General features: G+C 33.5%; 52 protein-coding genes (1 of these 52 only partly in view). 22 read left to right on the top strand and 30 right to left on the bottom strand.

Annotated elements, in window-relative coordinates; translation table 11 throughout:
* The 3 genes from AA088_RS12385 to AA088_RS12395 form a co-directional block, all read right to left on the bottom strand.
* On the bottom strand, positions 1-907 hold the 5' portion of the coding sequence (locus AA088_RS12385; RefSeq protein ID WP_046745328.1) for a helix-turn-helix domain-containing protein. It extends 779 nt beyond the left edge of the window; the window shows 907 of its 1,686 coding nt (coding positions 1-907); its start codon is at positions 905-907; its stop codon lies beyond the left edge, outside the window.
* Positions 908-1,117: 210 nt separating this feature from the next.
* Positions 1,118-2,071 (bottom strand): phosphoribosylaminoimidazolesuccinocarboxamide synthase, encoded by a 954-nt coding sequence (locus AA088_RS12390; protein WP_046745329.1) that lies wholly within the window; start codon positions 2,069-2,071, stop codon positions 1,118-1,120.
* An 80-nt stretch (positions 2,072-2,151) separates the two neighbouring features.
* Complete coding sequence (locus AA088_RS12395; protein WP_046745330.1) at positions 2,152-3,105, bottom strand: PhoH family protein; 954 nt, start codon at positions 3,103-3,105, stop codon at positions 2,152-2,154.
* A gap of 107 nt (positions 3,106-3,212) precedes the next feature.
* Between AA088_RS12395 and AA088_RS12400 the strand changes: the two genes are divergently transcribed.
* The 6 genes from AA088_RS12400 to dnaN all read left to right on the top strand — a co-directional run bounded on the left by AA088_RS12400 (position 3,213) and on the right by dnaN (position 8,879).
* The gene (locus tag AA088_RS12400; protein ID WP_046745331.1) at positions 3,213-4,043 is read left to right on the top strand and encodes an SAM hydrolase/SAM-dependent halogenase family protein; all 831 of its coding nucleotides are present in this window, start codon (positions 3,213-3,215) and stop codon (positions 4,041-4,043) included.
* A gap of 2 nt (positions 4,044-4,045) precedes the next feature.
* Positions 4,046-4,342, top strand: a complete 297-nt coding sequence (locus tag AA088_RS12405; RefSeq protein WP_046745332.1) for a putative quinol monooxygenase — start codon at positions 4,046-4,048, stop codon at positions 4,340-4,342.
* A gap of 66 nt (positions 4,343-4,408) precedes the next feature.
* Positions 4,409-5,224, top strand: coding sequence for a class I SAM-dependent methyltransferase (locus AA088_RS12410; RefSeq protein ID WP_082106735.1), 816 nt, complete (start codon positions 4,409-4,411; stop codon positions 5,222-5,224).
* Positions 5,225-5,950 carry a gliding motility-associated ABC transporter permease subunit GldF gene (gldF, locus tag AA088_RS12415; RefSeq protein WP_046745334.1) on the top strand — a complete coding sequence of 242 codons (726 nt, stop codon included), beginning with the start codon at positions 5,225-5,227 and terminating at the stop codon, positions 5,948-5,950.
* 2 nt (positions 5,951-5,952) lie between these two features.
* Entirely contained in the window at positions 5,953-7,611 is a 1,659-nt protein-coding gene (gldG, locus tag AA088_RS12420; RefSeq protein WP_046745335.1) for a gliding motility-associated ABC transporter substrate-binding protein GldG, read from the top strand.
* Between the two features lie 149 nt (positions 7,612-7,760).
* Complete coding sequence (gene dnaN, locus AA088_RS12425; protein ID WP_046745336.1) at positions 7,761-8,879, top strand: DNA polymerase III subunit beta; 1,119 nt, start codon at positions 7,761-7,763, stop codon at positions 8,877-8,879.
* A 126-nt stretch (positions 8,880-9,005) separates the two neighbouring features.
* On the opposite strand, the gene AA088_RS12430 is transcribed toward dnaN, so the two are convergent.
* Positions 9,006-9,344 (bottom strand): DUF4870 domain-containing protein, encoded by a 339-nt coding sequence (locus AA088_RS12430; protein WP_046745337.1) that lies wholly within the window; start codon positions 9,342-9,344, stop codon positions 9,006-9,008.
* Positions 9,345-9,475: 131 nt separating this feature from the next.
* Here AA088_RS12430 and mnmE point away from each other — a divergent pair, with 131 nt between their 5' ends.
* The 9 genes from mnmE to AA088_RS12475 all read left to right on the top strand — a co-directional run bounded on the left by mnmE (position 9,476) and on the right by AA088_RS12475 (position 17,872).
* Entirely contained in the window at positions 9,476-10,867 is a 1,392-nt protein-coding gene (gene mnmE, locus AA088_RS12435) for a tRNA uridine-5-carboxymethylaminomethyl(34) synthesis GTPase MnmE (protein ID WP_046745338.1), read from the top strand.
* A 289-nt stretch (positions 10,868-11,156) separates the two neighbouring features.
* On the top strand, positions 11,157-11,495 hold the full coding sequence (locus AA088_RS12440) for a MerR family transcriptional regulator (RefSeq protein WP_052752888.1): 339 nt from the start codon (positions 11,157-11,159) through the stop codon (positions 11,493-11,495).
* The gene (locus AA088_RS12445; RefSeq protein ID WP_046745340.1) at positions 11,492-12,583 is read left to right on the top strand and encodes a site-specific integrase; all 1,092 of its coding nucleotides are present in this window, start codon (positions 11,492-11,494) and stop codon (positions 12,581-12,583) included. Before AA088_RS12440 ends, AA088_RS12445 begins: the two co-directional genes overlap by 4 nt.
* A 20-nt stretch (positions 12,584-12,603) precedes the next feature.
* On the top strand, positions 12,604-13,386 hold the full coding sequence (locus AA088_RS12450; protein WP_046745341.1) for a hypothetical protein: 783 nt from the start codon (positions 12,604-12,606) through the stop codon (positions 13,384-13,386).
* A gap of 136 nt (positions 13,387-13,522) precedes the next feature.
* Positions 13,523-13,831, top strand: a complete 309-nt coding sequence (locus AA088_RS12455; protein WP_046745342.1) for a helix-turn-helix domain-containing protein — start codon at positions 13,523-13,525, stop codon at positions 13,829-13,831.
* Positions 13,828-14,706 carry a hypothetical protein gene (locus AA088_RS12460; RefSeq protein WP_046745343.1) on the top strand — a complete coding sequence of 293 codons (879 nt, stop codon included), beginning with the start codon at positions 13,828-13,830 and terminating at the stop codon, positions 14,704-14,706. The genes AA088_RS12455 and AA088_RS12460 overlap by 4 nt, the downstream gene beginning before the upstream one ends.
* A gap of 42 nt (positions 14,707-14,748) precedes the next feature.
* Positions 14,749-16,089: an ATP-dependent DNA helicase gene (locus AA088_RS12465; protein WP_052752889.1), complete on the top strand. Its 1,341-nt coding sequence runs from the start codon at positions 14,749-14,751 to the stop codon at positions 16,087-16,089.
* A gap of 168 nt (positions 16,090-16,257) precedes the next feature.
* Entirely contained in the window at positions 16,258-17,022 is a 765-nt protein-coding gene (locus AA088_RS12470; RefSeq protein ID WP_046745344.1) for a DNA-methyltransferase, read from the top strand.
* Complete coding sequence (locus AA088_RS12475) at positions 17,015-17,872, top strand: DNA-methyltransferase (protein WP_046745345.1); 858 nt, start codon at positions 17,015-17,017, stop codon at positions 17,870-17,872. Before AA088_RS12470 ends, AA088_RS12475 begins: the two co-directional genes overlap by 8 nt.
* Position 17,873: 1 nt before the next feature.
* Here the strand turns inward: AA088_RS12475 and AA088_RS12480 are convergent, their stop codons facing one another.
* Genes AA088_RS12480 through AA088_RS12495 form a run of 4 tightly spaced genes read right to left on the bottom strand, consistent with a single transcriptional unit; the run spans position 17,874 to position 20,375 of the window.
* Positions 17,874-19,001: a hypothetical protein gene (locus tag AA088_RS12480; RefSeq protein WP_046745346.1), complete on the bottom strand. Its 1,128-nt coding sequence runs from the start codon at positions 18,999-19,001 to the stop codon at positions 17,874-17,876.
* 1 nt (position 19,002) lies between these two features.
* A complete protein-coding gene (locus AA088_RS12485; protein ID WP_046745347.1) occupies positions 19,003-19,782 on the bottom strand; it encodes a hypothetical protein in 780 nt (259 codons plus the stop codon).
* Positions 19,779-20,162: a hypothetical protein gene (locus AA088_RS17710; RefSeq protein WP_052752890.1), complete on the bottom strand. Its 384-nt coding sequence runs from the start codon at positions 20,160-20,162 to the stop codon at positions 19,779-19,781. Before AA088_RS17710 ends, AA088_RS12485 begins: the two co-directional genes overlap by 4 nt.
* The gene (locus tag AA088_RS12495) at positions 20,163-20,375 is read right to left on the bottom strand and encodes a helix-turn-helix domain-containing protein (protein WP_082106737.1); all 213 of its coding nucleotides are present in this window, start codon (positions 20,373-20,375) and stop codon (positions 20,163-20,165) included.
* Between the two features lie 91 nt (positions 20,376-20,466).
* Between AA088_RS12495 and AA088_RS12500 the strand changes: the two genes are divergently transcribed.
* Positions 20,467-21,048 carry a hypothetical protein gene (locus AA088_RS12500; RefSeq protein WP_046745348.1) on the top strand — a complete coding sequence of 194 codons (582 nt, stop codon included), beginning with the start codon at positions 20,467-20,469 and terminating at the stop codon, positions 21,046-21,048.
* Here the strand turns inward: AA088_RS12500 and AA088_RS12505 are convergent.
* Positions 21,045-21,275 carry a helix-turn-helix domain-containing protein gene (locus AA088_RS12505; RefSeq protein WP_046745349.1) on the bottom strand — a complete coding sequence of 77 codons (231 nt, stop codon included), beginning with the start codon at positions 21,273-21,275 and terminating at the stop codon, positions 21,045-21,047. The two genes, AA088_RS12500 and AA088_RS12505, sit on opposite strands and share 4 nt — an antisense overlap.
* Positions 21,276-21,386: 111 nt before the next feature.
* Between AA088_RS12505 and AA088_RS12510 the strand changes: the two genes are divergently transcribed.
* Positions 21,387-22,289 carry a hypothetical protein gene (locus tag AA088_RS12510; RefSeq protein ID WP_046745350.1) on the top strand — a complete coding sequence of 301 codons (903 nt, stop codon included), beginning with the start codon at positions 21,387-21,389 and terminating at the stop codon, positions 22,287-22,289.
* A gap of 234 nt (positions 22,290-22,523) precedes the next feature.
* On the opposite strand, the gene AA088_RS12515 is transcribed toward AA088_RS12510, so the two are convergent.
* The 4 genes from AA088_RS12515 to AA088_RS12530 all read right to left on the bottom strand — a co-directional run bounded on the left by AA088_RS12515 (position 22,524) and on the right by AA088_RS12530 (position 27,429).
* On the bottom strand, positions 22,524-23,771 hold the full coding sequence (locus AA088_RS12515; RefSeq protein WP_046745351.1) for an NAD(P)/FAD-dependent oxidoreductase: 1,248 nt from the start codon (positions 23,769-23,771) through the stop codon (positions 22,524-22,526).
* Between the two features lie 88 nt (positions 23,772-23,859).
* Positions 23,860-24,864, bottom strand: coding sequence for a 4-hydroxyproline epimerase (locus tag AA088_RS12520; RefSeq protein ID WP_046745352.1), 1,005 nt, complete (start codon positions 24,862-24,864; stop codon positions 23,860-23,862).
* Between the two features lie 9 nt (positions 24,865-24,873).
* Complete coding sequence (locus tag AA088_RS12525) at positions 24,874-26,457, bottom strand: aldehyde dehydrogenase (NADP(+)) (RefSeq protein ID WP_046745353.1); 1,584 nt, start codon at positions 26,455-26,457, stop codon at positions 24,874-24,876.
* Positions 26,458-26,508: 51 nt separating this feature from the next.
* Positions 26,509-27,429, bottom strand: coding sequence for a dihydrodipicolinate synthase family protein (locus AA088_RS12530; protein WP_046745354.1), 921 nt, complete (start codon positions 27,427-27,429; stop codon positions 26,509-26,511).
* Positions 27,430-27,605: 176 nt separating this feature from the next.
* Here AA088_RS12530 and AA088_RS12535 point away from each other — a divergent pair, with 176 nt between their 5' ends.
* Both AA088_RS12535 and AA088_RS12540 read left to right on the top strand, forming a co-directional pair.
* Complete coding sequence (locus AA088_RS12535; protein WP_046745355.1) at positions 27,606-28,502, top strand: AraC family transcriptional regulator; 897 nt, start codon at positions 27,606-27,608, stop codon at positions 28,500-28,502.
* 71 nt (positions 28,503-28,573) lie between these two features.
* Positions 28,574-29,008 carry a hypothetical protein gene (locus AA088_RS12540; RefSeq protein WP_046745356.1) on the top strand — a complete coding sequence of 145 codons (435 nt, stop codon included), beginning with the start codon at positions 28,574-28,576 and terminating at the stop codon, positions 29,006-29,008.
* Between the two features lie 9 nt (positions 29,009-29,017).
* Here the strand turns inward: AA088_RS12540 and AA088_RS12545 are convergent, their stop codons facing one another.
* Positions 29,018-29,476, bottom strand: coding sequence for a COG2426 family protein (locus AA088_RS12545; RefSeq protein WP_046745357.1), 459 nt, complete (start codon positions 29,474-29,476; stop codon positions 29,018-29,020).
* 158 nt (positions 29,477-29,634) lie between these two features.
* Here AA088_RS12545 and AA088_RS12550 point away from each other — a divergent pair, with 158 nt between their 5' ends.
* Positions 29,635-30,294, top strand: a complete 660-nt coding sequence (locus AA088_RS12550) for a DUF4919 domain-containing protein (RefSeq protein WP_157547195.1) — start codon at positions 29,635-29,637, stop codon at positions 30,292-30,294.
* Positions 30,295-30,297: 3 nt separating this feature from the next.
* Here the strand turns inward: AA088_RS12550 and AA088_RS12555 are convergent, their stop codons facing one another.
* Complete coding sequence (locus AA088_RS12555; RefSeq protein ID WP_046745359.1) at positions 30,298-30,960, bottom strand: HAD family hydrolase; 663 nt, start codon at positions 30,958-30,960, stop codon at positions 30,298-30,300.
* A gap of 140 nt (positions 30,961-31,100) precedes the next feature.
* Between AA088_RS12555 and upp the strand changes: the two genes are divergently transcribed.
* Positions 31,101-31,760: a uracil phosphoribosyltransferase gene (upp, locus tag AA088_RS12560; protein ID WP_046745360.1), complete on the top strand. Its 660-nt coding sequence runs from the start codon at positions 31,101-31,103 to the stop codon at positions 31,758-31,760.
* 63 nt (positions 31,761-31,823) lie between these two features.
* A complete protein-coding gene (locus tag AA088_RS12565; RefSeq protein WP_046745361.1) occupies positions 31,824-32,582 on the top strand; it encodes a DUF481 domain-containing protein in 759 nt (252 codons plus the stop codon).
* Positions 32,583-32,597: 15 nt separating this feature from the next.
* On the opposite strand, the gene AA088_RS12570 is transcribed toward AA088_RS12565, so the two are convergent.
* From AA088_RS12570 to AA088_RS18545, 15 genes are all read right to left on the bottom strand, one after another.
* Positions 32,598-34,553 (bottom strand): endonuclease, encoded by a 1,956-nt coding sequence (locus AA088_RS12570; RefSeq protein WP_046745362.1) that lies wholly within the window; start codon positions 34,551-34,553, stop codon positions 32,598-32,600.
* Positions 34,554-34,656: 103 nt separating this feature from the next.
* Positions 34,657-35,655 (bottom strand): LacI family DNA-binding transcriptional regulator, encoded by a 999-nt coding sequence (locus tag AA088_RS12575; protein ID WP_046745363.1) that lies wholly within the window; start codon positions 35,653-35,655, stop codon positions 34,657-34,659.
* 110 nt (positions 35,656-35,765) lie between these two features.
* The gene (locus AA088_RS12580) at positions 35,766-36,728 is read right to left on the bottom strand and encodes a T9SS type A sorting domain-containing protein (protein ID WP_046745364.1); all 963 of its coding nucleotides are present in this window, start codon (positions 36,726-36,728) and stop codon (positions 35,766-35,768) included.
* Between the two features lie 111 nt (positions 36,729-36,839).
* The gene (locus AA088_RS12585) at positions 36,840-38,447 is read right to left on the bottom strand and encodes a T9SS type A sorting domain-containing protein (protein WP_046745365.1); all 1,608 of its coding nucleotides are present in this window, start codon (positions 38,445-38,447) and stop codon (positions 36,840-36,842) included.
* A 10-nt stretch (positions 38,448-38,457) separates the two neighbouring features.
* Complete coding sequence (locus AA088_RS12590; RefSeq protein WP_046745366.1) at positions 38,458-39,342, bottom strand: glycoside hydrolase family 17 protein; 885 nt, start codon at positions 39,340-39,342, stop codon at positions 38,458-38,460.
* A gap of 13 nt (positions 39,343-39,355) precedes the next feature.
* Positions 39,356-40,264 carry a glycoside hydrolase family 17 protein gene (locus AA088_RS12595; RefSeq protein WP_046745367.1) on the bottom strand — a complete coding sequence of 303 codons (909 nt, stop codon included), beginning with the start codon at positions 40,262-40,264 and terminating at the stop codon, positions 39,356-39,358.
* Positions 40,265-40,289: 25 nt separating this feature from the next.
* Positions 40,290-41,723, bottom strand: a complete 1,434-nt coding sequence (locus AA088_RS12600; protein WP_046745368.1) for an MFS transporter — start codon at positions 41,721-41,723, stop codon at positions 40,290-40,292.
* Between the two features lie 14 nt (positions 41,724-41,737).
* The gene (locus AA088_RS12605; RefSeq protein WP_046745387.1) at positions 41,738-43,237 is read right to left on the bottom strand and encodes a glycoside hydrolase family 30 protein; all 1,500 of its coding nucleotides are present in this window, start codon (positions 43,235-43,237) and stop codon (positions 41,738-41,740) included.
* 4 nt (positions 43,238-43,241) lie between these two features.
* Positions 43,242-44,528, bottom strand: coding sequence for a glycosyl hydrolase family 17 protein (locus AA088_RS12610; RefSeq protein WP_082106739.1), 1,287 nt, complete (start codon positions 44,526-44,528; stop codon positions 43,242-43,244).
* 14 nt (positions 44,529-44,542) lie between these two features.
* The gene (locus AA088_RS12615) at positions 44,543-47,995 is read right to left on the bottom strand and encodes a hypothetical protein (protein WP_046745370.1); all 3,453 of its coding nucleotides are present in this window, start codon (positions 47,993-47,995) and stop codon (positions 44,543-44,545) included.
* A gap of 65 nt (positions 47,996-48,060) precedes the next feature.
* On the bottom strand, positions 48,061-48,915 hold the full coding sequence (locus AA088_RS12620; protein WP_046745371.1) for a glycoside hydrolase family 16 protein: 855 nt from the start codon (positions 48,913-48,915) through the stop codon (positions 48,061-48,063).
* A gap of 26 nt (positions 48,916-48,941) precedes the next feature.
* The gene (locus tag AA088_RS12630) at positions 48,942-50,909 is read right to left on the bottom strand and encodes a CIA30 family protein (protein WP_064972166.1); all 1,968 of its coding nucleotides are present in this window, start codon (positions 50,907-50,909) and stop codon (positions 48,942-48,944) included.
* Between the two features lie 13 nt (positions 50,910-50,922).
* Positions 50,923-54,087: a glycoside hydrolase family 2 TIM barrel-domain containing protein gene (locus AA088_RS12635; RefSeq protein WP_046745372.1), complete on the bottom strand. Its 3,165-nt coding sequence runs from the start codon at positions 54,085-54,087 to the stop codon at positions 50,923-50,925.
* A gap of 606 nt (positions 54,088-54,693) precedes the next feature.
* Positions 54,694-56,322: a glycoside hydrolase family 16 protein gene (locus AA088_RS12640; protein WP_046745373.1), complete on the bottom strand. Its 1,629-nt coding sequence runs from the start codon at positions 56,320-56,322 to the stop codon at positions 54,694-54,696.
* A gap of 12 nt (positions 56,323-56,334) precedes the next feature.
* A partial coding sequence (locus tag AA088_RS18545) for a hypothetical protein (protein ID WP_046745374.1) occupies positions 56,335-56,740 on the bottom strand: 406 nt, incomplete at its 5' end.

The raw sequence follows: 56,740 nt of genomic DNA on the forward strand, positions 1-56,740 counted from the left end.
TTTTAATAGCTTCTGTAGGTTCGTCATTTTTAAAATGATAATCTGCAATCAAATACATGATTTTAGATACTTGCTTATCGTTATTAAAGTCCTTAAAAATTGTTTGCGCCTTTTGTAAACTTTCGTATGATTTGGCATATAAACCTTGAGCAATTTGTGTTTTTCCTTTCAATTCAAACAAATAGGCTTTTCCTTCTATATCCTTAAAATGGTTGGCTATCACAATCCCTCTATCAATGTATAACATGGCAGAATCTGAACGTTTTTCAGCCTGATAAGCTTTTGCCAGAAACATATGATAATTTATATAATCTTCTACATAATCAACGGAATCTTTTTCTATCAGTTTTTCTTTTTCAATTGTTGTAATCGCATCGTGAAAACTTTTTTTAGCTTCTCCATAACTATTGAGAGACAAGCTTAAAACGCCCATATTTCCATTAATATTAATGAGTTGTCGGGTAAGTTTATTTCGTTCAGCAATTGAATAAGCATTTAATAAAATATCGGCTGCCTTATATTTGTTACCAAGTTCTATTTCGGCTGTAGCAATAGCAACTTGTGTTTGCACATAACGTGCACTATCTGTATCATCTGACCTATGCTGCAATGCTTTTTCATATTCTGACATTGCTTCGTTATATATCCCTCTACTTTGATAAAAATCTGCTAAGTAAAAATGAGATCGGTATTGGTGAATAGAATCATTAAATATTTTTGCTTTGTGGTAATAATCCATTCGCAGTTCCATCAACGTATCGGTGTCCATACTTTGATGATTGAGAATAGCTTGTTCAGCTTGTTCAAGAATTTTTTTTACTTCAGTATTACTTTGAGAACTCTGCGTATCTTGTTGACACGAGTACCACAAAAAACTGAGTAAAAAGATCAGTAAAAAACGATTCATTTTTGATTAATTATGTCCCCTTGATGAAATATACTTTTTTTCGAAAAATAACAAAGCTTTCTGTTTACTTTTTTTCAAGGATTGTGTTTAAGAAAAATTATTATTTACGTTTTAAAAAATAGATGTTCACATTCTGCAAATATATCCGAATAAAAAAGCAACGCTTTTTGGTAAACGTTGCTTCTAGAAATATCGATTGTATTTTGTGAGCTATCTTTTAGCTAAAAATGTCAATACGTTTTTTTCAATACGCTTTTGAATATTGGAAACATCTGCTTTTTTAAATGCGTCTCCTGTAATATTTTCATAGAGTTCTATATAACGTTCAGATACAGAATTAATATATTCATCACTCATAAATGGTACTTCTTGTCCTTCTTTTCCTTGAAACCCATTACTGATTAACCACTGACGAACAAATTCTTTAGAGAGCTGCTTCTGCGGTTCATGCTTGGCTTGTAATTCTTCGTATGTATCTGCATAAAAATAACGAGAAGAATCGGGTGTGTGAATTTCATCAATCAATACAATTTGTCCATCTTTTGTTTTACCGAATTCGTACTTGGTATCTACTAAGATTAAGCCACGTTCTTTGGCTATTTTTGTTCCTTCTTCAAATAGTAAATGTGTATATTTTTCTAATTGTATGTATTCTTCTTCTGAAACAATTCCTCTAGCTAAAATGTCTTCACGAGAAATGTCTTCATCATGTGCGCCCATTTCTGCTTTGGTGGCAGGTGTAATAATTGGAGAAGGAAACTTGTCATTTTCTATCATTCCTTCTGGCATTTCTACACCACAAAGCATCCGTTTACCTGCTTTATATTCGCGCGCTGCATGTCCTGATAAGTATCCACGAATCACCATTTCTACTTTGTAAGGCTCACATTTATGACCAATTGCCACGTTCGGATCAGGAGTCGCAATCAACCAATTTGGCACCAAATGTTCGGTTGCCTGCATCATTTTGGTCGCAATCTGATTTAAAATTTGTCCTTTGTACGGAATACCTTTAGGCATAACTACATCAAATGCCGATAAGCGATCGGTTGCAATCATAACCATTAGGTCATCATTAATTGTATATACTTCACGTACTTTTCCAGTGTATTTAGCTGTTTGATTTGGAAAATTGAAGTTCGTTGCAGTAATTGTATTACTCATTATAGCTGTGTTGTTGTGTTATTGTATTGAAAGGCAAAATAGTACGTTTCTATCGAGGAATTTAAAAACGTACACCTTTATTAGTTTTGATGTTCTATACTTTTATATGCATCGATAACTTTCTTAACTAATTGGTGACGAACGACATCTTTGTCATCCAAATAAATGATTCCTATACCTTTAATATCTTTTAGGACTAATAGAGCTTCTTTGAGTCCAGAAATCACACGCCTTGGAAGATCAATTTGGCCCGGATCGCCAGTAATCATGAATTTAGCATTTTTCCCCATACGTGTTAAGAACATTTTCATCTGCGCATGCGTCGTATTTTGTGCTTCATCCAAAATAACAAAAGCATTATCTAATGTACGACCACGCATAAAGGCCATTGGAGCTATTTGAATGATTCCTTTTTCGATATAACTAGCTAATTTTTCATGCGGTATCATATCTCGCAAAGCGTCATATAATGGTTGCATATAAGGATCTAGTTTTTCTTTCAAATCTCCTGGTAAAAAACCTAAACTTTCACCAGCTTCAACAGCAGGTCGTGTTAAAATAATACGTCTAACTTCTTTATTTTTTAGCGCTCGAACTGCCAAAGCAACACCTGTATAAGTTTTTCCTGTTCCTGCGGGTCCAATGGCAAAAACCATATCATTTTTGTTTGTCAATTCTACCAATTTTCGCTGATTGGCAGTCATCGCTTTTACCAAACGTCCATTCACACCATGCACCAAAACTTCTCCACTTTCTTGAGAAGTGTCATAATCTTTAGCGCTTTGACTTGTCAAGACACGTTCTATAACATTTTCATCAATTTTATTATACTTGGCAAAATGTTCCATTAACATGGTCAATCGTTTGTCAAACTCTTCTAATAAATCTTCATCTCCGTATGCTTTGACCTTGTTTCCTCTGGCAACAATTTTAAGTTTAGGGAAGTATTTTTTCAGCAATTCTATATTGGTGTTTTGATGACCAAAAAACTCTCGTGGACTGATCTCAGAAAGTTCAAAAATAATTTCGTTCAAAAGCGACTCGTATTAAGGTTAGATTTCCGTTTTGTTTTTTTAGATTTGCATAGCAAACTTACCATTTTTTCGTAGATTAAGTTAAAAAAAATATCAACAATTCGCCAATGGCAATTATAACATTGACAACTGATTTTGGAGAGAAAGACCATTTTGTAGGCGCAGTGAAAGGTGCAATTTATAGTGAGTTGAACGATGTTCGCATTGTTGATATCTCTCACGGTGTAAATCCTTTTAACATTACTGAAGCTGCTTATATTATCCAAAATGCATTTAATAGCTTTCCTAAAGGTAGTATTCATATCATTGGTATTGATTCAGAATTGAATCCAGAAAATAAACATATTGCTGTCAAATTGGACGGTCATTATTTTGTATGTGCCAATAATGGAATTATGAGTTTGCTTGCGTCGGATATTGTTCCAGAAAAAATTGTTGAGATTAATATTCATGACCGAATTGAAACGAATTTCCCCGTACTTGATGTATTTGTCAAAGTAGCATGCCACATCGCTCGTGGTGGAACATTGGAAGTAATTGGGAAAACCATTGAAAAAATAAAGATTTTAAAAGGATTAAAACCCGTAGTAAATAGCGATGAAAGCCAAATTATCGGAAATGTAATTTATATTGATAATTATGGAAATGTAGTGACCAATATTACGCGAAAGATATTTAAGGATGTTGGTAAAGGACGTAATTTTGAAATTTCAGCACGTAACTATAAATTTAAAATTATTCATGAACGATACAGTGATGCTATTAATTTTAATGTAGCGCGTCACAAACGTGAAGAAGATGGCAAAAAACTCGCATTATTCAATTCTGCTAATTTCCTAGAATTGGCTATATACAAAAGTAACCCACAAACAGTTGGTAGTGCTTCTACCCTTTTTGGCTTACGATTTAGAGACACTATAACCATAAACTTTTCTTAAATATGTTGGTACGTATTGTAAAAATGAGTTTTCATACACATCTTATTCCTGATTTTTTAGCTATGTTTGACGAAAAAAAACAAGCAATTAAAGATCGAAAAGGGTGTAAATTTTTAGAATTATATCAAGACAAACACAATCCTGAAATCTTTTTTACGTACAGTCATTGGCAAGAAGAAGCAGATTTGGAAGCCTACAGAAACTCCGAACTATTTAAAGCTGTTTGGAAACAAACCAAAGCAATGTTCAATGACAAACCTTATGCTTGGAGTGTTAACACAATAGTAAGTTTGTCCTAAAAATACTAGAACTCATATCTTAACGTTTCACATGAGTACTATATAAAAAAGAAGAAAAAACACCCTATGTTGCGATCCATATATTATAGTTTATCTCCTAAACAGCGATTGTTGCTGAGAAAGATAGTGTACTTCCCTGTGGATCTTTTCCGAAAACGCCATGAACTTGAACCGCCCAAAGGATATGTATATACAGGTCCTGGAAATTATATTGAAATAGGACAAACATTTTTTGAATATTTTAAAGAATATGGGGATATTCAACCTAATAGCCGAATATTAGACATCGGATCTGGTATTGGTCGTATGGCAATTCCATTCACGACTTTTTTAAATGAACAAGGCAAATATCAAGGGTTTGACGTTGTAGCTCAGGGTGTAAATTGGTGTACGGAACACATTACAGCAAAGTATCCCAATTTTGTATTTACACATACGCCTCTCAAAAATGATTTGTATAACTTACATACAGAAAAACAAGCAAAAAATTTTACATTCCCATACAAGGATACTAGCTTTGATTTTGCATTTTTAACATCTGTATTTACTCACATGTTACCAGAGGATGTTTTGCATTACCTGAGTGAAATTTATCGCGTATTGGATACACAAAAAGTATGTTTGGCAACTTTTTTTATTTTAGATGATATCTCCAAAAAACAAATGCGAAATAGCAAAATGAACTTTAGTGTTCAACACAAACACTATGCATTAATGGACAAAAAAGTAAAAGAAGCAAATGTTGCTTTTGAGAAAGATTTTATTTTTGCTGAAATCAAAGCGAAAGGTTTTGAAATTACCCACTATTTTCCTGGCTCTTGGTCTGGAAGAACTGAAAATACACTATCATATCAAGATATAATTGTTATAAAAAAGAACTAAATGCTTGCAATACTCAAGAAAGAAATCAATGCCTTTTTTTCCTCTTCGGTAGGATACTTGGTCATTGCTTTATTTTTGATTCTCAACGGATTATTTTTATGGTTTTTTAAAAGTGAATTCAACATTTTTAACTATGGATTTGCTGATTTGACACCATTCTTCACATTAGCTCCATGGATATTGATTTTTTTAATTCCTGCCATTACTATGCGTAGTTTTTCTGAAGAAAAACGTTTGGGAACCTTAGAATTATTAGTAACAAAACCTATTTCCTATTGGCAGATTGTTTTAGGAAAATATACAGGTTCGTTTGTATTAATCTTACTTGCACTACTTCCTACTCTATTGTATGTGTATACAGTTTGGTATTTGGGCGATCCTGAGGGAAATTTAGATGTAGGTAGTACACTTGGATCGTATTTTGGTTTACTATTTTTGATTGCCGCTTACACGAGCATTGGTATTTTCACATCGACTTTATCTCAAAATCAAATTGTAGCATTTATTACAGCCGTTTTTATCTGTTTTGTAATGTATTATGGCTTTGAGGGAATGGCTAGCACACCTCTTTTTGGAGATTTTAGTGCTACCGTAGAAAAGGTTGGCATGAAACGTCACTTTGATAGCATAGCTCGTGGAGTTATAGATACAAGAGATGTAATATACTTTGTAACTGTGACCATTTTCTTTTTATTTCTAACAGTAGTACAACTTAAAAAAAGATAGGCTTGAAAAAAGAACTTTCTACAACCTCAAAAATTATATTGATTCTGTTAGGATTACTAATTGTAAATGTGATTGCTAGCAAACTATTTACACGTTTTGATATTACGCAAGATAAACGTTATACACTTTCAGAAGCTTCCAAAAATACCATCGCCAATGTAAATTCTCCTGTGATGATTACTATTTTTTTGAAAGGAGAATTGCCACCTGCTTACAAACGACTTGCCGATGAAACGGAACAATTGATAGAAGAATTTTATGCTTTCAATTCGAACATTAAATACAATTTTGTAGATCCTATTGAAGAAAATGCACAAGATTTCTTGACAAACAACGGAATGCAACCACGTTATGTAACCGAAGAAGAAACCAATAAAATTTCTAGAGAAGTTGTATATCCATGGGCAGTAGCGATTTACGAAAACAAAACTGTAAAAATTCCATTGTATAAAAATGATTTAGCAAGTTCGGATGAACAAAAAATAGCCAATTCAGTACAGCATTTAGAATATGTTTTTGCAGACGCTTTTACCAAACTTACACTGATTGACAAACAAACTATTGCAATTTTAAAAGGACATGGCGAATTGGACGATGTATATATTGCTAGTTTTTTACAAACACTAAAAGATTATTATAAAATCGCTCCTTTTGACCTAGCTGCTTTTCCTGACAATCCGGAAAAATCTCTAGAAAACTTAAATCGTTTTGATCTTGCAATTGTGCCAAAGCCAACCAAACCATTCACTGATGACGAAAAATACATTTTGGATCAATATACCATGCGCGGAGGAAAATCACTGTGGCTTATTGAAAATACGATGGCTGAAATGGACAGTTTATACAATGAAAAAGGGCAAACGTTAGCATTTCCTCGCGATTTGCGTTTAAACGACTTTTTCTTTGAATATGGTATTAGAATCAATCCGAAATTAGTTAATGATGTACAAAGTGCACCAATTGTAATGGCAGTTGGTGAAGATGCAAATACACAATACCTTCCTATACAATGGCGATACAATCCGCTTGTAAAACCTTCTACCAAACACCCTATTACGAATAATACAAATTTGGTCAAGTTTGAATTTACCAACCAAATAGACACCTTGAAAAGTAGTACAAAAAAAACAGTTTTATTAAAAAGTTCAGCTACATCAAAGCTCGAAGGAACTCCTAAAATGATTTCACTATCCGTAATAGAAAATGAACCTGCTTTGGAAAGCTATAACGGAAAAGGAAATCAAAACCTAGCTGTTTTACTAGAAGGCACGTTTGAATCCGTTTATAAAGGTCGTATCAAACCTTTTGCATTAAAAAATGACCAATCTGAAGGAAAATCGAAAATGTTAATCATTGCTGATGGTGATGTTATTAAAAATCAAGTAACTCGTGGGAGACCACAAGAATTAGGTTTTGATATTGTTACCAAACGCCAATACGGAAACAAAGAGTTCCTGTTAAATTCTGTAAATTATCTTTTGGATAACAATGGACTTATAAACATTCGCTCAAAAGAATTAAAACTAGCGTTTCTGAACTCAGAAAAAGTACTTACTGAAAAAACCTATTGGCAATTGATAAACATTGGGCTTCCACTAGGAATATTAGCCATTTTTGGCGTTGTATTTACCTATACTCGTAAACGGAAGTTTGCGAAATAGTTGTTAATAAGTTTCCTTTCTTTACAACAACATTTAAAATATATTTGTAAGAATAAAATAATGCGGTTTATTTATGTAGATTTTGTAAATAAAAACTGTGAATTTATTGGAGAAGCATTATTTTTGAACACTAAATAGAACACAAACACATGAAATTTATTGTATCAAGTACTTATTTATTAAAACAGCTTCAAGTTTTAGGAGGCGTAATTAATAATAGTAACACCTTACCTATTTTAGATAATTTTCTTTTTGAATTAAATAAAAACGAACTTACTGTTTCTGCTTCTGACCTTGAAACAACCATGTCTTCTCGCTTGGATGTAGAGTCTGATAGCGAAGGAAGTGTTGCTGTACCTGCAAAATTATTATTAGATACTTTAAAAACCTTCCCTGAGCAGCCTTTGACTTTTGTAGTGGAAGAAAATAATACGATTGAAATCAGTTCAAATCATGGTAAATATGCTTTGGCATATGCGGATGGAGCCGAATTTCCTAATGCTGTGGAATTAAAAGATCCTAGTGCTACAACCATTATTGGTGATGTGCTAGCTACTGCAATTAGTAAAACTATTTTTGCTTCTGGAAATGATGATCTTCGCCCAGTAATGAGTGGTGTATTTTTTCAGTTTTCACCAGAAAATTTAACTTTTGTTGCTACAGATGCTCATAAATTAGTAAAATATCAACGTACCGATATTCAAGCTTCTCAAGTTGCTGAATTTATCATGCCAAAGAAGCCACTAACATTGCTAAAAGGTATTCTTGGAGGTAGTGAAGACGATGTTATCATTGAATATAACGACAGTAATGCTAAATTTACTTTTGACAATACAGTATTAATTTGTCGTTTAATTGATGGAAAATACCCGAATTACGAAGCTGTAATTCCTAAAGAAAACCCTAACAAGTTAGAAATTAACAGAAATCAATTCTTAAACTCTGTACGTCGTGTGAGCATTTTCTCGAATAAAACGACACATCAAATTCGTTTAAAAATTGCTGGTGCAGAACTAAATATTTCTGCAGAGGATATTGATTATTCAAACAAAGCTGAAGAGCGTTTAACTTGTGATTATCAAGGGGATGATATGCAAATTGGATTCAATTCACGTTTCCTTACAGAAATGTTGAACAATCTAAGCTCAGACGATGTTTCTCTAGAAATGTCTTTACCTAACAGAGCAGGGATTTTAACACCTATTGATGGCTTAGAAGAAGGAGAACATATTACAATGTTGGTAATGCCTGTAATGTTAAATAATTAAACTGATACTTAGAGAATAAACTGTTCTCATAAAAAAACATATAAAAACCCGTTGTAGAAATTGTACAACGGGTTTTTTATTTCAATTAATAATAAATAATTTATTTCAATAACTATTCATCTCAGATTATAAAATCTTTATAGATAATGGATAGTACGGTTCTTGTTCGTTACTTACGCGTACTGCATTAATAATTGGCATGATAAAAGACAAAATTAATACGCCTAGAAGTAGCAATAAACCTAATCCCAATGCTAAGATTAATGGAATACTGATAATTCCGTAAATTATCATGCTCAATTGAAAATTAACAATCTGCTTTCCTTGTTCGTCCATATCATGTACGTCATTTTTATTGCAAGCCCAAAGTATTAATGGAACAATTAAGCTTCCAAAACCTATGACAAAACTTGACAACTGACTTAAATGTGTAATGACCATTAATTGATTATCTTTCCTTCTCATAATTGTGTGTTTTATTGATTGACATCTATGGGACGTAAAAAAATTGCTTTTGTTACAGCTTTCAATTATGAGTAATTTAAAATCATATCCAACTCATAAAATTATCCGTATTTTTGCCAAAATTTTTGTCCATGATCCAAAATGATACGATTGTTGCATTAGCAACACCTTCTGGAGCAGGTGCTATTTCTGTAATTCGCGTTTCAGGAAAAGATGCTATTACTATCTGTGAACCATTATTTAAGTCTATTCGTAATAAAAAATTAAGTACACAAAAATCACATACCATTCATTTAGGACATATTGTAGATAATGACCGCTTTTTGGATGAAGTGCTGGTATCTATTTTTAAAGGTCCTCACTCCTACACGGGCGAAAATACCATTGAAATTTCCTGTCATGGTTCTGTATATATTCAACAACAAATTATTCAGTTGTTACTGCGAAATGGTTGTAGAAATGCGAATGCTGGAGAATTTACTTTGCGTGCATTTTTGAATGGAAAATTAGATCTTTCTCAAGCAGAAGCTGTAGCAGATTTGATTGCAAGTGATTCGGAAGCGTCGCATCAATTGGCTATGCAACAAATGCGTGGAGGTTTTAGCAATGAAATTAAAAATTTACGTGAAGAACTCTTGAATTTTGCTTCTCTTATTGAATTAGAGTTAGATTTTGCTGAAGAAGATGTAGAATTTGCCGATCGTACACAATTTAAATCGCTAGTAGAACGCATCCAATTTGTCCTTAAACGCTTGATAGATTCCTTTGCAGTAGGAAACGTAATCAAAAATGGAATTCCTGTGGCTATTGTTGGAGAACCAAATGTGGGAAAATCTACATTATTAAATGCTTTATTAAACGAAGAACGTGCCATTGTTTCGGATATTGCAGGAACTACTCGTGATACCATTGAAGATGAACTAATAATTGATGGAATTGGTTTTCGTTTTATTGATACAGCAGGAATTAGAGAAACTAAAGATGTTGTAGAAAGTATTGGCATTCAAAAGACATTTGAAAAAATTGAGCAAGCACAAGTTGTTATCTATTTGATTGATAGTTCGCAGTTAACCGAGGAAAGTTTAGCTTTGTTGAAGACAGAAATTGGAAAAATCAAAAATAAATACCCTCAGAAACCTTTAATCATTGTAGCGAATAAAATTGACATGCTACAAGAGTCTCAAATTGCTCAATTACAAATAGAAATTGAACAAATTCATATCCTTTCTGCCAAAAAAAATATAGGAGTTGATTTCTTAAAAGAAAAACTTGTTTCATTTGTAAATACAGGTGCATTACGAAACAATGAAACCATAATCACAAACACACGTCATTATGATGCATTATTAAAAGCTTTGGAAGAGATTGACAAAGTACACCAAGGGTTGGAAATTGGTCTTTCTGGCGATTTGATGGCAATTGATATCAGACAAGCGCTGTATCATTTTGGAGAAATTACTGGAGAAATTACAAGCGACGATTTGCTCGGAAATATCTTTGCTAATTTTTGTATCGGAAAATGACTATGGAAAACATCTGAAAACAAATGCAATAAAAAGCAATGTAAATCAGGCGTTTATGAAAATATGATTTTCTTTTAGTTTCATTTAGTCGTTTTTTGTGTCAGATATATTGAATATATTTGGTCACAAAAATACTATTTGTGTCAATTTGTGTCAAAATATTCAGCTATGTATTAAATATCATTTTTATTTTGTCTGCTTATGTCCACTTATGGTATGTTAATGTCTTTCTATTATGACTTCAACAAGGACTTATAATAAAATTTGTTTGTTCTGTAGAAAAGAGTTTATGGCTCAAAAGAGAACTACTAAGTATTGTAGTCATAAATGTGCTTCTCGTGCTTATAAAGTGAGAAAACGAGATGAATCTATATTAGAATCCAATTTTGAAGAATATGTAAAACGTGAATTGCATATTCATTCACAAGCCTTACAACAAATTCAAGTTTCATTAAGTGAGTTATTAAGAGTGCAAAAAATTGGTAAAGGAAATTTCATTACACCAAATGATTATTGTGAAATGAAAGGCATTAGTAGAAAGACTTTAAGTCGTTGGATAAAAGACGATAAAGTAGAAGTTAAAAAATTAAGTAGTCGTAAATTTTTAATAAAATCGGATATATTATGAGTGTTAAAACATATTTAAGACCTGCAAAAGGCGGAAAAAGTAGTATTTATGTTAATTTTATTTTGAATGGAAAAAGAAAGCGTAACCGAACAGGAATGTTTTATTATGATAAACCCAAAAATAAAGCTGAAAAGGAACACAATAAAGCAACAAAGAAACTGACAGAAACATATATAGCTCAATTAACTCTCAAAATACAGAATAATGAATTAGGTATAAAAGCGCCTAAAAGCAAAGCAAAAGATTTTGTTCAATATTTTGCAATATTAACTGAACATAGAAAAGATACAGGTAAAAATTATCATACTTGGCGTTCTACACTAAAACACTTAAAAGCATTTAACCCTAGCGGATTAAAATTTAGCGAAATGGATATAAAATGGTTGGAGCGTTTTCGACAGTTTTTGCTTGAAACTCAAAAACTAAAAAGTGCTTCTGCAAATAGTTATTTCAATGTTTTAAAGCATGGAATTCATGATGCTTTTAGAGATAGGTTGATTGATATTGATTATGCTGAATATGTAAAAGCACCAACTGTAGAACAAGCAGAACGTCAATATTTAACCGAAGAAGAAGTGTTGAAATTAGAAAGAACAGAATGCAAAAACGCTATGCTCAAAAAAGCGTTTCTATTTTCTTGTAGAACTGGAATATCAAAAGCAGATATTCAAAAATTGCAATGGAAAGACATTAAAAAAGACCATGAAAACAACTATTTCATACCATTTAACAGACAAAAAACGAAAGGATTACAATATCATCCTATAAACAAAGAAGCAATTGAAATTTTGGGTAAACAAAGCGAACCCAATGAACTTATATTTAAAGATTTAAAATTTCATAGTTGGCAGAATGCAATTTTGTGTGATTGGGTATATAAAGCTGGAATTCAAAAAAAAATAACATTTCATTGTGCAAGACATACTTATGCAACTATATTGTTACATAAAGGAGCTGATATAACACAAGTAAATAAATTATTAGGACATGCTGATTTAAAAACTACTCAGATATATGCTAAAGTGATGCCTGAAGATTTAAGAATTGCTGCTGAACTTATGAGTTTTAATAAAACAAAAAAAGATTAACAATTTTACTTTTTAGATAAATGGATAAAACGACATCAAGACACATTTCAGAACGTATTGTAAATGCAAGTTTCATTAGTCAAAAAAATATAAATGATAGTTTGATTGAACACACAAAAGCATTTTTATATGAACAGAATACTTTTGATAAAAAAGTAAACCTCATCAATGATTTAAAACGATTTTTAAAGTCCAATGAGTTAGATGTTTTGTTAAAAGATATTTACAATAATCAGCTATTCAATATTTATATTGATGTAAGTAAAATTACTAATGAAAACCCTAAAAGCATTGAGTATTTGAAAGAAATAGAAGTGCTTAAAAATGATGCTTTTGATAAACGATATAAAGAAATACATCTTTTTCAAAATAGTCTGTTAGATAAACTCTTAAGCACTTTTATACCAAAGGTTAATAAGGGATTAAATTATCAAGGGCATCAAAACCAACTAAGAAAATTCAAAGAAACATTAGAAGTCTTAGAATATATTGAACCAATTGAATTTGTTGATTTTTTAATTTTTTTTCAGGAAGAGTTTCAACCAGACGACAAAAAAATTCATTGGAAGCAAAACCTAAATAAACTCAATCATTTGTTTAGGATATTTAAAGAGAAGAAAAAAGAATTACACTACAATCGTACAAAATTTAAAGACATCCTGCCCTTAATGTTTACATTTAAAAACGAAAACGGGCTTATTGTTGAAGTTTCTAAAGACCAATATTCTCAAAATAATAGCCCTGTTTCAGTTGCAAAAAAACGAGAATTGCAACAAATTTGTTCAGCACTTACTATAATATGAAATTAGAGTGAAGTTTTTTTCGCTTTAAATCCCTTTATTCACAATACCTACTAAAAATACTGCTCTAATCCTAAAATTAGAGTGAAAATCGAGCTCATATTCTTGCAACATTTGCCTAAGCAAACAGCAAGAAACTATGAGTTTAGACGCTTTATATACAGAGATTTCAGAACTAAAAAAGTTAATTCAAAATTTAGGTATTCAACAAAAAGAATATCTAAATACTGAAGAAGCGTCTACATTTTTAGGCATTTCAAAAAGTACCTTTTATAAAATCACTTCTGCTTGTTCCATTCCAAAATATAAACCGAATGGAAAAATGATGCTGTTTAAAAAATCTGACCTATTGCAATTTATTGAAAATGGAAGAATAAATAGTGAGCAAGATTTAAATGAAATAGCAGATAAATTGACTGATGACCTTCTAAATGATTTACTAAAATGATTGATTTTATTAGGTTATTTAGAAGAATAGACAACCATAGATTGTTTTTGGAACGTGAAGACATCAAGTTTGTTGAGGGTATTATATATAAAAATCAAAGACATATAAAATATGCTTGGTACAATGACCCTAAATCAAATTGTAAAATTAAAGTTGGTTATAATAATTGGGTAGAGTTTTCGGGTAGTATTACAAAGTATTGGTATGAAGAAAACTATACAAATTTACCATACTCTGACTTGGCTTGTGCTATTCATGAACTTGCAGACACGCTCTATTCACACCCTAGCGATTTAATTCTAAGGTCTTTTGAGTTTGGGCTGAATATTTTATTAGACGATACTATTAAAGCTCTTAATCTTACGGATTTAGCTTTCAACTATAAAAACAAGTTTTTTCAAGATATGGATGGCGACAATTTAGCAAGTATTGGAAAAAGATGTGTTTTGCAAGAATATCAGCTTAAATTATACAGTAAATCTATGCAATACAAACTTCCTTACGAATTGTTGAGGTATGAGATTAAAGTGCATAAAAAACGAATTTTAGACCCTTATAATTTCCATACATTCGATAGTTTATTGAATAAAAATAACCTCATTTTTTTGAAAGAGCAACTAATAGAAAAATTAAGTGAGATACTATTTTATGATAATACCATACCTCAACACTTATTAAGCAATTACGAAAGGCAATTATGTGCTAATTGGCAAAGTGAAATTTATCGTAAAAAATTGCTAAAAACAAAACGTCAAAAATTCAATTATCAAAAAAAGAGATTGTTAGAAACAATCGATAAACATGGGAAATTACACCTAAAACCAAATTTAATTCAACAAGTTTCAGATACTTGGGATAACCTTTTAGAAAGTTAATCAAATTACCTAATAGTTAAATGGATAAAACAATATAATATTATGACACAGAAAATTACATTAGACACAGAAAATGAGTTGTTAAACTTCTCAGTTGAAATAGTAGAAGATTTTCCTAAACAAAATATGTTTCTTACTGGATATGCTGGTAGCGGTAAAACACATTTTTTAAAGTATGTACAACAACACATTGATAAAAATATGATTGTTCTCGCACCTACTGCCATTGCTGCTATGAATGCAGAGGGGGAAACGATACACTCTTTTTTTAATTTACCACATAATCCAATTTACCCCAACAACATCATATTTTCCTATAATCCTGAAACAAGAAAAAATCGTGTTCATGAATTTTTTAAATTAAGTTTTGAAAAAATAACACTTATTAGAAAACTTGAAGTATTGTTTATAGATGAGGTTTCAATGGTTAGAAGTGATACTATTGATGTTATTAATGCAATTTTACAAGCAGTAAGAAGAAGTAAAAAGCCTTTTGGTGGGATACAAGTTGTTTTTATTGGGGATTTATTTCAGTTACCCCCAATTGTAAAAAGAGAAGAAAAAATTGAATTGCTAAAACATTACAATTCTGAATATTTTTTTGATTCTAATGTTATAAGACCAAATCAACCACTAATAATCGAACTTCAAAAAATTTATCGCCAAAAAGATACAGAATTGATTAAAATATTGAATGAGATTAGAACTAACTCTTTGTCCATTCAATCAAAAAGAACTTTGAACTCCAAAATTGAGTCTAATTTTTTTGATGATAATTATATTGTAATTGCTTCCCACAACAATATTGTTGATAAAATCAATTACCAAAAACTTAATGAATTAAAAGGCGACTCAATGGAGTATAAAGCCAAAATTGAGGGTAATATATCGGTTAAAAGTATTCCTGCACCTGAAAATTTAGTGCTAAAAGTTGGTGCTAAAGTGATGTTTGTAAAAAATTCTAACTCACAAGAAATATATAATGGAAAATTGGGAGTGGTTAAGAAATTAGCAAAAGATAAAATTATTGTAAAATGTGATGATAATAGTGTTATTGAAGTTCAAAAAGAAACTTGGGCGAATAGAAAACATACAGTAATTGATAACAAATTTTCACATTCAGACATTGGAAGTTTTGAACAATATCCATTAAAATTAGCATACGCTATTACAGTTCATAAAAGTCAAGGTTTAACATTTGACAATGTAATTGCCGACATAGGAAGTTCTTTTGAAAAAGGGCAAATATATGTAGCGTTAAGTAGATGTACTTCATTAAATGGGCTTGTTTTAAAAAGTAGAATTAATGAAAGTTCAATAAAAGTATCAAAAGATGTAATTGAGTTTATGAAAAAACGTGATGATAGACTACAGTTGCCCTAATAGTCAATAAAACATATTGATTTTTAATTAAATGCTCTCTAATGTTATGTTTCGCATAAAAAAGAGGGCGTTTATTGTTTTTTACAAAGGCGAAATTTATAACAGGACTTCTTATTGCATAGTGATTTAAAATTATTACCTTTGCATACTATAAATAGCGTAAAGGTAATGAATAGAATTTTCCATAAAAGTTCAGAATCAATGCAGGAATTGGAAGATAAAAGTGTTGATTTAATGGTTACATCTCCACCATATAATATAAATATTAATTATGGTAACAAATGGGAAAATGGGAAATTAATCTCATCTAAAGGAAAAAAATATAAAGACAATCTTGATGAAGAAAATTATAGAAATCTACTTGAAAAAACAATAAACGAAACAAAAAGAGTTTTAAAAGATGATGGACAAATTTGGTTTAACATCAAAAACAGATACGATAAAGGGAATATGATACCTCCTTTTTGGGTTATGGATTTTTTTCAAGACATGTATTTAAAAAATATTATTATTTGGAATTTTGATTGGGGAGGTTCAACAAATAAAAGATTTTGTTCGAGGTATGAATATGTTTTTTTCTTTACAAAAAATAAAGATAAGTACACGTTTAACCTTGATGATGTTAAAATACCAGCGTTAAACTACAGACCTGACAGATATAAAAGTCAATTAAAAAATCCGTCTGATGTTTGGCGAATTTCATTAGTTAGTGGTAATTCACCTGAAAGGACTGAACACCCTGCTCAATATCCAGAAGAATTAATTGAAAGAATAATAAAAGTTGGAAGTAATAAAAATGACATAATACTGGACCCATTTATGGGTAGTGGAACTACGGCTGTTGTTGCAAAGAAATTAGAGAGAAAATATGTTGGATATGAAACTGAAAAAGAATATATAGATATAGCAAATAAAAGATTATCAAATGGCTAAAAATAGATTTTTTAATATAAATAATGAGGACGTAGTAAAAATAAAAGATTGTTATTATACAATTGGAGATTGCCTTGATGTAATGGGAAAAATCCCTGAAGAATCTATAAATACTATTGTTACTTCCCCACCTTATAATTTAGACAAGAAGTATGGTAAGTATAACGATAATAGGCCTTTAGAAGAATGGGAAGAGTTAATTGATAATGTTGCTAAAAAAGCAAATAAAATTCTTTGTAAGGATGGAAGTTTTCTATTAAATGTTTCTCCAATACCAGATAAAAAAACAAAAGAAATCATTCCTTTGGATGCGATAGCATATTTTATCTTTAAAAAAAATGGTTTTTATTTAAGAAACTCTATTATTTGGCACTTTAACAATATGCAAAATTGTACTAATAGATTAAGTGGTAGATGGGAATCAATACTTTGGTTTGTAAAAGATATTAAAAGCTACAAATTCAATCTTGACGAAATAAGAATACCGTATATTACGAAAAATGATAAACGACTAGTTGGTGGAAAAGGTAGAAACCCAACAGATACATGGAACTTCGATATACCAAGTAGTGATTTTTGGTATTTTGATAGAGTTAATAATATGACTAAAAACAAACTCGGGTTAACTAAACACCCTTGTATCTATCCTACACCAATGATAGAACGAATTATTAAAATGACAACTGATAAAAACGATATAGTTCTCGATCCGTTTTTAGGTAGCGGAACCACACTAGTAGCTGCACAAAAACTTGAAAGAGTAGGATTAGGTATTGAATTAGATGAAGAATACTCTGAAATTATTAATAAAAGAGTACAGAACGAAGCAATAAGAGAGTTGTTTAATTAATTTACTCTATATTATACCTATACACATCAAAATTATGAATCACTAATTTTGCACGGTTGTTAAAAGTATTATGAGAAGTGTTATTTGATTGATGCAGTAAAATTGAATCAATTATATCAGTCATTTCTTCATTAGAAAAATACGCACGATTATTAGGAACTTCTGAATGTAGTTGTAGAATACGACTTCTATTTTGAGGGTTTATTCTAATTAAATCTTTGGAAACATAGTCATAATATCCCGACATAGAAGTTCCTCTCTTGTTTCCGTCAATTGCACGATTATAAGCTGTAGTATTATCAACAGAAAAATTTTCTAAATTCCCTAAAGTTTCAGTTATAATATTAGCTTTCCTAATTCCACCACTACCTAAAAAATGTACTCTTTCATAATTTGAAAAGTTTAATAAGTTATTAAGTCTTACAAGCATTTCAGAAAATTCAGCAACTCTATAATCAGTTAACCCACCAATAGCAAGTTTTGTAGGATTATAGTTAAGTAAATTCAAATATTGCTCAATATCCTCATCAGACCAATGTGCGGAAATTATTGTAAGCAATAAATTAGGGTTTTGTCCTATTCCATTATAAGTGTAATTAGCATATTTTGCAGATGCTTCAATAAGTAGTTGTCTGCATCCATTTTCAGAAAATAAATTCCTTGATTGGTTACCTACTTGAGTTCTTACTTTGAAAAGGTTTGGGATATCAAAAGTTACAGCATTTGAAATGTTTGAATTAACTATAATTTGATTGAATTTATCTAAAATTTGCTCATCATTAATTAGTCTATCAAATTCTTGGATTATCTCAACACCATTCATATTTTCATTATGGTGAGTAATAAAACTTACAATTTTTGAAGTTCCAACATCCAAAACCAAACCATCAGTCTCAAATAATGAATTGTCATTAGTGTTATTAAATAGCCATTGACGTGCATTATCAGTATTATTCCAATAAGATGGTTTGATTAAGTTGTTACTAGACCTGTGATTAAAAAAAATATCTCCGAACTTTATCAATAAATTATTTCTAAAATATTGAGGCATAGAATCCTGCCAAATTCTATCAATTGCATTCCAATCTCCAGCACCACCTCCCGAACTATATACAAAACAAAAATCCATATTAACTAACAATGTTTAAAAATGATGATAAAGAGTCCATTTTAAGTAATGGTGGATATATTTTACCCTTAATTTGATTTGCAATTTTATCTCCCTCTCTTTCTTCTCTATTGTGAAGAGTTCCTACATTATCCCAATAATCAAATACTTCTTCTGCGTTCATGAAAAAAATTCCTTTTAAATGAGGTGCGTCAAACCACCAAACAAAATAAAAAGGGACGCCTTTACTTTTTATTTCATTTTCATATTTATCTCTTTGTCCTTGTAATTTTTTTCCTGTATCTAAAGTTAAAGAACATTCATAATCATAACGTGTTGAAGTATAAGGGTAAGTATTTTTAACCATATTATTCGCACTTATGAAAGGAGCTTCAATATATTTTAATTCGTAATATGCTTTTGGCTTTTCTGGGTTAACTACAAAGTCAGGAAAAGGGAACCCTTTTTTAGCAACAATAATACCTTTTGATTCTAAATAAAACTGAAATGCCTTTTCGTACCATTGCCCAAGTTGAATATCTAGGCCTTTTATCATCTTATTTCTTTTCCTCATGAACTTGAAACCCATTTTTTTGTAACATTCTGTTAGCCCTTCAATTCTAGTTTTTAATTCCTTTGGGGCAATCGGATTTGGTTCATTTTTAATTTTTAGATACATTTCATTAAAACAGTCCTCATTAAAGGAGGTAAACTTAACCTCTCGGTCAAATTTAGTTTCAATATTATCTTTGTTAGCATTACAAAAATCAACTAACTCTTTATATAATTCTATATCATTCATAATTCAGCTTTGATTTTTGATGCCACACTATTAAAGTCGTTCCATAAATTGATCGACTCATATTTTTTTTCTGAAAACACATTATTCTTAAAGTCATTGATTTCAAAAAATGAAAGAGTTTCATCATGCTTATAATGAAAAATAAAGAGTGGCCTGTCTAAACTTGAATAACGAATTTTAGAATATTCAATTAATTCTTCTTTACTTATTTCAATTGAATTTACAAAGACAGCATAAGAATGAATATTTCTTGTTCTATCTAATAATATGTATTTAGGAATCCAGCCAGTTGAAAAGTTCGCTTCTTCAATATTTATTTTGTACTTCGATTTAAAAAAATCTTTAATGCTATCCCTATTATTTAATAAAGTTCTATTCATCTAAAACAACTCTTTTACGTTTACTTTAAGAGCTTTAGCGAGTTTTTCAATGTTCAATAAGGTTATATTCTTTTCTGCTCTCTCAATCATTCCTATGTATGTTCTATGAAGTTTAGCCTTTTGTGCTAATTGTTCTTGGGAAAGTTCATTTTGTTTACGCAATTCCTTAACACGCAAACCAAAATTTTCGAGAATTTTAGAATCTGAAATCATCACTAAAACTTATCTCACAAAGATAACTATAGTATTCAAGATGTGCAAGTTTAATTAAATCAATAAATTTGTTATTCAATACATTAAAGAAATGCAAAACCTTACATTTGAAAACATATATAGAGATGCCAAGAAACTAAAATTAACCGAGAATGATTCTTATATAGGTTCATACACAGCATTTCTTAACTACTTTGAAGAACTACCTAAAATTGAGCATAAACATTTGGTTATAAGCAGTCATTTTGTATATGGTTGGATGCCTACAATAATTCAATTAGATACTAAAAATTCAGGGGAAGTATTAAAATATCTTAATGCCGTAAAATCCAATCACAGATTAAAGGAAGATGAAATTAATAAAATCAAAGAATGTATAAATAATTCAATGGTTGGAACATCTAAATTATTGCACTTTATAAACCCTCACAATTATGCCATTTGGGATAGTAGAATATTTAGATATGTAACAGGTAAAAAATCACAATATGGAATAGCCAACCCTAAAAATTACCTGAATTATTTAGAAAAAATGGAGTCAATCTCAAATGATAAGAATTATTTTAAAATACACGATATCGTACAAAAGCATTTTAAATACTCAATAACTCCAATGAGAGCAATAGAAATAGTAATGTTTGAAACAGATAGAGAAAGGCAAAGAAAAAACTAATTTTCAAATTCAAACATTTCAGATGTTTTCACTTCCAAACCAAAGGCTAAAGCTTTTATAGTACAAATAGTTGGATTTATTACTCCTCTTTCTATCCTTGTAATTTGAGCCAATGCAACATCAGATTTATTCGCTAAAAATTCTTGAGACATATTTCTTTCTTCCCTTAATTTCTTAAGGTATTTACCAAATTGCTTTAAATATTTCTCATCTCTAACGTGAATCAAATCAGTAAGTAAAAAATTTTACCGTAAAATTCAACTAATCATTTATGATTTATCTAATCATCTATGATTAGTAAATGAGATTTTGATTACATTTGTCAAAAGTATTTCAGTATGAATTTATTAAAGGTATTTGTAGGTCTATCTTTTTTATTAGCATTTTCAAATGTTCAAGCACAAAAAGATACTTTAAAAACTAATGTTGTTATAGTGGATTGGACACCACCAGTAAAGTATGAAGAAACCTACCTTTCAGAAGAAGATAAAACAGCATTAAACCAATTTATAGCATTTTGCAAAATTCAAATAGATATAGAAAATCCAAACTATCATTATTCAACAGGATATACTTATTTTATAATAAATGCTTTAGAAATAAATTCAAGCACAATTTCAAAAGATAGCTTAAAAAGTCAATTAAATATTGTAAGAGAAAATGACTCAATTAAATATAAATTTTTGACTTCTATTTCAAAAGTGTCAAACAATGACTATGATAATGTTTATAATTTTGTGAGGCCACCAAGTATCGATAATAGATATATAAGTAAAATATCAAAAAAAGATGCTGAAACACTTACCAATTTAATTTTATCAAAATATTATTATTACGAACCACAAAGCAATGATACAACAGCTCAAAAAATTACACCTCTAACAAAAATTGATAGAGTGGCAGAGTTTAAAGGTGGTAAACAACGACTTAATAAGTACATATATTCAAAGATTGAATTTCCAAAAATTAAAAATTTAGATAATAGAATAGATGAAGTTGAAGTAATAGCAACAATTCAAGTAAATACTGATGGCTCTTTAAGTGACTACAACTTTAACACATCAATAAAAGGCAATTTAACTGAATTAGAAAAAGAAAACTTATCAAATGATATATCATATCAATATGAAAATATTGTTGCTAAAATTATTTCTAATATGCCTAATTGGATACCTGCCCAATCAACCAATAAAAATGTAAATTCAAAAGTATCATTTCCTATCATTTTCAAATATCAATAACTTTCCGATATTTGCCTTTATTTTCGCATTTTTTCAAGGTTTTTGGCTCAATCTTGACACAAGACACTCCCAAACCCTGATTAAATCAATATATTTCATTTTTTGTATCGGGAAGTAATATTAAAAAAAATAAATCGTCCCTCATTCAATATTTTTATAAAACCATCTGCCCTTTACAACTGGTTTTTGTTGTATCCTATTCTATAAAATATATAGAAACTTATAAAAAATATTTTAGCTAAAACGTTCAACTCCAAAACCATTTAAAGGCATTGAAGTTGGCTTCTCTTCTATCAATTCGCTGACTAGTTTTCCTGTAGCTGGTCCTAAGCTCCAACCCATCATAGCATGACCTGTTGCAATTGTAAGATTAAGATACTTACTAGTTTTTCCAATATAAGGCAAACCGTCAGGAGAACATGGACGCAAACCGCAAGCGGCATTTGCAATTGCTCCTGAAGGAATCTTTAACCCATCATAAAAACTTTCTGCTGCTTTAGCGATGGCGAGTACTCGCTTTGGATTTATTTTATGATTAATTCCTCCTAATTCCATTGTTCCTGCAAATCTTGTGAAACCCTGCATTGGTGTCACAGCCACTTTGGCTTCTGCCAATATCGCCGGTATGGTAATTCCTGTGCTTTCTTTTACATCAATACGGTATCCTTTTCCTGCTTCAAGCGGAATTTGTAATTGTAATTTTTTAGCTAATAATGAACTCCAAGAACCTGCCGAAAGTATAAACTCGTCTGCAGTGAACGTTTGTTTTGATGTTTGAACAGAAACTACTCTGTTTTTTGAAAACTGAAAATCAGTAATTTCCTCATTTGCATAACATTGAACTCCTTTTCCTTTCAAAAATGCAATCATTTGTGGCATAAAATTCGTTGGCGTCATGTGAGCATCCGAATCAAAATATACCGCTCCTTTAATGTTAAATTGTACGTTTGGCTCTATCCGTTTTACTTCTTCTTTGGTAAGATGTTGTACATGCAAACCTTCTTGAATGGCTCGTTTGCCCATTTCCCATTCTGCTTCACCTTCTTTATCCGTTTGATAACACATCAACAATCCTTTTCGCTCGTAATGAAAGTCAAATTGATTTACTTTTTTCAAATCTTCATACAAATCGCGACTCAGCAAATTGAGATCTTTAATAATTGGAATGGAATGCGCTACATGCTTGGTTGTTGCAGATTTTTTAAATAACCAAGACCATTTTAAAAAGTCTTTTTCTAAACGAGGTTTTACATAAAACGGACTCGAAGCATTAAACATCCATTTTAGTCCTTTTGTAATCATTCCTGGAGACGCTAAAGGAATGATGTGACTTGGCGTGATATAACCTGCATTCACAAAAGATGCTCCTTGGGTAAAATCACTTTTATCAATGATACTTACTTGATGCCCTTCTTGCTGCAAATAATATGCACAAAAAAGCCCTATTATACCGCCGCCAATTATGACTACTTCTTTTTTCAATATGCTAGATTTTTATTGTTTGTTTTGTAGAGTTACTGTTTATAGATGTTTCTAGCACTCTCTACCCATTTTTCAATATTAAGTACTACTAAATCACTTGAAAACCATACGCATACGGATCATCATCATCAATAATAATGGTATTGTATCCATATACTTTTGCCCAACCTTGAATGCTTGGTATAATGGCTAATTTACCATCTAATGTAGCTTCTTCAACAATACGACCTGTAAATTTAGAGCCAATATAACTTTCATGAATAAAGTCCTCACCTACTTTTAGTTTTCCTTTTGCGTACAATTGTGCCATTCGTGCAGATGTTCCTGTACCACACGGACTTCTATCAATTGCTTTGTCTCCATAAAATACGGCGTTTCTCCCAGAAGATGTTTCATCAATTGGGTTGCCTGTCCACAATACATGTGAAACATCTCGAATAGTATCATTTTCTGGATGAATAAACATATTAGGATATTTTTTATTGATGCGTGTACGTATTATTTGTGAATATTGAATAATTTGATTTGCTGTAACATCTTGAATCCCTGTAAAGTTTTGTTGCGGATCAATAATTGCGTAGTAATTTCCGCCATAGGCAACATCAAAAGAAAGTTCACCGAGTTCGGGACATTCAATTGTCAAATTTTCAGCCGCTAGATAACTTTTTACATTTGTTAGTCGTACCCAATCTACCTTTTTTCCTGTTTGTTGGTATTCTATTTCTACTAACCCAGCAGGAGCTTCCATTCGTATTTTGCCTTCTTTTTTAGGTATAATCAATCCTTCTTGAATGGCTATTGTGATTGTTCCAATTGTTCCATGTCCACACATTGGTAAACAGCCCGAAGTTTCTATAAATAAAATACCAAAATCATTTTCTAGTTTACTTGGAGGAAATAAAATACTTCCACTCATCATATCATGACCACGAGGTTCAAACATGAGTCCTTTTCGTATCCAATCGTAGTCTTTTAGAAAATGCTGACGCTTTTCACTCATCGTGTTTCCTTCTAAATTGGGTCCGCCACCAGCAACTACTCTAACCGGATTTCCGCACGTATGCGCATCAATACAAAAAAAAGTCTTCTTCATAGCAATTTTTTATAATGCTTCTTTTGTGTTAATTAGATCTACCTTCCTAAAAATTTGTAACGGATTCTCGTTCTTTAGAGCGTCGGGTAAGCTTTCGTTTGGCCAGTCTTGATACGCAAAAGGTCGCACCCAACGTTTAATTGCATCAGTTCCAACTGCTGTAAATCTACTATCTGATGAGGCTGGATACGGTCCTCCATGTTGCATTGCTGTTGTTACTTCAACACCTGTAGGAACGCCATTGTGAATAATTCGTCCCACTTTTTCTGATAAAATATCGACAACGGTAGAAAAATCATCTAGTTCGTTTTGTTCAGAAAGAATTGTTCCCGTTAGTTGTCCATTCATACAAGCAAGTACATTTTCCAGTTCTTCTTTATTTTCACATTCTACAAGTAAGGAAAAAGGTCCAAACACTTCTTCTTGTAGTGTTTTATTGGCTATAAATTCTTTTCCTGAAACCTTTGCTATGGTTTGTTGAGCATAATTTTCATCTACATTTGTATGCAAATCCGCTACAATCTCAACATGTTTTTGTGTTTTTGCTTGTGATACTAGCTTTTGATAGTTTTCCTGAATTTTTGGATGTAGCATACATTGCGGTGCTATTTTTACAATTTCTGAAACCAACGTAGCGCTAAATTTGAACAACCCTTCGCTTTTTATTCCAATAACCAACCCAGGATTTGTACAAAATTGTCCCGCTCCTAAAGTTATAGAGCTTGCATAGGTTTTTGCCCAAATTTCAGCTTTTTCTTGTGTCGCTTTAGGAAGCAATATCACAGGATTGATGCTTCCCATTTCGGTAAATACAGGAATTGGTTCTTTTCGATTTGCTGCAATGTCTAATAATGCACGCCCGCCACGAAGACTTCCTGTAAAACCTACTGCTTTTACCTTTGGATGCTGTACCAATTGTTGTCCAACCTCTATTCCGCGACTATTTAAATGCGAAAAAACACCGTTAGGCATTGATGTTTTCTTTACTGCTTTAATAATTGCAGTAGCAACTAATTCACTCGTCCCTGCATGCATTGGGTGCGATTTTACAATCACAGGACAACCAGAAGCCAAAGCCGAAACAGTATCGCCTCCAGCAGTCGAAAAAGCTAAAGGAAAGTTACTTGCGCCAAAAACAACCACAGGACCAATAGGAACTAACATTTTTCGTATATCTGCTCTTGGATTGGGCTCCCGATTAGGTTGTGCAGGATCAATTGTTGCTTCAACCCAAGAGCCTTCTCCCACTACATTGGCAAACATTCGCAATTGTGCTATGGTTCTTCCTCGTTCACCCAATGCTCTTCCTTCTGGCAAACCACTTTCTGCTGTATAAATTGTAATCAATTCGTCTTCTAGTGCTAAAATTTCATCTGCAATAGCGTTTAAAAAAGTAGCTTTTTCACTTCCCGAAACAGTTCGATACGTTTTAAATGCTTCAGAAGCCGCTTCTACTGCTTGATTAATTTCTTCGGGAGTTGCTTCTGTAAAAACAGTAGTGTTTTCTTTATTTCTTTGAGGATTAAATGTTGTATAAGTGGTCGTTCCTTTTGCAGAAAGAGTAGTTCCAATATAGTTTTTTCCAGTTATCATTACGATTGTACTTTTTATGATAAAATTGTATTAGTAAATATACCTCAGTTCTTAAAGATATTGTTTATAATTGGGCAATTGAGGTCTTGAATTGACTCCTTTTTGAATACTATCTAACACAGATGCTCTTTCAGTTCCTACTAATGGCAATCGTGGTTCACGAACATTTTCGGTTCCTATCCCTGTTGCAACTTCTGCCAATTTTATATTCTGAACAAGTTTCGTATTGATATCTAATTCTAACAAAGGTAAAAACCATCTATAAATAGCAACTGCTTCGTCTATTTTTCCTGCTTTAGCCAATGCATATATGGCAACTGTTTCGGCAGGAAATGCACAGACCAAACCTGCTACCCAACCTTCTGCTCCCATTAATAAACTTTCTAGTGCTAAAGTATCTACGCCGCATAAAATAGATAACCTATCTCCAAAACGATTTTTAATACGTGTTATATTTGAAATATCTCTAGTAGATTCTTTGACAGCTTGAATATTTGGGCATTCATTTAGTAGCTCTTCAAACATATCTAGAGTTACTTCAATTCCGTAATCAACAGGATTGTTATACACCATTATCGGCAAATTTGTACTGTTGGCAACTGCCTTAAAATAAGTAATTGTTTCTCTTGCATCAGCTTTGTAGCGCATTGGCGGCAACATCATTAAACCGCTTGCTCCATCTTGTTTAGCATCATGCGCTGCTTGCTTAGCTTCTTTTGTAGTTTGTTCAGCAATGTTACTAATTACAGGCACTTTTCCTTCAACAATCTTAACCGTTTCTCGCACTAAAATTCTTTTTTCTTCTTTTGATAATGTGCTAGCTTCGCCAAGTGTTCCTCCTAAAATAATTCCGTGTACGCCTGCATCTATTTGTGCTTTTATATTTACAGCAAACATTTCTAAATCTAACGTATCCTTATTCGTAAACTTAGTTGTCACTGCAGGCATGACCCCTTTCCAATTGATTTTCATAAGTCTTTTTTTAGTAGGATAAAAGTACTGCTACATCTCTGGTTTGAAATAGTAGATATTATCCAATATTGATACTATATTATCCAAAAAATTAATTTTTACATGATTTAAGATTAATTTTAGCGTAATTTTATTGTCAACTTCCTATGATTTTAGGAATACTAGAATAGTTATAAATGAAAGTTTTACCTTTTAAAATACCCAAAGCCGAAAGCGATATTTTAATTGTTCAAGAAGATTGTGGCACAGCATTTTATGAGCAATTACATCAACATGAAGAAATTCAACTTTCATGTATTATTAGAGGGAAAGGCACTTTTATTGTGGGTGATACAATTCGTGATTTTCAACCAAATGATGTGTTGTTATTTGGAAGTCATGTACCGCATGTTTTGAAAAGTGACATTGTAGATGGACAAGATTGTTATATGATTTCTCTTTTTTTTACGACCACTAGTTTTGGTCCTCAATTTTTTTCATTACCAACACTACAAAAGGCAAAAGAGTTACTTCAGGATGCGAACTTTGGGATCAAATTTAAAACAAATTTATACTCATTAAGAACACATTTTGAACGTATTTTAGTTGAAAATCCTATTCAGCAGTTTGCCACTTTTTTTGAGATGCTTTCTATACTATCTGAATCGAATTATGAAACGGTTTCTTCATTTCTAAATACAAAAACTTATACTGACGATGAAGGAAAGCGAATGAGTGCTGTTTTTGAATTCGTAATGAATAATTATGAACAAAAGATTGCATTAAACGATATTTCATCAATTGCAAACATGACTCCTAATGCTTTTTGCAAATATTTTAAACAGCGAACCAATAAAACTTTTTTTAGGTTTTTAACAGAGGTACGAATTGAAAATGCATGCAAAGCCTTTATAAATAAACCCCAACTTTCAATTGCAGAAATCGCTTTTTCTTGCGGATTTTTTAATATTTCAAATTTTAATAGAAAGTTCAAAGAAATTAAAGGTGTTGCTCCTTCCATATTTCGCAAGCATTATACTTCTTCTTCACTTAACATTTCTACAGAAGTACAGATGGGAAAATTGAGTTTATAGTGCTTCAAATTAATCCCAGAGTTGTAAATATTATATATATTACTGAAATTTAAGTGTTTAAACTTTTATCTATGAATAGTATTGATGCTTTATATGGAAGTCAGTATCACGATTTAAAATCTAAAGGATATGACACAAACAAAGGTCGTTTGTATGGAAATTTGCTATTTGCAGCGACCATCATGATTTATTTGTTTGTAATCGTGATTATTTGGAGCTTTTTTACAGATGATTTAAGCAAAGATTTGACGCGTTTTTTAAAGAGTATTTTCGGAAGAAGCACAGGCAAAGTTATCGGAAAGATTGTTGCTATTCCGTTAATTACTATTATTTATTTAATTGTAACACTTCTTTTTGGCTCAAAAAAACAGTACGAAAAGCGGCATCAGAAGTTTTCAAACGCTCCTCAGCATGAAAAAGACAAAGCTATTGGACGTATGATTACTATTTTCGTGATTGGATTGGGCTCATTAGTAATTCTTTCAATAGTGAGCTTGTTTTTGTAAATATAAATCTTACTCAATCGCTTTTAACGTTGCCATTGTAGCAAACCACACAATTACAGAAGAGAAAAAGATACCGATTGTATTGGCTGCAAAGGCTTTTTTACGTTCTATATTGAATAGATACGTAGCAATGGTTCCTGCATATACACCTGTTCCTGGCACAGGAATCATTACAAATAGCATTAAGCCCCAAAAGCCGTATTTTTGAATTTTATCTTTGGCTCCTTTTTTTGCTTTTTTCGCTACGAATAACGCGCCTTTTTTATAAAAATGCCATCGTAATAAATAACGATTTACGTGATCCAAGAAAAAAATCATTACTGGAAATACCAACACATTGGCTACAAAAGCTGCTACAAAAATAATGTATGGATTCGTTCCCGATTTTAAACCTATAGGTATCCCCACTTTGGCTTCTCCAAAAGGCGAAATACTCCACAACATTGTTATTATTATATCTTCTATCACAGCTTTCTTTTTAAGAGAAGTGCAAAACTAAGCCAATTTGCATTTTCCGCAAATTTTACCGTTGTAAAGTTTTGGTAAAAGTTCCTTGCTTTATAAAAAGTACAAGACTTTACGTGGTTTCCTTAAAAATTGGAAGAATTCTATTAAAAAATGTATCTTTGAGAAAACCTGTTTTTAAAGAAACACTCGTAGCATTGTATATTATGACTGATGAATTTTTAAATTTCTTCAAAGATCCTACTCAAGAAAATTTTTTAAAAGCTAGGAATTACGTAATCACTCACGAAGAATACAACCCGTATTCTGATGATATTTCTAAACTACAAGAGTTGCTTGAAGTTGCAAATTATGAAAAGGTACTGCATTATAATAATATTAATGTGATTATGAGTCCGAGAGCACATCTATATAAAAAATATGCAGCTACTCAATTAGGAAACGAAAAGGATGCATCTTCAGAATTTTTTTTAGCGCATCGAATCTTAGAAGGTATTTTACTCACAGGAGATGGTAGTAAAGAGCACCCATATGTAGTGTTACGTGTAAGTGATGAACGCGACGTTTTGAGCTTTATCAGTGAAGAATTTGAATCGCAATCGTTAGTAAAAGAAGAACGCATATACGACTTAATTACTACCAAAAGCGGAAAAACGATTTATTTTGATATAACGGATAGTTATAACACTATTGCTTCTTTTGGAATGAATGATATGCTACGTTCACTAGGTGTTAATCTTGAAGATGAAGATGATGATAGTAATGAAAACACACTTTCCCCAAACGAAAAGCCAGCTAAAAAATGGTGGAAGTTTTGGTAAATTTTACCGAATAAATTTTTCTTGAATTTTTTGGTGCCGAATTTCCTCAAAGTCAGAAATAATCATATTTGCTAAGGAATAGTCTTGGTTTTTAGAATGTTTACTATCATAGCCAACACAAAATATTCCTGCAGCATTTGCCGCTTTAATCCCGTTGGTTGAATCTTCTATTACCATACAATGCGAACGTTCATGTCCTGTGGCATGCGCTGCTTTTTCAAAAATTTCTGGATGGGGTTTGGATTGACGTAAATCGGCTCCACTAAATTTTGCTATAAAATATTGATCTAAGTTAAATCGTTCAAATACATTATTGATTGTCATCATAGAAGCCGAAGAAGCCAATACAAGTTTTAGATTGTTTTCATGATATTCTTGAATGATTTGCAATACACCATCAATCATCTGTAAACTATCATCATTGGCAAATAAATGGGCAAAGTAATTTCGTTTTAATTGCATTAAGCGTTCAGGAGAAGCTTCCAATGAAAAATGATCACATAACCGCTTACATATATTGATTGTTGATTGCCCTGTAAAAGATTGATATAATTCGGGAGATACTTCGATTCCTACCTCATCAAACATGTTATAATAAGCTTTGTGATGTAACGGTTCGGTATCAACAATAACTCCATCCATATCAAATAAAACACCTTTTAACATTGCCTCTATTTTTTTGGCGAATATACTAAAAACACCGCTAGATTTTTCTTTTATAAGATTAACTGAATGTTAGGATTTCAAACAATCGTATCCTGAGCTTCGTAAAAAATTAGTACTATTGTAGTTTAAAACAATGATTTATGACCGTTCACGATTTTACTTCTCAATCTTCTTTACTAAATCAATTTATTTCCGAATTACGTGATGTTTCAATTCAAAAAGATGCGATGCGTTTTCGTCGAAATATTGAGCGTGTAGGTGAAATTTTAAGTTACGAATGCAGTAAGGTTTTAGAAAATACCTCACAAACAATTACAACTCCTCTAGGCAGTAAAAAAATGCAATTACCGATAAACGATATTGTTATTTGTTCCATATTACGTGCAGGTTTGCCTTTACATCAAGGAGTATTGAATTATTTTGATCAAGCTGAAAATGCTTTTGTTTCTGCATATCGTCATCATATAAATGATGGTGATGAATTTGAAATTGTTGTAAATTATATGGCTACACCCTCACTAGAAGGAAAAACTTTAGTGTTGGTTGATCCAATGTTAGCAACAGGGCGTACTATGAAAAGTGTGTATGAAGTGTTGCTTCAGGAAGGAACTCCCAAAAACCTTCATATTATCTCTGTGTTAGGCTCTACAGAAGGTGTTGAGTATGTACAGGAGCATTTTCCTTTACATACACATTTATGGATTGCTGCTGTTGACAATCAATTGAACAGTCGCGGATATATTGTGCCTGGATTGGGTGACGCTGGCGACTTAGCATATGGAACAAAACGATCTAATTAATTTTACCCTTTTAAAAAAAGTATCTTTAAGTAAGTTTTTAATCATTTATTTTTGAGCAATTCCATGAAAACAGTGCTGTATTGTTTGCTACTTTTTCCACTATTTCTGAATGCACAAATCAATGAAAGTGACAGTTTACGTGTAAAAGCAACTCTTTCTCTAACAGGCTTTTGGCAGGGAGGAAATGTGCAAACCTTGATTTTTAGAGCAAATTCAGATTTTAGTTTTGTCCCTTTTAAAAAATGGGTTTTCAAAACCAAGAACTCTTATATTTATCAAGAGTTTGGAAACGAAAAAGCTGATGAAGATATTTTGAGTTTAAACTTTTTATACTTTAATCCTAAAAAGCGTTGGTACCCTCAAGTTTTAGGATTTGCCAGTACTAATTTCCGTCGCAAAATAGATCTTCGCTACTTAGTTGGTGCGGGTGTAACCTATCAAATTTTAACTCATAAGGATCATTGGCTCAAAGTATCTTTAACAAGCGAATACGAGTACACTAATTTTGCCCAAGCTTTATTTAACAGACCTGAGTTTAATGGCAATCACACAATCAATACTTTGCGAGGAACCATATGGGTTAACGGAAAATATAATCTATTCAAGAAGAAAGTAATTTTGAGTCATGAAAGCTATTTTCAACCTTCACTTACTCAGAAAAACAATTTTCGTTGGCAAGCAGATTTAGGCTTGGAACTGCCCATATGGAAATTTTTGAATTTTAAAGTGAATTACCTACACACGTATGAAAGCATTGTGATTGAAAACGAAGTGCAAGAAGATCGTATTTTAAGTTTTGGCTTTAAACTTAAAAGTTATTAAACCGTATAAATACTTTTACTCTATTATTATTTTTTTGGTGAGCGATTGTCCGTTGGATGTAATTTTGGCTACATACAAACCACTTTGCAATTCCAAAGATATTTGATGTGTTCCCACAAACGTATGCGTGAATAGTTTTCGTCCATCAAGAGCTATAATCTCTATAGTAGCTTCTTCTTTTATTCCTGCAATGTGTATGTAATTTTTTGCTGGATTAGGATAAATTTGAACTCTGCTCAACATGTTATCTTCTGTTGATAATGGTTGTGTCCATGCAACGCCTGTTTGATTACCCCACAAGTGTTCAACCAATTCTGGATGATCTATAAAAGGATTCCTATTAAACTGCCATGTATACACGACATTGTTACGATTCATTTCAAAATCATCTGGCGGATCATTTCTATGCCAATCCAACAAGGTTACTAAATCACCTATTTGTCCTTGAACCGAAGGATATCCATTTTCTACACTCAAACCGTTGTATCGCACAGCTAAAAAGAAGATACTACGTGCTACATCTCCACGAAAACTTCCGGCAGTTCCTACAGGCCCTGTATATTGCCCGTAATGTTGATTTCCTCTTGAACTATTTTCAGGACCATCACTCGCTCGCAAACCATGTCCGTCAGAATTTCCATGACGCAAAGAATCGGCTTTTGTTGCCCAAAATACATCTCTTCCATCTCCTATATCGTCTGCTTCGATACTATTATATCCTGCGAGTGATCTAGGAAAAGTATGCTCCCTATTCCATGTTCCTGTGTTATTAGAACCACTTTGTACGTCCAACTTAGCACGTCCTTGTTCGGTGTATACCAACCATACTTGATTACTATTTTCTGGATTCTGATCTGCCTCTCGTAATATGTCATATACATCTGCATATGTGTGTGCTCGTACAGTTGTTGGATTTGCAACAATAGCTTGCATTGCATCCCGTAAAGCAGTATCTGCCAAACCATCCATACTATCATAATAACCATTGGGAGCTGTACTTGATACGATTCCAAATGTAGGATTTAAAGGTGTTCCAAAAGGTGCTATTGTATAGTCATCATCAACTGCTCTAATTACAATTTCATTGTTGAGAATTATATATTCTACCGAAAAGTTATCTTGAATGTCAATGACCAACTCTTCATCTCCTTCATCTAAAATATCATTTACAAGAGTAATATTTGTAGAAACTACACTTTGTCCACTAGGAATCGTTACTGTTGTATTTCCTGTGAAATCATTACTATCAAACGTCCCATTATCTAAGGTAAATGTTATATCTAAATCAGTAGTTACTGCTGTTTCTGTGGTAAATTGTATTGTAAACGTTTCTCCTTCGGTATATTGATTGTTTGCAACACTCACTGCTATTCCATTAAGAACAATACCACTACCATCATTGAGTTGACGTGGTGTTGGAGTTGCTATATAGTACGTTCCATCAGTTTCATTTCGCTGAATCGAATTGGTATTATTGTTGCCTCCTTCACTGATTTGAGTAGTTTCTCCTAGCAAGTTCAACAATCCAGTGTCAATGGCTTCTCCCGTATCATATACAATTGCATCTACCAAGTTTGTCGTTGTGGCTTGCGTTCCTTGAGGAAAGTCATAATCATTTGCTTGGTATATTGCCACAGCATCGGCTCCGTTTTGGATTACATTGGCACCAATAATTAATTGTGGAACAGGTGACACTGTAGTACTTCCTATCAACAAAAGACCATTTACATCTGTTATATAACCATCTAAATCAAGTGAAAAGTAACTACTGTCGTTCCCTGAAGCAGAACCATTAAAAAGAACTAGCACATATCCATCTAGTGGAAAATTAGGTGTAGCAGATTTTAATTCGATGAATTCTCCAGTATCACTTCCTGGTGTGTCGCAATCAATTTCATTAATCACAACAGTTTGACTAAAAGCCCATTGCGATAGCAAGAGCATTATAATATAGGGAACAAAATGCTTCATTATTCTACTTTTGTCAAAAGTACAATAATAGTTAGTAGCTATGCTTGTTTTTTTGTGAAATTAACAGTTCCCTGCTGTTCTTTAGCAACTGATTTTATGTGTCTTAACTACTAGTGTCTCCTATAGTAATAGAGGTGTTGAGAACGAAATCTTCCGTTGATACGTTTTCTTCTTTTTTTTCTAAACGCTCCAGTAGTATTTTGGCGGTTTGTTTTCCAATTTCTTGTGGATGTTGATCGATATAAGAGATTTTGGGATATGAAAGATCATTATGAGAAGCGTCTACATATCCAATCAAAGCAATTTCCTTAGAAGGCGTAAGTCCCTGTTTTTGAATCATACTATTGCAAAGTAAGGTTGCGTTGATATCTGCAGCAATTAATCCGTCAACTTTTTTTTCTTGAATCAATTCTTCAATAGACCGTTTTAATTCATTGATATCTTCATGAGCTACCACAATTGGGTTATTCGCTTTTGAAAGATATCCGTCTTCGCGTAAGCGTCCTACTATTAGGGTAGGAATGGATGATACAAATGCTATATTACGACGCTGTTGATTTTCTAAGTGTTCGTACGCACGAACAATACTGTCAAAGTCATTTACTTTAACTGTGTCAAACCCTAATGGTTGCATTGGTATACGATCAAATAAAACCAGTGGAATTCCTTTCTGTTTGATATCAATAATATGATCGAATGTTTTCTTTTTGTTGGTTTCTTCTGCAATACAAATTAAAATACCATCTACATTTCCTTGAGAAAAGTAGTCTAAGCACTCTTTTTCTCGTGTTAGACTTTCATTACTTAAAAAGGTAATAATGTTGTATTTGGATGAACTTACTAGTTCGTCAATCCCTTTTAATACAGACGCAAAAAAAGGATTTTCGATATTTGGTAATACAACACCTATTTGCATGGTTTCTTGCTTTTGCAAACGCACAGCAATAGGATTGGGTGCATATCCACGAAGTTTCGCTAAGTTTTTGACACGTTCTTTAGTTTGTGCACTAATTTCTTCACTATCATTTAAAGATTTTGATACGGTCGATACAGAGATATTAAGTTCTTTGGCAAGGGATTTTAAAGAAACAACATTTTTCATTAGATCGGTTTTTTATCTGATTTTTGGCTTTATATGAAAGTGCATACTGTGATGAATAAAAAAGTGTGTTTATTGTTTATAAACACACTTTTTTTTGAAAGAATGAAAAATTAGTTTTTTACTAATTTCACACTACTAGTTCCTTTATTAGTTTCAATTTTTGCAAAATAAACACCTCTTTGAAGTGTAGTTCCATCAATTGTTATCTGGTCAGCTTTTGGAGCTAAACTCATAACTTGTCTCCCTGCAATATCAAATACTTCTACTCCATTAATAATAATATTATCCGTTACAATATTCCATGAATTGCTTGTTGGATTTGGATATGTTTGAAATGATACAGAACTGAACTCTTGCGTTTTTAATGTGCTTCCTTCTGCATTCCACACATAGCTTCTAGATTGTTCTCCTACCACATTTACATATCTGTTGGTAAAGCCTCCGTTAGTTACTGTTCCAGCATCTCCATCCACAAAGTTTTCTTGATCTGTCCAGTTATCTACTTGAAACTTAAATTCTGTATAAGCTTCTGGTAGCGGTAATGTTACTGACCAGATACCTCCACCCATGTCTGTTAAAGGATTCGAGTCACCACTCCATCCGTTGAATTGTCCACTAATATACACGTTGGTAAAGCTTCCTGTATATCCGCTCATATCCACACTAAATGTAGTATTGTGAGGTCCTGGATTTCCATCATCATAACAAACGCTAAATATAGGCGTGTCAAGAGTTAGGTCTCCTCCATTTACTTCAAGGATTCTATTAACAAATCCTCCATCAGTAACTGTACAAGCATCACCTGCTGTAAAGTTTTCTTGATCTGTCCAGTTGTCAACTGTAAATTTGTATTGATATTCTCCAGCTGCTAAGTTGATTGTTGCAGACCAAATTCCACCACCCATATCTGTCATAGGGTTAGCATCTCCACTCCAACCATTGAGTTCTCCACTTACATATACAGTTGTAAAAGATCCTCCGTAACTACTCATATCAACACTAAAGGTTACATTATTTTGAGCGGTGGTTGAAAAGGCTACAAATAATGCAATTAAAAAGTAAAGTTTCTTCATACTCTTATAGTTTTAGATTTAAGGAATTAATTATTATATAAATATATTACTTTATTTTTTAAAAAGGTGTGTCTACATCTCATAAACACACCTTTCTCTGAACTGATTATTTTAATCTTTAATTAATTTGACACTGCTTTCTCCCTTATCTGTACGCACTTTTGCTATATAGATTCCTTTTTGAAGAATATGTCCATCAATTATTGCCGATGAATGATTGGGTGTAAGAGCTAAAATTTGTCTTCCCGCCACATCCATAACTTGAATTGAATTGATTGTTTGATTATCAGCGACAATATTCCAAACATCACGAGTTGGATTTGGATAGGTTTTGAATGTTGCATTTGTGTATTCATCAACACTTAGTACTGTATTTTTATGCAAATAGATATTATCATACCAAACATTTGTCAAATTAGCCGTAGTTATTCCTATCTGCGCCACATCACTTCTTGTAAGATTTCCAGCAACTACACCTCCTAAAGAAGTAATATCTACATCCACAGAAACCCAAGTATTAGCAACAATAGCAGGCGTTGTTCCTGTATTGATATTTACTTCTAATGCAGAAGCTTCTCCACTTCCCCCTGCAAAATCAACTAATTTAACATTGAATACATCTCCAACAAGATCTGCATCATCAGTATAAAAATCAAAGTGTAAATGTGTAAAATCGGTTAAATTTTGTCTATTCGTAGAAAAATCAATTCCTTGACATGGAATCCCTGTATTTTTTTTGAACATATTGTTTCCACCAATTTGTACTTCAGTAATTGCTGGTCCACACCAACCTGCATCATACGTTCCCACCGTAATGTTAGGATATGCATCACTGTAAATAGAAACAACATCTGCAGCAGGTCTGTTAGGTGGTTGCGGTGCTCCTGTTGCGGGACCACTAATTACAAAGGATACGGTATATGTTTCCATAACCGTCCCATTTTGAGAAGTAACTACTACCGTAGCATCTCCTGGAATTGCTGGTGCTTGAGTGATATTTACACTCATTGCTGCTGGATCAGTTGGTGTTGCAGACGTAATTTGTGGGACTGTCATAGTCCCTGGCGGCACACCTATGGTGTAATTGAACACTCCTGATCCAAATCCGTCAATAGTCACTCCATCCACTTGTAAGTCACTTAATGTTGCATCAGAGCCAGGTGCCGTTGGGTTTTTCCAAAAATATATGTTGTCGAGATAGATATCTACAGGCACAGTACTTCCTGGAGCATTGGCTGCAAATTTCATCTGAAATACACTATCCCATGTCATTCCGGTAAAAGCTGATTTTGGAATGTCTACGCTAGTCCATGTCCCTGAAGTGTAAGCAATGGAAACTAAGGTTTCTCCCACTCCTGAACCATTGTTTACTGGGCTCACTTGAATGTCTGTATTTGCAGGATTTGCTGATGTCCAAATATCTACGTGTAAAAACTCCATTTGTGAAGCATCTTGCGTTGTAAGTTCTGTACCTTGATAATTAAAGTTAGGGTATGCTAACAAGAATTGTCCAGTACCTGGATCATAATTTGGATTTACTTGCATATGTCCAGATTGTCCCCAGTTAGGATCATAGTTTGTGGCTACATTTGAATATGTATCGCCATACACTGAAATCACATCAACAGCGGCATTTGTTGGTGCTGATGGATTGGTTGTCGGTTGAGCAAATGCTATTGTAGCGAACAATAACATGCAAAAAAAAGTAATTTTATTCATAAACCTATATTTAAAATTTTAATCGTTCATTTTTATCCCAAAGTCCCCAATAAGCTCCTACGTCACCTTCATTTCCGACTTTCCATGATTCATCAAAAGATGAAAAGTAAAAGATGTCAATATTCTCTTCTTGGGCCCATTTTTGGGTATTAATAAAGTATTTAATAGCATTGATATCAGAAGGGTACGCTCCTTCTAGACTTGTTCCTTGGTTTGGCCAACCGGTTTCTGTGATAATTACTTTTTTACCATTTCCCGCTTTTAACGCTCTGTTGTACATATCTTTCATGTACAATAATGAGTAATCTTGATCACAACCTTCCCAAAATGGGTAGCAATTGGCTAATATGAGATCGCAAGCTTCAGTGATTGCTGGTCTTTCAGCAAATTCATAATAGGCATCTACATAGCCTACAGGTATGCTTTTTAATTGTTTTTTGGTATCGTAAATAAAACGGATTAATTCTTCTTCTGTAAGATCGCCACGATACATAACTTCGTTACCAACTGCGGCAATATCTACATATCCTTTTTTTGCTAATTTGATAAGTCCTTCAATCTCAGCTTCATTTATTTCAGGGTTATTTCCCAGCCATGCACCTACTAGTGTCTTCATTCCTAATTCTTTTGCTATTTTAGGAATGAGTTCGTTTCCTTCTGTACAAGAAAATGATCGTACCCATTGAGTATATGGCTTTATAATTTCTAATCGTCTACGAACTTGAACTTCAGATAATGTATCACCAGGTTCTTGCCCTTCTTGGTAAGGACTAAAACAGAGTCCATGCATTCCTTTTTCAAGAGTTTCTCGCCATAATAGTTTCAGTTCATCCAATGAATGTCCTTCAAAATCTAACGCTGCTAATGCAAAGAATTTTTCTTTTCGTAATGACATTATCTTTTTTTGATTAAAATTTTAATTGTTCATGCTTGTCCCAAAGTCCCCAATAGGCTCCTACATCGCCTTCGTCTCCCGTTTTCCAGGACTCATCAAAAGAGGAGAAATAAAAGATGTCGATATCTTGTTTTTTACTCCATACTTGTGTGTTGATAAAGTATTTCATCGCATTTTCTTCTGATGATTCTGCGCCTCGTAAACTACCGCCTTGACTTGGCCAACCCGTTTCTGTAATAATTACTCTTTTTCCATTTGCTGCATGTAAAGCTTGCCCATACATTTGTTGCATATGCGCCAATGAACCATCAATATGACAACCTTCCCAATACGGATAACAGTTACTCAAAATGACATCTGATATTTCAACCAATTCAGGGTGACGTGAAAACTCATAATAGGCATCTACATAACCTACAGGAATAGTTGGCAAAGCTTTTTTTACTCTTTTTATGTACTCTAATAGTTGTTCAAGTGATAGATCGTTTCTGTATAGAACTTCATTCCCAACTGCTGCTATATCTACTACTCCTTCTTTGGCAAGTTGGATAAGTGCTTCAATTTCTTTCTCATTGTCGTCTAAATTATCTCCTAACCATGCACCTACTAATGTTTTCATTCCATGTTTTTTGGCAATTCGAGGAATGTGTTCATTTCCTTCTATACACGAAAAAGAACGAACCCACTGTGCATATGGTTTCAAAATTTTTATCCTGCGTTCTACTTGTTCTTCACTTATGATATCACCAGGCTCCTGTCCATCTTCATACATACTAAAACAAATGCCATGCATTCCTTTATTTAACGTCGCTCGCCATAGCTTTTTAAGTTCTTCCAATGCGTATTTTTCGAAATCAATTCCTGAATGTGCAGTGAATTGAGCTCCTTGATATAAATGATATGCTTCGTCTCTGTACGACATGTTATTTTTTACTTTTGTTGATAGTTTATAATTCTCCTCTTCTTTCTACTAATTCTTGTTTAATGGCAATGGCTCTACTTTCTGTAAGGTTGTACTTCCACATTACCCAAATTGCTAAAGCGGCTGTAATAACTGGTAATGCAATATCTGTTATACGCATTCCATGAAGAGCTTCTGCTGTTTGAGTTGCTGCTGAAGAGTTATAACCCAATAGTTTTAATATCAATCCTGAGCATACTAATGCAATACCTTGCCCAACTTTGATCATCCACCAATAAATAGCGCCAAATGTTCCTTCTTTTCTAGGCATTCCATTTTCTAATTCGTCCAAATCACATACATCCGCAGTCATAGACATCATCAATGTGAATAAACATCCCATACCAAATGCCATTAAAGGAATTGGCAAGAAAATCATATATGGATTGGTTGGGTCAAATCCCCACCATTTTAAAATATATCCTATAATTGATATTGCGGTAGAGATAATAAAAGCTTTACGCTTGCCCATTTTGTTTGCCATTGCATTAATAATTGGAATCGCTATAAATGCAGTATATGCAGCAGTAACCGCTGGAAATAGCGCTACCCACCATTTGGACGCTACCCAATCGCCATCAAACATGTAAAAGTTGATGATAAAAACTCCGAACTCTGCTACAATTTGAAATCCGTTAAAGACTAAAAATGTAGCTAAGCATAGTTTTACAAAAGGTTTATTTTTAAATACTATTTTGATTCCTGTGAAGATTTTCCCCATGCTATTTAATAGTGCTTTTGGTGTAATTTCTTCACGTCCTTCCATTTTGCTCGAATCAATTCCTCTACAGAATATAGCTGGTAAAATTCCCAATACTATAATAACCACTCCCGAGAGAATTGCTATGGTACGTATGGCTTGTGGTTGAGTAGCAAAATAATCTTCATTAGGAATTAATAAGTATAAAAATGGTACTAACATCCATGCTACTTGTCCGATAGTATTTGCAAAACTCATCAATCGAGTGCGCTCTTTATAATCAGAAGTCATCTCATAACCAAGTGCAATTAAAGGTGTAGAAAATATTGTATTCCCAAATATCAGCAATATGGAAAATATCAATAAATACCAAAAATTGAACATTTCAGAATTGTTTTCGCTTACTTGCCAAAGAACCGCAAATACAATTCCTGTAAAAATGGCTCCAATAAAAATGTAAGGTCTTCGCCTTCCATACTTAGAACTTGTATTGTCTGATATATAGCCCATTACAGGATCGGTAATAGCATCAAATAAGCGAGGTATTCCCACAATAAATCCTGCTAAGAGTGGATCCATACCAAAAGCAGATGTTTTGAGAAATAATACAAAAACTCCTAATATTCCAGGAATTAGATTGTTTACTAAATGTCCTGCTCCAAAAGCGGCTTTTTGAGCAATTGGGACTCTACCTCTAGCGTGTTTTTGTATGGTTGACATAATAATGTTAGTTTTTAGTTGTTAATTAGTATCGTTTGTAGTGCTTGTGGATTGATAGCAATAGTTTTTTCATTGTCTCCTATACTGAGCTTAAATCTTTTTGGAGTATTCCCTTCATTGAATACTACTACTGCAATACTTCCATCAGGATTTTGTGCGGCAGTTACCATTAATTCTTTATCAGTATAGTGTGCGTCAATTATTTTAGCGTTTGGTCGGATGTACTTACTAAAGTGCACCATAACATAGTATAATGGAGTCATGTACACTTCGTCTGTATCAGGGTCAACAATTATTGGAGCAATGCACCAATTTTTAAACCAGTTAGGACCTCCTTGTTTGTCTAATACCATATTCCAATCTACCCAACCATCAACCCAGTTGTTCAGACAACCTATGATATCACGAGCATATCTATTAAAAGGCGCATATTTTGGATGTAAATGTTTTTGATTCTCTGGAGCCCATTTCCATCCCCAATCTGTTGCCTCTTTTTTCCAATACCAAGCATCATCTTTCCATACAGGGACTTCATCGTCTATACAACCTTCTGTTTCAATTAAATATTTATTGGGTGCTTTTTGGTGAGCATATTGTAAATCTTCTGGAAAGAAATCGTAGGTACTTTCATACCAATGGATTGCTGTTCCATCAAAATATTTTGAAGAGGCTTCATCTTTATACATAACATCTACCCATTCTTTGAGACCTGCACGGTTTTGATCATACCCAAGAATCACCAAATTTCCCTTACCATCCGCCTCTAGTTTAGGCCCTAAGTGGTGTTGTACAAAGTTGGTCATTTCTTCGGGTGTAAAGTGCATACTTTCCCAGTTGTTACCATTTCCATGAGGTTCATTTTCTACCGTAAATCCCCAAATATCAATACCTTCGGCTTTATAAGCATCTACATATTTAGAGAAAAACAAAGCCCATGTATCGTAGTATTTAGGCAAGAGTTTACCGCCAACCCAATGATTGTTATCTTTCATCCAAGGTGCAGCTGTCCAAGGAGATGCAAATATTTTAAATCCATCTTCTGAGGCAGCCATAGCGTCTTTAATCATCGGAATAAGATCATCTTTATCTTCTTCAATTGTAAAATGGTCTAAGTTCACATCGTCTGCAACAGGAGTATATGAGTAATTAGTTAAGGAGAAGTCACAGGAATTCATATGCGTCCGTGTTAACGAATAGTTAGCACCTTCACGAGAAAAATATGCGTTTAAGATTTTGTTTCTGTTTTCTTTACTAAGTTTATTTAAGAGATAGGCAGAAGATTCTGTAAATGCACCTCCAAAACCTGTAATTGTCTGATATTGCTTTTTAGGGTTTATAACTATATTAGACACATTTACAGTCGTATCTTCTGTTTTTATAACGTTTTTAATTTCAGTCAGCCTATTCCCATTTTGAGAAGTTTCAAATACTTGTACTTTCAGTTTTGATTTTTCTTGTGTACATGCAGTTATCATGAATAATAGGATAAGTAAGTATGTTAATTGTTTTTTCATTCGATCAATTTGTAACAAGATTTGTTTTTACTGGCGGTAATTGTACTTCTAATAGAAGTGAATCTTTGTTCCCGTTATAGGTTTTAGTAATTGGGTTTCCTCCTCTGGTCAATCCTTTAAAAGTTCCCTTATCAACCAAATCCCATAGTGCATATTTTGCTTTTCCGTCAACTGTAAATAGTCCAAAGTGATTTTCAGATCCTCCTGAGTTTTGTGCATCTTTCCAAACTTCATCAAAGGCTTCAAAGTAAAAACAAGACATCCCAGCATCGGCAGTCCAATCGCGCATGTGTTTGTAATACAATGCTTCTTTGTACTCGTCTGTTGCTTTACTTCCATTGTTTCCATAATGTCCATTAGAGTAGGAAGCCCAACCTGTTTCACCAATATGAATAGGTTTGTTTACTCCTAAGCTTTTCATGTAGTTATATACACTATCATATTGAGAAATTGCATATTGTTTTGCTTGTAGCATTGCGTCAGTAATTTTGTCAAGACTTGATTTATCTGGGTTTGCATCAATTCCCCAAAACACTGGATTGTAATGCGTATCATGCATTGGATAGGTATGCATCGAAATATAATCGACAGCTTTGATAAGCTTGTTCAAATCTTCTACATGATACAAGCGATCTCCTCCTCCCCATGAAGCAAAATTATCCGAGCTTGTAATCCATAGGTCTTTGTTTAATTTTCCTTGTTTTTTGAGTTCTTGTAAGTGTACAACCCATTTGAGTATCACGCCAGGTTGTACGTAATAGCTTGTTGCCCATTTGACCATAGCTTCGTTACCTACCGCAATAATTTTTACAATGTCTGGATATTGATTCGCCAATGCGACAGCTCTAGCAATTTCACCTTCATTTTGTTCACTTTCCTGATTGTGATCGGGAGTTTGCCCTGTCCAGGCATATTTACAATCAATCCACGCTCCTAACATCACATACATCTCAAATGTTTGATCTTCGTTTTTCAGTTCCCTGATAGCTTTAAGAATGTTGGCTGCGTGTGGAAGTTGCACATTATAGGTGCGTACTACTCGAATGTCCATCGCATGGAGAATCTTCATGTCTTCTTTTAGCTGCGATATGGTAGGTTGTATGTCGCGCGACTTGGCACGATATCCTCCATAAGAAATTGCTAAATAATCCTTGTTTCCTAATATCTCTTTTGCTGTCACTTCTTTATGTATTTGTTTTTCTGAAGGTGCTTTCTTTTTTGGCGAATTTTCACAAGACATCAGTAATAGCGTAGCTAAAATTAGTTTCGATATGTGCTTTACTATATGCATGATGTACTTTATTTTTATTTTAAATGATTAGATTTTATATGTACTTCTATTTGAATAACTTCTCCACTACGACTAAATACTTTTTCACTTGTTTCTGTATCTAAACGTAAGTTTTCGAAAGAGCGAGAAGAGCCATCTTTATATAAAACATTTAGAGTTTCTTGAGAAGCAATTGTGTATATAATCGGTACCTGGCAATATGTGAAACACAAAGAATCCTTCGGTATAGAAACTTCTTTGAAGTCTCCATTCACATGTACATAGCTAAAAGTATTGTTGGCGTTTAAAAATTCGTCTTTGCGAAGCATACAAGGATCAAAGTACAGCGTTCCATTTTCTACAAACACACCAAGTTCTCCAAAACGACTGAGAATATCTTCTTTAACTTGCCCTGTCATACCTGGTTGTTGTGCCCCTTTTCCTGCCGGTGTATGCGAATATGGATCGGTTGGAAATGCACCATATAGTGCAGGCGATTTGTGTACACCAATTCCTTCATTAATTTCGTAGTAATGTTCTAATAGTCTACCAATAGTTTCATCACTTCGTCTTTCGCGAATAGCTCTTAAACAACATTCCAATACTGCCAATTGCAGTTTGGATACCATGTGCCAATAAATAGAACCTAAGCCTTCATATCCATAAAATGTTCCTGAACGTCCTGTAAATGCTTTATGATTGAAAACTTCTTCAAAGGTTTTCAAAATTTGAGAATATTCTGCCGCTACCAAAGAGCCATACTTAGTAGTTGTAAGTTTTTGCAATGCTTTGGAAAGATCGTTTGCATTTTTAAAGCTTCCATTAAAATGGTATTCTCCATTAATATCTTGGGAGACAATACTTTTATTTCCATCAGCAATTAATGTCTTTAACAGTTCTGACGTGGTAACTGCAGCTTTTGGAATTGTATTTCGTTCTATAAACCCTTTTAGTGCTTTGTTGGGATATAGTAAATAGCTGTATTGATCTTCTCGAAAGAGTTTACTATTTTTTAATGCATCAAGTACTGATAGCGCTTCTACAGAAGAAATATAACCTGAGCTCAACACAGCAACTTGTCCTTCTAGCATTTCATTGAGATAAGATATTGAAATCTCTCCATTGTTCTCTACTGTCATCAAATTATAGGCGTGATACAAGTTATCGTCACGTCTGTTTGCTTCAATAGAATGCTCTAAATAAGCTAAACTCGTATTTACAAACGATTTGATATCAGTGATCAAAAGTGTTACTTTCTCTCCTGAAAATGCGTGATTATAAATTTGCTGTCTGTAAGCACTTCCAGCTTTTCCAACACCATCAAGAATTTTTTTACGCCCTGCATTGTTAATTCTATTTTGCAACAAGCTATTATTTTCGGTAAGAGTTGTTGCTACTGCATTAAAAAATGTCGCTAATTCACTAGAAATGTTAACCGTTTTGATTGTTGTATTTTCAAAAACCGTTTCAAAGAATTTTAAGAATCTACGCAAATAGCAAAGCGTTACCATTGATACTCCATTCCCAACTAAGGCATTGTTGGCATCGTTCCATTCAGGACGTTGTGTGTTCATCCAAATTCCTCCTTCAGGGATAAAATTGGACAACTTTGCCAAAGTTGTTGCTAGAATTTTTTCGATAAAGTTTACATTTATAATCGCATTATTGGTATTTCGAAGTAAAGCGCCATCAGCTCCCATACTTTCTCTATCTTCACGAATTTTATGATCGGAAGCTTCATCAAATTCTATTGTATCTTTAGGGTTTTGAAGCAAATCTTCATATGATTTAATTTTATAAGGAACATTTGCATACACAAAAAGATCTTGATCAAATAAACTTTCTAAACGACCTGGTTGATGACTTTCAATGATTTCTAAAAACTTTTGTAAATAGATAATTTGATGATCGCCCCAATAACCAATATATGACCACGGATCATCTGGTTCGATGGTTTCCCAATCAAATCCACTTTTGGTAACGCGATACGGATTGTACCCATCAAATGTAGTCGCATTGAGAAACTTGTGAATCATTCCCTCTATAAATTCTGGATAGGAATGCGCCAATGCTTCCCAGTTTTGGAAAATATCACGCCAGTTTCCTTCATAGTCTAATATTTTAGAGCCATCTACTTCACTTCTGGTATTGATTGAGAATTTGTTCCACGGACGACTCGGGTCACCGTGTCTTCGGCTAAACTTTAACGGCAAATATTCTAAACATAAACGCTTGAAATTTGCATCAGCACTGTTGTGAGCGAGCGCGTGTAAATCGTGTAGCGTACATGTTTCTGATAGTGATTGAATTGCTTCTGCATTGTGCAGATATACCTGTTTACTAGCATTTTCCAAATACGTTTCAAAATCCCACTTTTCAATTATGTAATTATCATCAAAGATTCCGCCTCTCATGATATTAAAAAGTGTATTTGAAAAGTGTCGTGCATCTCTAAACTTGTCTGCCGTTAATTGCAAACCATCAGAAGCAGCATTTAGTTGTATTAACTTTTCTGTACCTGTATCAATACTTTTTTTGATTTTGCCTGCGAGGTTCAATTCATTTTTGATACGATAAGATAACGCAGCAATATCATTATGGTCTTGATTAACATTTGCAATTAACATCCAATCTTTTGATGCATGAGAAGCCAATGTCAGTTCTGCATTAATGAAATACGCTCCTTTTTCTGCTTTTATATCTGTTTCTTGCTGGACTGCTCTTCCTTTACGGAAAGATTTCAATTGTAAAGAAGACAGCAGATAATTGGCATTTTCAAAACCTAACGACCATACTACATTTGCCTTTAATGCTTCACTAGGTTCAGCTTTGTCTACAATAATTGCACTTAAGGCAAAAATTCCCAACCCAGTAGCCACATCAAGTTCCGTACGTTTGTATGCATCTACCAAATTACTACTTGCATTTTGCAAATCTGCTCCAACTCCATAAGGCAATACATTTTGAATTCCGTCCAAAAGACGAATCTCTACGCTATGGCTCGCTGTATTGATTAGTTTTGATTGTCGTACAAAACCAAATTCATTACTAGAGTTCCATTGATAACGATATGTTAGTGCTAAGTCATGATTAATTTCCTCAAACATGACTTTGTTCCCGTACCTATTTTTGTATAAGTTACGGGTAATATTGTAAAATCCTTCAAATCGTTCAGAGAAAGGTTCCCATGTATACTCTTTTTCATTTTTAGTAACATGAAAGATTGATTTACTACCTGTAATTTCTGTAGATTCTGTGATTTTATCGTCCGTATAGTAAGGAAATAGTGAATACTCTGCATTTTTACGCCCTGCAGTCAATCCTCCATTACTTGAAATGAACATCCAATGATTGGAATCACTTACAATGCTCATAAAAAATGGGCGAAGCTCATCGCTATTGGCTATTTTAAAAAATTGTTCATTATCTACAGTTACAGTATCAATCTTGGATACTACTTCTTGAGTTGGTTTTGTTTCTTTAATCATTTGTATTGATGATTTCTACTTTTAAAAAAGTAAGGTCTTTATTCTATTTAGTTTTTTAATTCTAATTATTGATATACACGTACGTAATCCACTAATAATGTTTGTGGAAAAACCGTTTGATTTGTTGGAGAACCCACAAAGTTTCCTCCTACTGCAAGATTGATGATGATGTAGAAAGGATGATTAAAAACCCAATCACCTGTGACATCTTCTGGAGTAATTTGGTTATACAAAACATCATCTACATAGAAATTAATGTAGTTTGGTCCCCATTCTATTCCAAAAATGTGAAATCCAGTATCAAATCGATCATTTTGTAATTCAAATTGTTTGGTAATCGAATTGGCTGCCGAATATCCCGGACCATGTACAGTACCATTATTGATAGTAGGCTCTTGTCCTCGATATTCCATAATGTCAATTTCTCCACATAGAGGCCATGAAACCACATCTATATTATCTCCTAATAACCAAAAGGCTGGCCAAAGTCCTTGTCCCCAAGGCAACTGCATTCGCGCTTCAAAACGCCCATATTCTTGCGAAAAAAGCCCTTTGGTGTTAATTCTAGCAGAAGTATAACCAGCTCCTTCAAAAGATTCTTGATGAGCTGTAATGTGTAACATTCCATTTTCTACCTTTATATTTTCTGGACGATCTGTATAGTATTGTAATTCATTATTTCCCCAACCAGCACCAGCCGTTGTACCATTACCTGTACCTAGGTCATAATTCCATACTGTACTATCGGGAGCTCCATCTACATCAAAGTTATCTTCAAATGTAAGATTAGTCAGTGTAGTAACTTCCTGTGTTTCATCTGTATTGCAACTACTTACCATGAGAGAAGTTACTACAAGTACCATCAAACTAAACAGGAGTACATCGCGTCGTTTTATTGTATATTCTTTTACAAACTTCATAGTTTTTTGTTTTTGGATGTTATTGTTTAGTTTCTGAAATACATGTTATCAATAAATACATCTGTCGCCTCAAAAGGTTGTGCTACGAGAATATACTGTGCTATGTTGGAGGTAGATGCCAATCCTGTGAAATCTGAAAGAGGAATGTCAAGAGACACCCATTCTCCTTGAGCTGGCATATTAATACTTACTTCATGTTCAGTATCATCACCGCCACCAAAGACATTATCTGCGCCAAAATCAACTAGTTTAATATTGAATGATGTATACGTAGATGACCATACATCTATATGGAAATGTGTCATGCTTGATGCGTCAACAGTATTTGTTGTGGTTTCAATACCTACAAAACCAAGATTTCCGTATTTTTTTGCAGCATTTCCTGCTACAGTAACATCTTCAAAAGTAGTAGCTGCCGCAGACCAAGGCGTTCTCCATGTGTCAACATTGACATCTGTGTATGCATCACTAAAGAGTGAGATTACATTTCCTGCTGGATCAGTTGGAGTTGGAGCTGCTACTGTAGGTGAAGTAGGAATTTGATATAAGTAAATATTGTCTACCAACATATCTGTAATTGTTCCATCAGAAATGAACAGTAATTGCCCTAAATTGGCAGTGCTTGTTACTCCTGTAAAACTTGCTAATGGAATGTCTAAACTTACCCAACCATCACTAAATAATGTTGGAATTGTATAGGTTAATTGATGTGTAGAGTCATCTCCGCCACCAAAAGTTCCATTAGCTCCATAATCTTGCAACTCTATACGCAAGAAATCTCCTCCATCTAATGGACTTGGTTGTTCTATATACAAATCCATATGTAGGTGTGTCATATCAGAAGCATTGATGGTAGGTTGTGAAAATTGAATTCCAACAAAATTCAATTGGGTATACTTGATAATATTATCTCCATTAATCGTAATATCATTTTGTCCTTGAGTGGTTTGAAATGGTGCGTAGTAACCATTGTAATATTCTACAGGTTCATTGGTATATGCGTCACTAAAAATAGATTTAACAAGACTTGGATCTCTTGTAGGAGTTGGTGCAGGTGTAAATTCTCCTTGAGAATCAATCGTAAGTGAACCCGCCGCCATATTGCCGTTCAATGAAGCAGTTACAGTTGTAAAAATTGGGTTTCCTCCTGCATCAAAACCATTAGCTCCTATTACATTTACATTCCCTGCTTCATCTACTGTTACGACACCAGTATTTGACGATTGAAATTCAAAATAACTAGGAGCGGCATTTACAGTAACATCTTGCCCTGATGCCAAATTGAATGTTTGTGTTAATCCTTCTAAAGCTATATTTGTTCCTATAAAAGCTTGACGTGTTTCATCATTTCCATTGAGGATTGCTGGACGTGGTTGCGCTATTGTTCCTAAGTTTTCAAATCGAATCTCATCAATCCAAAAAGTGTAACCTAAGCCATTAGTACTTTGCGTTCCTGCTGAAAATATGAATAACCCTTTTTCTTGTGTAAGTTTAGATGCGTCGGGAATAGGAATCACATATTTTCTCCAATCTGTAGAAAGTGTGATGCCAGGAAGCCCTACTGCATATTTATTTTCTTCAAAGTCAGTTCCAAAACCAACAAGATCAATAGTTGCTGTGGTAGAACCTTTCGCCCAAAAAGTAAGCGCATCATAGCCGGAAAGATCTCTTCCTTCACCACGATCTTTAAAAATTCCTCCTATATAACCTCCATCGGGATCATTTGGACTTGGCACATCGATTCGAATAGAAGTTGTTCCTTCAAATGCCTCGTCTTCATCTGTTCCAAAACCATTAGGATTGGCTCCACTTGCTGGATCAAATGATGTAAAAAATTCATCTGTAAGTCCTACCGGAGCATCTGTAAATACTTCGGCCGTGTTAGGAAATGTCGCTTCTACTGCGTCATCAGAGATGTCTCTTTCACAGCTTACACTCATTGCCAATGCAATAGTAGCAAGCATTATATTTTTAATCTGGATTATTTTTTTCATCTTTTATAGCTTTTTATTTTCCGATGTTGATGTGTACATAAGTTCTTATTTCCCATTCTGAACCATTATCAAAGCCAACTGGACTTATGATAGGTGCATTTGAAAATTCTTCAGCACTATTGGGTGCATATCGTGGAGAAAACTCATTTAAAGAACGCCATGTTCCACGAATTCCAATTTTTGTATCTGGTAAAATAAACCAGTCTGGCTTTCCAATTGAAGTAGATACATCAAGCATCAATTGTGTTGGAAATGTAAGGTTGAAATCCCTGTGGTAGTCAAATGGTCCCCAATCATTTATTTTTACATGAGAAACCACTTTGATTTTTTTGTAAATCATACGGATATCAGCTCCAAAACGTTTAATTAATCGTTCACTATCTCCATTAGCTTGTGCATTTCCATAATAAAAGTTACCTATAATTCCTAAGTCAGGAGAAATTTTAGATACTATACGTGTATTTGCCTCCCATAAGTCTTCAGCAGGCACAGCATTAGGAAAAGCAAAGAAAGTACGATTGGCATTAAACCCAATATGTGCATCTTGTGTGGTTGGTAAATGGCGGTATACAAAACCTACACTTGCCGCAAATTTGGCGTCTTCAACCCTATCGTTGTTCCATTCATACATCCATGTACCAGGTGTAGGATCATACGTAATTAATAATTCACCTGCGGTTGTTTTTCTATTAGCTCTTACGGCAAAAGGATCATCAATTACATTACGAAGTCGTCCTGGAGCATTTACATCGTTTGGCATTGCATCAACTAATGGTTTTTGCCATAAAAAGTTAGGTGCAATTTGAAATTTCCCAACGGTATAGGTAAAACCTGTTAAGAAATTGGATTGATTTCCACTTCCATTATCTTTTAATCGCCAACCAGTAAATGTTTGTGTTTGATCTGCTCCTCCATTGGCTACCAATCCTGAAACTCCTCCTTGGGCATACCAATTGAATTTTCCTCCTTGATATGTAATTTTGGCTTTTCCTCCCCAGTTATCACTAGATTTAATCTTGTCAACCACAACGGTATAGTTTCCTGACGATCCACGAACATCTTGATATGAGCTACCATTCAGAGGACTTCCTCCCCAAATTCCACCTACGGTGATTCCAAACTTTCCAAAATCACGCTCAAAAACTAATGTCGCTCTTTCTGTAGGCCATGGTGGAATTACACCACTTCGTATCTGATTAGGATCTAGTTCTCGACGTCCATTGTCATCAAACGTTAAATCGGTTTCCACGTCTCTATGATAAATTCCTGTAATGTCCCAATTTCCAACTTTTTTAGTGTACTTAAATAGCATTGTTGGGTTTGCTCCCCACCATAATTGAGGTCCAAATGCGGCTTTAAATCCGTTTAAAGATCTTTTTCCATCAAATTCTAACCCTAGAATTTCTCCTCCATAGATGTCTAAATTTGGCCCATAATTTGCTTCTGGATAAAGTCCAAAGAAGTCTCCTTCATATCCCCAGTGATAGTGACCTGTTCGATAAAAACCACGTACGTCAAAATCTTTTGCATTCCACTCAAATTCTGCATTGTAAACACTTACTCGGTTTACATCATTAAATACTACTTCTCCAGACTCTACACTGCTTGCACTTACTGAGCGTCCTCGATTTTCGTAAAAAATTTCATCAATTGGATTTTCCGCCACACGCCCTAGTATGTTGAAGTTTACATTTGCTCGCATGTTTGAAGAAGGTTTTCCTTCTATTCCTACAAAATAGGATTGCATATGATCAAAACCTAACTGATTTGGGTAAGTAGCAGCATCCGGATCGGCTGTATTGGGAGTTGTAATCAAGCTTCCATCTGTATAGAATGTTGTAAATTCTGCTCGAAGTTGACTTATACTTAGTTTTCTATCTGCTCCACTAGCGGCTTTGTCTCCTCTTGCTCGTAAAACAGCATCCATTAGTTGAATGTTATCAAAATAATTGGCTACCGACTCTCCGTTTACATTGGTAGCATATGGATCTAACTGATGTACTTCTTTTAAAGCATAATATGCTGCACGAGGATAAAGTGTATATAAGCCTCGCTCATTGGTTTGGCCTTTGGCACATATTCCAAACCACTCTTCGTTCATATTATTATCTGTAGACTTTACTTGATCTCTAGCGTATCCGCCATTAGGCCAAGAGGCATTATTATCATGGACGTCTAAGTTTTTGGTTTGCAAGTATTTCCACCAACCATCAGAAAATTGAAATGTAAATCCTCCTAATGATATTCCTGTATTACCAAGGCCAGCAGCATTGGCATAAATTTCTTTCCAGTTTCCTACCATATAGTAGGCTTGTGAATACTGATCTTCCTTGTTGTCTCTCGCATTGAAAGCATCTGCTCCAAACTCAGCAAATAAAATTGGTTTGTTGAGTTCATCTTTTACACGTTGAAAAGCATCTCCAAAAGAAATCCCGCGATACATGTTGGTACCGTAAATGTCAATATCTTTACATTCTTCTTTTACCAAATCAAGGTATAATAAATCTCCATTACATATAGCTACAGGATGCGATTTATCAATTTTTTTGATTTCCAATGTAGCATCATTAAATGCTTTGTATAAAGCACGAGCAGCTTGAATTTTTGCAGAATCAATTCCTTCTATGGGAATGGCTTCTGTTTCTGCCCCAGACCATGATAAATGATAATTGTTTTCATTCCCTATCATGTATAGTAGTAATCCTGGAGTATCTTTGTATGTGTTGGCCATTTCAATAGCCTCTTGCATTAATACTTGTCTTGTTGCAGAGTCGGCATAATCTGTTTGCGGCGTCCATACACCATCAATGGTTAATCCATATGCTCCAAATGTAATGTTGAGCATAGTGTAAATTCCATAATTTTCATAGATGTATTTAATCCACTTTGGCTTTAGGTTATACGTTCGGATAGCATTGACTCCCATGTTTTTTAATAGACCCATTTCTGCATCTAAAGCAGCCATGATAATCTCGTCAGATCGATTCCATATTCCAGGATCTGTAATTGTAGATCCAATTGGCACGTAATCCCAATTCATACCGTTAATCATGAAATCTTTTCCGTTGACCACTAATTTCATTCCTTCATTCGTTTGCTTCACAGAAACAGTTTCTGATTGCGCAAATAGGGACGCTGTCAAAAAAATCAGTGCGAGTGTTAGAAAGTTTTTTTTCATCTGTTAATTTTTAGTTTGATTAGTTTCAGATGGAATTCACTATTGTACAATCGTTTTCAATGGTAGCAGATTGATGTAGCGTATTACACTGTTGTTTTGTTTTTTAATATTTGTAGAGAAGGTGGCTCTACAATTTTGTTGTTTCTTAAATTTACGAAGGTTCGTTATGAATTCAATAAAATTAACCTCAACAAAAAACATACATCGTAATTAAATAGTATAAAAATTATCAATTATTCAATTTGACAGTGATTAGAATAAGGGATTCTCAATCTGAGGGTATATGCTTTTTATTTATATAAAATAGTTTTGATAAACTCTATTTTTAAAAATGTTGTGGTGATGTTGTGTTTTTTTTAAGTATATATCAAGTCTCTCTACGCAGTTAATTGTTGTTTTTAAAGGTATTTTGTTCATTTTGAGTGACATTAAGCGCAATCGTTATCACTTTTATGTGTATAGTTTTGATATAACATACTAGAAAATCACTTTATAAAGGTTCTTTTTGAGTGTTCGCTTGTCATGCTTGTTCTTTCCATTTTGCAGAAAAGAACAAGCATAGTTACAAGCGTGAGTATATAGCTGTATTCAATAAATTTTCAATACTTATTGATACACTCTTACATAATCAATCTCCATAGTATCTTGAGTAAAGTTAGGGTCAATTGTACCACCTAGAGTTCCTCCCATTGCAACATTAAGGATTAGGAAAAAATCACTATTAAATGGTAGTGTAACATTATTATCAACGGTATGATACACAAAATCGTCAACTAAAAACGTGATTGTTGTGTCTGTCCATTCAACTGAGTAATTATGAAATTCTGTAGTAGAAGTTGGCAACGCGGTAGTTGCTGAGTCTCCGCCACCTGGAGAAACTCCAGGATGATGTACCGTTCCTAGTATCGTATTCTTGTCTTGACCTTTTTGTTCCATTATATCAATTTCGCCACAGCCTGGCCAAGTATTCGTTTGGTAGTCTTCTCCAAGCATCCAAATGGCAGGCCATGTTCCTTGTGAAGCGGGTAGTTTAGCACGTACTTCTACTCTACCATAGGTAAATTCAAAAAGATCTTCAGATTTTAATCGCGCCGAAGTATAGGTTCCTCCTGCTTCTTTGATTGCTGTAATTTTTAATACCCCATCTTCAATAATTACATTATTTGCACTATTTGTATAGCTTTGCTCTTCTTGATTTCCCCAGCCACCTGCACCAAGATCATATGTCCAATTGGCAGCATCTGGCGCTCCATTGGTATCAAATTCATCTTGCCAAACTAAGTTGTTGTATTGGGTTTGAAAATTGTTCCCCGAAGGTTCAGCAGATGTAATGATAAACCACCAATCAAACTCTCCGTTTCCATCTGTTGTACGCAATACTAATTCGTTTGGTATAGAACGGTCATAAATTTCGTAGGTATGAGAACCTCCGGTATAATATCCAATAAATCCATTACCTGTCAAACTAATCGTTTCAACACCTCCTGGTGCTATTAGTGTCCAGTTTTCTTGAAAATCATCATACGGTAAGTTTTCAACGTCTGCTCCGTTAACATTTCCGCCAGAGCCGCCTAATTCATCAATTAAATCAATACGACCAAATACCGTTCCTGATACATCTGTAGTTGGATCGTCATTGGTATTGTTTGTAATAAAGGTAAATGTTCCATCTGCATTAAAAATGTATCTATCATCATACATTCCTACTCCTGCTTTTTCATCAGGGCCAGCTCCATACCATTCTACAGGAGTTGTTCCGCCTACAGGTCCTAGTCCAAAATGTCCTTGCTGTTCAGATTTAATTCTCCATGTTCTTGAACCATTTCCTACTAATTTATCTAGTAATTCTGCTGGTGGTGCATAGGTTGCTAACACATCAACTGTAATGGTTGTTAAAGTCGAATTTCCTCCTGTACCATAAGCAATAACCGTTACGGTATAGGTATTTACGCCAAGATTTGAAAATGTGAATGTCGCCGTTCCTGTTGGATTTGTTTGTTCGTTTCCTTCATAGACAAAGCGATACGTTATGGTATCATCTGCGGAAGCGTTAAAATTTACCACTCCACTTCCATCTCCATTAGGATTATTGGCATCTTGTCCAACAATTGTCGCTGTGACTTGAAGATTTGTTGGTGTAAGAAGATCGCCTACTGTTGGATCATCATCTTGACAACTTACAGTCAGCAAGAATACACTTAGTAGCGATATGAATATATATGTTATTTGTTTCATCTTTTCCCTGATTTAATTTTTTATCATTTTAAAAGTCCAAAACACACCTGCTCCTGCTTCAACTCCAACACTAATAGTGCTAGCATCGATAAATGTTACAGTATATGTGATTGAATTTGGTACTGGAACATTTGGCAATTCACCTGCATTATTTGCTTTAGGAATTCCTAAGTATGCACCTGCACCATTAATGGTTACTGTTCCTGCAACATCATCGTATGTAAAAGTTGCTGCTGCCGAACCATCATGTGGAGCTACTGGTGCGCCACAATTATCGCTTCCACCTTGCCAGCCTTCTAACCAAGTATCTGCACCAAGTACATTACTAAATGATCCGTTGGCACCAAATACATATTCATCGTCATAAAAACAAGCTCTTTGTGTAACTCCTGCATCGTCAATTGCCCACCAATCTGAT

Origin of the sequence: Kordia zhangzhouensis (genome assembly GCF_001005305.1) — a bacterium.
Taxonomy (GTDB): domain Bacteria; phylum Bacteroidota; class Bacteroidia; order Flavobacteriales; family Flavobacteriaceae; genus Kordia; species Kordia zhangzhouensis.

Bases quoted from the DNA above. Each gene is read 5' to 3' on its own strand.
- AA088_RS12610 (WP_082106739.1), bottom strand. From the start codon at position 44,528: ATGCATATAGTAAAGCACATATCGAAACTAATTTTAGCTACGCTATTA.
- dnaN (WP_046745336.1), top strand. From the start codon at position 7,761: ATGAAATTTATTGTATCAAGTACTTATTTATTAAAACAGCTTCAAGTT.
- AA088_RS12595 (WP_046745367.1), bottom strand. From the start codon at position 40,264: ATGTCGTACAGAGACGAAGCATATCATTTATATCAAGGAGCTCAATTC.
- AA088_RS12485 (WP_046745347.1), bottom strand. From the start codon at position 19,782: ATGAATGATATAGAATTATATAAAGAGTTAGTTGATTTTTGTAATGCT.
- AA088_RS12440 (WP_052752888.1), top strand. From the start codon at position 11,157: ATGGCTCAAAAGAGAACTACTAAGTATTGTAGTCATAAATGTGCTTCT.
- AA088_RS12570 (WP_046745362.1), bottom strand. From the start codon at position 34,553: ATGAAGCATTTTGTTCCCTATATTATAATGCTCTTGCTATCGCAATGG.
- AA088_RS12615 (WP_046745370.1), bottom strand. From the start codon at position 47,995: ATGATTAAAGAAACAAAACCAACTCAAGAAGTAGTATCCAAGATTGAT.
- AA088_RS12605 (WP_046745387.1), bottom strand. From the start codon at position 43,237: ATGAAAAAACAATTAACATACTTACTTATCCTATTATTCATGATAACT.
- AA088_RS12445 (WP_046745340.1), top strand. From the start codon at position 11,492: ATGAGTGTTAAAACATATTTAAGACCTGCAAAAGGCGGAAAAAGTAGT.
- AA088_RS12500 (WP_046745348.1), top strand. From the start codon at position 20,467: ATGCAAAACCTTACATTTGAAAACATATATAGAGATGCCAAGAAACTA.
- AA088_RS12535 (WP_046745355.1), top strand. From the start codon at position 27,606: ATGAAAGTTTTACCTTTTAAAATACCCAAAGCCGAAAGCGATATTTTA.
- AA088_RS17710 (WP_052752890.1), bottom strand. From the start codon at position 20,162: ATGAATAGAACTTTATTAAATAATAGGGATAGCATTAAAGATTTTTTT.
- AA088_RS12455 (WP_046745342.1), top strand. From the start codon at position 13,523: ATGAGTTTAGACGCTTTATATACAGAGATTTCAGAACTAAAAAAGTTA.
- AA088_RS12555 (WP_046745359.1), bottom strand. From the start codon at position 30,960: ATGTTAAAAGGTGTTTTATTTGATATGGATGGAGTTATTGTTGATACC.
- AA088_RS12520 (WP_046745352.1), bottom strand. From the start codon at position 24,864: ATGAAGAAGACTTTTTTTTGTATTGATGCGCATACGTGCGGAAATCCG.
- AA088_RS12410 (WP_082106735.1), top strand. From the start codon at position 4,409: ATGTTGCGATCCATATATTATAGTTTATCTCCTAAACAGCGATTGTTG.
- AA088_RS12575 (WP_046745363.1), bottom strand. From the start codon at position 35,655: ATGAAAAATGTTGTTTCTTTAAAATCCCTTGCCAAAGAACTTAATATC.
- AA088_RS12565 (WP_046745361.1), top strand. From the start codon at position 31,824: ATGAAAACAGTGCTGTATTGTTTGCTACTTTTTCCACTATTTCTGAAT.
- AA088_RS12620 (WP_046745371.1), bottom strand. From the start codon at position 48,915: ATGAAGTTTGTAAAAGAATATACAATAAAACGACGCGATGTACTCCTG.
- upp (WP_046745360.1), top strand. From the start codon at position 31,101: ATGACCGTTCACGATTTTACTTCTCAATCTTCTTTACTAAATCAATTT.
- AA088_RS12580 (WP_046745364.1), bottom strand. From the start codon at position 36,728: ATGAAGAAACTTTACTTTTTAATTGCATTATTTGTAGCCTTTTCAACC.
- mnmE (WP_046745338.1), top strand. From the start codon at position 9,476: ATGATCCAAAATGATACGATTGTTGCATTAGCAACACCTTCTGGAGCA.
- AA088_RS12430 (WP_046745337.1), bottom strand. From the start codon at position 9,344: ATGAGAAGGAAAGATAATCAATTAATGGTCATTACACATTTAAGTCAG.
- gldF (WP_046745334.1), top strand. From the start codon at position 5,225: ATGCTTGCAATACTCAAGAAAGAAATCAATGCCTTTTTTTCCTCTTCG.
- AA088_RS12635 (WP_046745372.1), bottom strand. From the start codon at position 54,087: ATGAAAAAAAACTTTCTAACACTCGCACTGATTTTTTTGACAGCGTCC.
- AA088_RS12510 (WP_046745350.1), top strand. From the start codon at position 21,387: ATGAATTTATTAAAGGTATTTGTAGGTCTATCTTTTTTATTAGCATTT.
- AA088_RS12630 (WP_064972166.1), bottom strand. From the start codon at position 50,909: ATGAAAAAAATAATCCAGATTAAAAATATAATGCTTGCTACTATTGCA.
- AA088_RS12495 (WP_082106737.1), bottom strand. From the start codon at position 20,375: ATGATTTCAGATTCTAAAATTCTCGAAAATTTTGGTTTGCGTGTTAAG.
- AA088_RS12480 (WP_046745346.1), bottom strand. From the start codon at position 19,001: ATGGATTTTTGTTTTGTATATAGTTCGGGAGGTGGTGCTGGAGATTGG.
- AA088_RS12585 (WP_046745365.1), bottom strand. From the start codon at position 38,447: ATGAATAAAATTACTTTTTTTTGCATGTTATTGTTCGCTACAATAGCA.
- AA088_RS12390 (WP_046745329.1), bottom strand. From the start codon at position 2,071: ATGAGTAATACAATTACTGCAACGAACTTCAATTTTCCAAATCAAACA.
- AA088_RS12470 (WP_046745344.1), top strand. From the start codon at position 16,258: ATGAATAGAATTTTCCATAAAAGTTCAGAATCAATGCAGGAATTGGAA.
- AA088_RS12400 (WP_046745331.1), top strand. From the start codon at position 3,213: ATGGCAATTATAACATTGACAACTGATTTTGGAGAGAAAGACCATTTT.
- AA088_RS12450 (WP_046745341.1), top strand. From the start codon at position 12,604: ATGGATAAAACGACATCAAGACACATTTCAGAACGTATTGTAAATGCA.
- AA088_RS12465 (WP_052752889.1), top strand. From the start codon at position 14,749: ATGACACAGAAAATTACATTAGACACAGAAAATGAGTTGTTAAACTTC.
- AA088_RS12540 (WP_046745356.1), top strand. From the start codon at position 28,574: ATGAATAGTATTGATGCTTTATATGGAAGTCAGTATCACGATTTAAAA.
- AA088_RS12600 (WP_046745368.1), bottom strand. From the start codon at position 41,723: ATGTCAACCATACAAAAACACGCTAGAGGTAGAGTCCCAATTGCTCAA.
- AA088_RS12640 (WP_046745373.1), bottom strand. From the start codon at position 56,322: ATGAAACAAATAACATATATATTCATATCGCTACTAAGTGTATTCTTG.
- AA088_RS12590 (WP_046745366.1), bottom strand. From the start codon at position 39,342: ATGTCATTACGAAAAGAAAAATTCTTTGCATTAGCAGCGTTAGATTTT.
- AA088_RS12530 (WP_046745354.1), bottom strand. From the start codon at position 27,429: ATGAAAATCAATTGGAAAGGGGTCATGCCTGCAGTGACAACTAAGTTT.
- AA088_RS12475 (WP_046745345.1), top strand. From the start codon at position 17,015: ATGGCTAAAAATAGATTTTTTAATATAAATAATGAGGACGTAGTAAAA.
- AA088_RS12405 (WP_046745332.1), top strand. From the start codon at position 4,046: ATGTTGGTACGTATTGTAAAAATGAGTTTTCATACACATCTTATTCCT.
- AA088_RS12525 (WP_046745353.1), bottom strand. From the start codon at position 26,457: ATGATAACTGGAAAAAACTATATTGGAACTACTCTTTCTGCAAAAGGA.
- AA088_RS12460 (WP_046745343.1), top strand. From the start codon at position 13,828: ATGATTGATTTTATTAGGTTATTTAGAAGAATAGACAACCATAGATTG.